The sequence below is a fragment of the Arthrobacter sp. Leaf141 genome (assembly GCF_001424565.1).
Classification (GTDB): domain Bacteria; phylum Actinomycetota; class Actinomycetes; order Actinomycetales; family Micrococcaceae; genus Arthrobacter.
Genome location: NZ_LMOL01000045.1, coordinates 213 through 57,401, shown reverse-complemented (window position 1 = coordinate 57,401; position 57,189 = coordinate 213). Strand labels below are relative to the sequence as shown.

The 57,189-nt window shown below is 66.5% G+C and carries 50 protein-coding genes (1 of these 50 cut by a window edge); 28 read left to right on the top strand and 22 right to left on the bottom strand.

Features of this window, described 5'->3' with window-relative positions:
• A protein-coding gene (locus tag ASF72_RS18880) for an ABC transporter substrate-binding protein (RefSeq protein WP_050684264.1) crosses the window boundary here: on the bottom strand, positions 1-813 show its 5' portion. It extends 510 nt beyond the left edge of the window; only the first 813 of its 1,323 coding nucleotides appear in the window; the start codon lies at positions 811-813; the stop codon falls past the left edge of the window.
• Positions 814-1,007: 194 nt separating this feature from the next.
• On the opposite strand from ASF72_RS18880, the gene ASF72_RS18875 reads away from it, so the two are divergent.
• The gene (locus ASF72_RS18875) at positions 1,008-3,047 is read left to right on the top strand and encodes a beta-galactosidase (protein ID WP_056601458.1); all 2,040 of its coding nucleotides are present in this window, start codon (positions 1,008-1,010) and stop codon (positions 3,045-3,047) included.
• A 64-nt stretch (positions 3,048-3,111) separates the two neighbouring features.
• Positions 3,112-4,917, top strand: a complete 1,806-nt coding sequence (locus tag ASF72_RS18870; RefSeq protein ID WP_200933680.1) for a glycoside hydrolase family 53 protein — start codon at positions 3,112-3,114, stop codon at positions 4,915-4,917.
• 107 nt (positions 4,918-5,024) lie between these two features.
• Here the strand turns inward: ASF72_RS18870 and ASF72_RS18865 are convergent, their stop codons facing one another.
• The 3 genes from ASF72_RS18865 to ASF72_RS18855 are packed head-to-tail and all read right to left on the bottom strand — an operon-like array spanning position 5,025 to position 7,884.
• A complete protein-coding gene (locus ASF72_RS18865) occupies positions 5,025-6,071 on the bottom strand; it encodes an SDR family oxidoreductase (protein WP_056601454.1) in 1,047 nt (348 codons plus the stop codon).
• A complete protein-coding gene (locus ASF72_RS18860; RefSeq protein ID WP_056601452.1) occupies positions 6,065-7,036 on the bottom strand; it encodes an aldo/keto reductase in 972 nt (323 codons plus the stop codon). The genes ASF72_RS18865 and ASF72_RS18860 overlap by 7 nt, the downstream gene beginning before the upstream one ends.
• A 26-nt stretch (positions 7,037-7,062) precedes the next feature.
• A complete protein-coding gene (locus ASF72_RS18855; RefSeq protein WP_050684268.1) occupies positions 7,063-7,884 on the bottom strand; it encodes an aldo/keto reductase in 822 nt (273 codons plus the stop codon).
• 234 nt (positions 7,885-8,118) lie between these two features.
• On the opposite strand from ASF72_RS18855, the gene ASF72_RS18850 reads away from it, so the two are divergent.
• Together ASF72_RS18850 and ASF72_RS18845 are read left to right on the top strand one after the other, a co-directional pair.
• The gene (locus ASF72_RS18850; protein ID WP_056601449.1) at positions 8,119-9,075 is read left to right on the top strand and encodes a helix-turn-helix transcriptional regulator; all 957 of its coding nucleotides are present in this window, start codon (positions 8,119-8,121) and stop codon (positions 9,073-9,075) included.
• 140 nt (positions 9,076-9,215) lie between these two features.
• Complete coding sequence (locus ASF72_RS18845; protein ID WP_050684270.1) at positions 9,216-9,422, top strand: hypothetical protein; 207 nt, start codon at positions 9,216-9,218, stop codon at positions 9,420-9,422.
• Between the two features lie 83 nt (positions 9,423-9,505).
• Here ASF72_RS18845 and ASF72_RS18840 read toward each other — a convergent pair whose 3' ends face one another.
• From ASF72_RS18840 to ASF72_RS18815, 6 genes are all read right to left on the bottom strand, one after another.
• Positions 9,506-9,718, bottom strand: a complete 213-nt coding sequence (locus tag ASF72_RS18840) for a dodecin (RefSeq protein WP_050684271.1) — start codon at positions 9,716-9,718, stop codon at positions 9,506-9,508.
• A 99-nt stretch (positions 9,719-9,817) separates the two neighbouring features.
• Positions 9,818-11,278 (bottom strand): pectinesterase family protein, encoded by a 1,461-nt coding sequence (locus tag ASF72_RS18835; protein ID WP_056601446.1) that lies wholly within the window; start codon positions 11,276-11,278, stop codon positions 9,818-9,820.
• Position 11,279: 1 nt separating this feature from the next.
• Positions 11,280-13,280, bottom strand: a complete 2,001-nt coding sequence (locus ASF72_RS18830) for a pectinesterase family protein (RefSeq protein ID WP_056601440.1) — start codon at positions 13,278-13,280, stop codon at positions 11,280-11,282.
• A gap of 95 nt (positions 13,281-13,375) precedes the next feature.
• Positions 13,376-14,281: a carbohydrate ABC transporter permease gene (locus ASF72_RS18825; RefSeq protein ID WP_056601436.1), complete on the bottom strand. Its 906-nt coding sequence runs from the start codon at positions 14,279-14,281 to the stop codon at positions 13,376-13,378.
• Positions 14,282-14,290: 9 nt separating this feature from the next.
• Entirely contained in the window at positions 14,291-15,244 is a 954-nt protein-coding gene (locus ASF72_RS18820; protein WP_050685536.1) for a carbohydrate ABC transporter permease, read from the bottom strand.
• Between the two features lie 40 nt (positions 15,245-15,284).
• A complete protein-coding gene (locus tag ASF72_RS18815; RefSeq protein ID WP_056601433.1) occupies positions 15,285-16,589 on the bottom strand; it encodes an ABC transporter substrate-binding protein in 1,305 nt (434 codons plus the stop codon).
• A 280-nt stretch (positions 16,590-16,869) separates the two neighbouring features.
• On the opposite strand from ASF72_RS18815, the gene ASF72_RS18810 reads away from it, so the two are divergent.
• The 3 genes from ASF72_RS18810 to ASF72_RS18800 are packed head-to-tail and all read left to right on the top strand — an operon-like array spanning position 16,870 to position 20,401.
• On the top strand, positions 16,870-17,790 hold the full coding sequence (locus ASF72_RS18810; protein ID WP_050685538.1) for a DUF6807 family protein: 921 nt from the start codon (positions 16,870-16,872) through the stop codon (positions 17,788-17,790).
• Complete coding sequence (locus ASF72_RS18805) at positions 17,787-19,367, top strand: glycoside hydrolase family 43 protein (RefSeq protein WP_056601430.1); 1,581 nt, start codon at positions 17,787-17,789, stop codon at positions 19,365-19,367. Before ASF72_RS18810 ends, ASF72_RS18805 begins: the two co-directional genes overlap by 4 nt.
• A gap of 17 nt (positions 19,368-19,384) precedes the next feature.
• Complete coding sequence (locus ASF72_RS18800) at positions 19,385-20,401, top strand: LacI family DNA-binding transcriptional regulator (protein ID WP_235504795.1); 1,017 nt, start codon at positions 19,385-19,387, stop codon at positions 20,399-20,401.
• Between the two features lie 121 nt (positions 20,402-20,522).
• Here the strand turns inward: ASF72_RS18800 and ASF72_RS18795 are convergent, their stop codons facing one another.
• A complete protein-coding gene (locus ASF72_RS18795) occupies positions 20,523-21,227 on the bottom strand; it encodes a FadR/GntR family transcriptional regulator (protein WP_056601426.1) in 705 nt (234 codons plus the stop codon).
• A gap of 170 nt (positions 21,228-21,397) precedes the next feature.
• Between ASF72_RS18795 and ASF72_RS18790 the strand changes: the two genes are divergently transcribed.
• From ASF72_RS18790 to ASF72_RS18765, 6 genes are all read left to right on the top strand, one after another.
• Entirely contained in the window at positions 21,398-22,891 is a 1,494-nt protein-coding gene (locus tag ASF72_RS18790) for a four-carbon acid sugar kinase family protein (protein WP_056601423.1), read from the top strand.
• Positions 22,892-22,939: 48 nt separating this feature from the next.
• The gene (locus tag ASF72_RS18785) at positions 22,940-23,839 is read left to right on the top strand and encodes an NAD(P)-dependent oxidoreductase (RefSeq protein ID WP_056601420.1); all 900 of its coding nucleotides are present in this window, start codon (positions 22,940-22,942) and stop codon (positions 23,837-23,839) included.
• A 126-nt stretch (positions 23,840-23,965) separates the two neighbouring features.
• On the top strand, positions 23,966-25,432 hold the full coding sequence (locus ASF72_RS18780) for a GntP family transporter (RefSeq protein ID WP_056601417.1): 1,467 nt from the start codon (positions 23,966-23,968) through the stop codon (positions 25,430-25,432).
• The gene (locus tag ASF72_RS18775) at positions 25,432-26,283 is read left to right on the top strand and encodes a class II fructose-bisphosphate aldolase (RefSeq protein WP_050685545.1); all 852 of its coding nucleotides are present in this window, start codon (positions 25,432-25,434) and stop codon (positions 26,281-26,283) included. The genes ASF72_RS18780 and ASF72_RS18775 overlap by 1 nt, the downstream gene beginning before the upstream one ends.
• Before the next feature lie 38 nt (positions 26,284-26,321).
• Positions 26,322-26,726 carry a DUF1304 domain-containing protein gene (locus ASF72_RS18770; RefSeq protein WP_056601414.1) on the top strand — a complete coding sequence of 135 codons (405 nt, stop codon included), beginning with the start codon at positions 26,322-26,324 and terminating at the stop codon, positions 26,724-26,726.
• A gap of 67 nt (positions 26,727-26,793) precedes the next feature.
• Positions 26,794-27,123: a GNAT family N-acetyltransferase gene (locus tag ASF72_RS18765; protein WP_050685547.1), complete on the top strand. Its 330-nt coding sequence runs from the start codon at positions 26,794-26,796 to the stop codon at positions 27,121-27,123.
• Positions 27,124-27,135: 12 nt separating this feature from the next.
• Here ASF72_RS18765 and ASF72_RS18760 read toward each other — a convergent pair whose 3' ends face one another.
• Positions 27,136-27,498: a hypothetical protein gene (locus ASF72_RS18760; protein ID WP_056601409.1), complete on the bottom strand. Its 363-nt coding sequence runs from the start codon at positions 27,496-27,498 to the stop codon at positions 27,136-27,138.
• Positions 27,499-27,687: 189 nt separating this feature from the next.
• Positions 27,688-28,038 (bottom strand): hypothetical protein, encoded by a 351-nt coding sequence (locus ASF72_RS18755; protein ID WP_157371082.1) that lies wholly within the window; start codon positions 28,036-28,038, stop codon positions 27,688-27,690.
• A 341-nt stretch (positions 28,039-28,379) separates the two neighbouring features.
• On the opposite strand from ASF72_RS18755, the gene ASF72_RS18750 reads away from it, so the two are divergent.
• The 5 genes from ASF72_RS18750 (at position 28,380) to ASF72_RS18730 (ending at position 34,587) form a co-directional block, all read left to right on the top strand.
• Positions 28,380-29,966 (top strand): pyridoxal phosphate-dependent decarboxylase family protein, encoded by a 1,587-nt coding sequence (locus tag ASF72_RS18750; protein WP_056601760.1) that lies wholly within the window; start codon positions 28,380-28,382, stop codon positions 29,964-29,966.
• Positions 29,963-31,288 carry a lysine N(6)-hydroxylase/L-ornithine N(5)-oxygenase family protein gene (locus tag ASF72_RS18745; protein WP_056601403.1) on the top strand — a complete coding sequence of 442 codons (1,326 nt, stop codon included), beginning with the start codon at positions 29,963-29,965 and terminating at the stop codon, positions 31,286-31,288. The genes ASF72_RS18750 and ASF72_RS18745 overlap by 4 nt, the downstream gene beginning before the upstream one ends.
• Entirely contained in the window at positions 31,285-31,851 is a 567-nt protein-coding gene (locus tag ASF72_RS18740) for a GNAT family N-acetyltransferase (protein WP_056601399.1), read from the top strand. The genes ASF72_RS18745 and ASF72_RS18740 overlap by 4 nt, the downstream gene beginning before the upstream one ends.
• Positions 31,848-33,677, top strand: a complete 1,830-nt coding sequence (locus tag ASF72_RS18735) for an IucA/IucC family protein (protein WP_082484569.1) — start codon at positions 31,848-31,850, stop codon at positions 33,675-33,677. Before ASF72_RS18740 ends, ASF72_RS18735 begins: the two co-directional genes overlap by 4 nt.
• A 136-nt stretch (positions 33,678-33,813) precedes the next feature.
• Complete coding sequence (locus ASF72_RS18730) at positions 33,814-34,587, top strand: SDR family NAD(P)-dependent oxidoreductase (RefSeq protein ID WP_056601396.1); 774 nt, start codon at positions 33,814-33,816, stop codon at positions 34,585-34,587.
• Here ASF72_RS18730 and ASF72_RS18725 read toward each other — a convergent pair.
• Together ASF72_RS18725 and ASF72_RS18720 are read right to left on the bottom strand one after the other, a co-directional pair.
• Entirely contained in the window at positions 34,555-35,643 is a 1,089-nt protein-coding gene (locus ASF72_RS18725; RefSeq protein WP_056601393.1) for an FUSC family protein, read from the bottom strand. The genes ASF72_RS18730 and ASF72_RS18725 overlap by 33 nt on opposite strands.
• A 259-nt stretch (positions 35,644-35,902) precedes the next feature.
• Positions 35,903-37,489 (bottom strand): MFS transporter, encoded by a 1,587-nt coding sequence (locus ASF72_RS18720; protein WP_056601391.1) that lies wholly within the window; start codon positions 37,487-37,489, stop codon positions 35,903-35,905.
• A 580-nt stretch (positions 37,490-38,069) separates the two neighbouring features.
• Between ASF72_RS18720 and ASF72_RS18715 the strand changes: the two genes are divergently transcribed.
• Positions 38,070-38,327, top strand: coding sequence for a hypothetical protein (locus ASF72_RS18715; protein ID WP_056601388.1), 258 nt, complete (start codon positions 38,070-38,072; stop codon positions 38,325-38,327).
• A 184-nt stretch (positions 38,328-38,511) separates the two neighbouring features.
• Here the strand turns inward: ASF72_RS18715 and ASF72_RS18710 are convergent, their stop codons facing one another.
• Entirely contained in the window at positions 38,512-41,067 is a 2,556-nt protein-coding gene (locus ASF72_RS18710) for an ATP-dependent DNA ligase (protein ID WP_056601386.1), read from the bottom strand.
• 40 nt (positions 41,068-41,107) lie between these two features.
• On the opposite strand from ASF72_RS18710, the gene ku reads away from it, so the two are divergent.
• The 3 genes from ku (at position 41,108) to ASF72_RS18695 (ending at position 43,711) form a co-directional block, all read left to right on the top strand.
• Positions 41,108-42,256 carry a non-homologous end joining protein Ku gene (ku, locus tag ASF72_RS18705; protein ID WP_056601383.1) on the top strand — a complete coding sequence of 383 codons (1,149 nt, stop codon included), beginning with the start codon at positions 41,108-41,110 and terminating at the stop codon, positions 42,254-42,256.
• A 149-nt stretch (positions 42,257-42,405) separates the two neighbouring features.
• Positions 42,406-43,287: a class I SAM-dependent methyltransferase gene (locus tag ASF72_RS18700; RefSeq protein ID WP_056601380.1), complete on the top strand. Its 882-nt coding sequence runs from the start codon at positions 42,406-42,408 to the stop codon at positions 43,285-43,287.
• On the top strand, positions 43,280-43,711 hold the full coding sequence (locus ASF72_RS18695) for an SRPBCC domain-containing protein (RefSeq protein WP_056601379.1): 432 nt from the start codon (positions 43,280-43,282) through the stop codon (positions 43,709-43,711). The genes ASF72_RS18700 and ASF72_RS18695 overlap by 8 nt, the downstream gene beginning before the upstream one ends.
• A 90-nt stretch (positions 43,712-43,801) precedes the next feature.
• Here ASF72_RS18695 and ASF72_RS18690 read toward each other — a convergent pair whose 3' ends face one another.
• The 5 genes from ASF72_RS18690 to ASF72_RS18670 all read right to left on the bottom strand — a co-directional run bounded on the left by ASF72_RS18690 (position 43,802) and on the right by ASF72_RS18670 (position 48,599).
• Positions 43,802-44,080, bottom strand: coding sequence for an HPr family phosphocarrier protein (locus tag ASF72_RS18690; RefSeq protein WP_050685560.1), 279 nt, complete (start codon positions 44,078-44,080; stop codon positions 43,802-43,804).
• 68 nt (positions 44,081-44,148) lie between these two features.
• On the bottom strand, positions 44,149-46,188 hold the full coding sequence (locus ASF72_RS18685; protein WP_050685561.1) for a PTS fructose transporter subunit IIABC: 2,040 nt from the start codon (positions 46,186-46,188) through the stop codon (positions 44,149-44,151).
• A 2-nt stretch (positions 46,189-46,190) separates the two neighbouring features.
• The gene (locus ASF72_RS18680; protein WP_050685562.1) at positions 46,191-47,189 is read right to left on the bottom strand and encodes a 1-phosphofructokinase family hexose kinase; all 999 of its coding nucleotides are present in this window, start codon (positions 47,187-47,189) and stop codon (positions 46,191-46,193) included.
• Positions 47,186-47,992 carry a DeoR/GlpR family DNA-binding transcription regulator gene (locus ASF72_RS18675; RefSeq protein ID WP_050685563.1) on the bottom strand — a complete coding sequence of 269 codons (807 nt, stop codon included), beginning with the start codon at positions 47,990-47,992 and terminating at the stop codon, positions 47,186-47,188. Before ASF72_RS18675 ends, ASF72_RS18680 begins: the two co-directional genes overlap by 4 nt.
• A 349-nt stretch (positions 47,993-48,341) precedes the next feature.
• Positions 48,342-48,599 (bottom strand): DUF6458 family protein, encoded by a 258-nt coding sequence (locus tag ASF72_RS18670; protein WP_050685564.1) that lies wholly within the window; start codon positions 48,597-48,599, stop codon positions 48,342-48,344.
• Positions 48,600-48,889: 290 nt separating this feature from the next.
• On the opposite strand from ASF72_RS18670, the gene ASF72_RS18665 reads away from it, so the two are divergent.
• The 3 genes from ASF72_RS18665 to ASF72_RS18655 all read left to right on the top strand — a co-directional run bounded on the left by ASF72_RS18665 (position 48,890) and on the right by ASF72_RS18655 (position 53,185).
• Positions 48,890-49,507 (top strand): alpha/beta hydrolase, encoded by a 618-nt coding sequence (locus tag ASF72_RS18665; RefSeq protein WP_056601376.1) that lies wholly within the window; start codon positions 48,890-48,892, stop codon positions 49,505-49,507.
• Between the two features lie 403 nt (positions 49,508-49,910).
• Positions 49,911-50,684, top strand: a complete 774-nt coding sequence (locus ASF72_RS18660; RefSeq protein ID WP_056601373.1) for an HAD family hydrolase — start codon at positions 49,911-49,913, stop codon at positions 50,682-50,684.
• Positions 50,685-50,842: 158 nt separating this feature from the next.
• Entirely contained in the window at positions 50,843-53,185 is a 2,343-nt protein-coding gene (locus tag ASF72_RS18655) for a glycoside hydrolase family 65 protein (RefSeq protein ID WP_056601370.1), read from the top strand.
• Between the two features lie 51 nt (positions 53,186-53,236).
• On the opposite strand, the gene ASF72_RS18650 is transcribed toward ASF72_RS18655, so the two are convergent.
• Positions 53,237-54,535 (bottom strand): MFS transporter, encoded by a 1,299-nt coding sequence (locus ASF72_RS18650; protein WP_056601366.1) that lies wholly within the window; start codon positions 54,533-54,535, stop codon positions 53,237-53,239.
• A gap of 155 nt (positions 54,536-54,690) precedes the next feature.
• Between ASF72_RS18650 and ASF72_RS18645 the strand changes: the two genes are divergently transcribed.
• The 3 genes from ASF72_RS18645 to ASF72_RS18635 are packed head-to-tail and all read left to right on the top strand — an operon-like array spanning position 54,691 to position 56,724.
• Complete coding sequence (locus ASF72_RS18645) at positions 54,691-55,506, top strand: hypothetical protein (protein WP_056601363.1); 816 nt, start codon at positions 54,691-54,693, stop codon at positions 55,504-55,506.
• Positions 55,490-56,239 (top strand): LamB/YcsF family protein, encoded by a 750-nt coding sequence (locus tag ASF72_RS18640; RefSeq protein ID WP_056601360.1) that lies wholly within the window; start codon positions 55,490-55,492, stop codon positions 56,237-56,239. The genes ASF72_RS18645 and ASF72_RS18640 overlap by 17 nt, the downstream gene beginning before the upstream one ends.
• Positions 56,240-56,274: 35 nt before the next feature.
• Positions 56,275-56,724 carry an AAA family ATPase gene (locus ASF72_RS18635; RefSeq protein WP_056601357.1) on the top strand — a complete coding sequence of 150 codons (450 nt, stop codon included), beginning with the start codon at positions 56,275-56,277 and terminating at the stop codon, positions 56,722-56,724.
• Positions 56,725-57,189 lie beyond the last annotated feature (465 nt).

Sequence of the window (57,189 nt, the reverse complement as noted above, 5' to 3'; positions counted from 1 at the left end):
CAGCCAGCCCACCTGCTTGCCGCTGTTCAGTGCGGCGTTCCACTCGGGGGTGTACATGGGCTTGTTGTCGATGGTGCCCTGCTCCACGAGGCCGCCCCAGTAGCCGGCGACTTTTTCGGTGGGCTCTTCGGCGATCTTGACGCTCCAGGCGTCACCGTCGATGCCCCACCAGGATGCGCCGGCCTGCTGGGCCATGCCGGTGAACCAGCCGGCGTCGTTGGAGGAGAACGTCCCCAGGTAGGCTTCGGGATCTGCGTCGTGGATGGTTTTGGCTGCCGCGGCGTATTCATCCCAGGTGGTGGGCACGGCCAGGCCGAGGCCTTCAAAGATGTCGGCGCGGTAGTAGAACGCCATGGGGCCGGTGTCCTGGGGGACGGCGTAGAGGGCCTCGCCGCCCAGGGTCACTGAGTTCCACACGCCTTCGGGGAAGTTGTCCTTGGTCTCTTTGGCCTCGGTGTCAGCGAGGTCAACCAGCGCATCGGCGGCCACCAGGGTGGGGATCTTCTGGTATTCGGCCTGGATCAGGTCCGGCGCGCCGGAGCCGGCGTTGACGGCGGTCAGCAGCTTGGTGATGGCCGGGTCGCCGCCGTCCTGCTTGTTGACGGTGACGTGGATGTTGGGGTTTTTCTCGTTCCAGAGGTCCACCACCTTGTCCAGGTTGGGGGCCCAGGCCCAGTAGGTCAGTTCGACCTTCTGGTTGGGGTCGGTGTTCTGCTCCGCCGAGCCGGTGCCTGATCCTGTGGAACAACCTGCAGTGAGCAGTGCTGCGGCGGCAATCATTGCCACGGCGCCTGCACGAAATGACCTGCGCATTCCGTCCTCCTTGTCGAAAAGCTGAATGTGTCTCTGGCTGATTTTCACCGCTCATCCAACCGAAGCCGTATGACTGTGAGCGGTTCCAGTAATCCACATTAATGTGACCAATGTCAATAAGAACCGTCCTCTAGGCACAGTCAAATAGCTTGTGATATTACTGGGAGCGCACACAGTTCTAAGGAGATCACTCGATGACAGACGTCCTGCAGGCCCCCGCCCCCGCACCGGCGCCGTGGGTCCAGCGCCCCGCAGGCCTTTGCTATGGCGGGGACTACAACCCCGAGCAATGGCCCCGCGAGGTGTGGGTCGAGGACATCGCCCTGATGCAGGAAGCCGGGATCAACCTGGTCAGCGTGGGGATCTTCTCCTGGGTACTTCTGGAACCGCGTGAAGGCGAATACGATTTTGAGTGGCTGGACCACCTGGTGGACCTGCTGACCGATGCCGGCATCAGCATCGACCTGGGCACCCCCACGGCCGCTCCGCCGGCCTGGTTCTGGAAAAAGTACCCGCAGGCCCATCCCGTCACCCGCGACGGAATCACCCTGGGCAACGGCTCCCGCGGGATGGCCAGCCCCAGCTCCCCGGACTACCGCCGGGCCGCCGCCAACATCACCGAACAGCTGGCCCGGCGCTACGGGTCCCACCCGGGCGTGGTCCTGTGGCACGTGCACAACGAATACGGCGCCCCCGTCAGCGATTCGTACGACGACGCCTCCGTGGCCGCCTTCCGCACCTGGCTGGAGGCCCGTTACGGCACCCTCGACGCGCTGAACAGCGCCTGGGGCACCCTGTTCTGGGGCCAGAAGTACGGTGCCTGGGACGAAATCGACGCCCCCCGGCTCTCCGCCAGCGTCAGCAACCAGGGCCAGCGGCTGGACTTCGCCCGGTTCACCTCGAACGCCATGCTGGAGTGCTTCACCGCCGAGCGCGACATCATCCGCCGTCACGCCCCCAACACTCCTGTCACCACCAACTTCATGGCCACCAACTGCCTCTCCCCGGACTACTGGGCCTGGAGCAAGGAAGTGGACATTGTTGCCAACGACCATTACCTGGTGGCACAGCGCACCGACAACCACATCCTGCTGGCCATGGACGCCGACCTCACCCGGTCACTGGCGGGCAATAAGCCGTGGATGCTGATGGAGCACTCCACCAGCGCCGTGAACTGGCAGGGCCGCAACATCGCCAAGCGCCCTGGTGAACTGGCCCGCAACAGCCTTTCCCACGTGGCCCGCGGCGCGGACGCCGTTATGTTCTTCCAGTTCCGGGCCTCCCGCTACGGGGCCGAAAAGTTCCACTCCGCCATGCTGCCGCACGCCGGCACCGGTTCCCGGATCTGGCGCGAAGTCCTGGACCTCGGGGATGACCTGCGCAAGCTCAGCCCCGTCAAGGGTTCCACCGTCAACGCCCGGGTGGCCATCCTGTGGGATGTGGAATCCTTCTGGGCCCAGGACCTCGAATGGCGGCCCAGCAGCGAACTGGACCACCGGGAACGGATCGAGGCCTATTACTCGGTGCTCTGGAACCGGGGCGTGGCCGTGGACTTCGCGCACCCGGAAGCCGACCTTTCCGGCTACGACCTGGTCCTGGCGCCGGCTCTGTACCTGGTGGGCGATGCTTCTGCGGCCAACCTGGGCCGCTACGTTTCCGGCGGTGGGCACCTCATGGTGTCCTACTTCTCCGGCATCGTGGACGCCACCGACACTGTCCCGCCCGGAGCTTCCCCGGGGCCCCTCCGCGACCTCCTGGGCCTGGAAATCCACGAATTCCTGCCGCTGCGCGAACACCAGGCCGTTGAGCTGAGCAACGGCATGGGCGCGGGCACCATCTGGTCCGAGGAAATCCACCCCACCACGGCCAGCGTGGTGGCACGGTACCAGGACGGCCCGGCCGCCGCCGGCCCGGCCATCACCCGCAACAGCTTCGGTGCCGGCACCGCCTGGTACGTCTCCACCAACCTCGACGGCGGCGACCTGGCCGCCGTCGTGATGGCCGCGGTGACCGGGGCCGGCGTGCCTGCCGCGCCCACGCACCCGGCAGGGCTTGAGGTGATGGCCCGCAGTAACGGGGAGGACCGCTTCACGTTCCTGATCAACCATGCGGAGAACGACGCCGACTATCCGGCAGCCGGTCTGGACATGTTCTCCGGGGAACAGGTCAGCGGTACCGCCCACGTGCCTGCCGGCACCGTCCGCGTGATCCGGGCCCCCGAAGGAACCAGCTAGCACCACAGACCACCGGCCGGGACCAGCAGGTCCCGGCCGGTTTCCACGTCAAGGAGGACGCCCCGTGAAACACCCCCGCAGCATCGGCAGTACCCGTAAACGGCCACCCGGCCGGACGTTGGCCGCCATCACGGCCCTGGCACTGGCCGGCGTGCTGCTGGGGGCAGCGCCGGCAATTGCCGGCCCCGGCGGGAGCCCGGGCCCAGGCAGCAACCAAGGCAACAACCCGGGCCGCGGCAACAACCCAGGCACCAACCAAGGCAACAATCCGGGCACCAACCACGGCAACAACCCAGGCAGCAACCAAGGCAACAACCCGGGCCACGGCAACAACCCAGGCAGCAGCACCGGCCGCGGCCCGGCCGCCGTGGCCAACCCTGGTTTTGAATCCGGCCTGTCCGGCTGGACCACGGCAGGAGCCGCGGGCGCCGCCAAGGTGGAAGCGGGCGGCGCGGATTCAGCCAACAGGCTGACGCAGTGGCTGGAGTCGGCGGAAACGGTCACTACATCCCAGACCATTACCGGGCTCAAGAAGGGCTGGTGGACGTTCCGTGCAGCCATTAAGTCCGGTGGGCCCGTGAACTCGTCCAGCCTGGTCCTTACGGGCTGCGGGACCGGCGGCGCCACCGTGCTGCCTTCTACGGAGACGGATGACCAGTGGCTGAGCATTGCGGTCAGCGCCAACGTGGCCGGCAAGTGCACTGTTTCCGTCAGCACCACAGGGGCGGGCGCCTGGGCCAGCATCGACAATGTGAGCTTCACTGAGGGCAAGGTGGAGCGGACCATCCGCGGGGCCGATCTGTCCGGGGTGCCCAAGAACGAGGACCACGGGGCGGCCTATTTCACGGCCGCCGGCCAGCGGGTGGACCCGGTGCGGGCCTTCGCCGATGCAGGCACCAACCTGGTCCGGCTCAAGGTCTGGGTTGACCCTGCCGACGGATACAACCGCAAGCAGCAGGTGGCGGCCATGGCCAAACGGGCCCAGGCGCAGGGCATGCGGGTCCTGGTGGATTTCCACTACTCGGACCGATGGACCGACCCGGGGGCGCAAGGCACGCCCGCGGCGTGGACGGACTTGCCCGCCACCGAGATGGCGGCTGCGCTGTACGCGCATACAAAAGACGTGATGGAAGCCATCAGGGCAGCCGGGGTCACACCGTACGCCGCGCAGATCGGCAACGAGATCAACCCAGGGATGCTGTGGCCGCACGGTCAAACCTGGGATGTGGACGCCAGCGATAACGTGACGGGCGCGCAGTGGGACAACCTGGCGATGTTCCTCAAGGCCGGTACCCGCGCCGTCACCGAGGTCAGCCCGAGTACCAAAACTGTGCTGCACCTGACCAATATCAATAACGGCATTGGTGGCCTGACCTGGTGGTTCGACGAAGTGACGGCCCGCGGGGTTGCCTTCGATATTGTGGGTCTGTCCTACTACGGGTTCTGGCACGGCACCCTTGCCGATCTGCAGGAAGCAGTCAGCACCCTGTCCGGGCGGTACAACAAGGACGTCCTGGTGGTGGAAACCTCGTACCCGTTCACGCTTGAGGACAACCCGAACGCTCCGTGGGAAAACGTGGTGGCCAAGGCGTCGCAGCTGGTCAAGGGATACCCGGCCACACCTGCCGGCCAGGCCGCCAATTTCCGGGCCGTGCAGGATGTGGTGGCCTCAGCGCCGGGTGGCCGTGGGCTGGGCGCCGTGTACTGGGAACCGGCCTGGACATCCGTCCCGGGCAACGGCTGGGATCCCGCCGATCCCACTTCCGGCAACGCGTGGGAAAACCAGGCTGTCTTCGACTACGCCGGCAAGGCGCTGCCGGCACTGGCGGAATTCGGACCCGACGCCGGTGGCACCGGCCCGCTCCGGTAGGTCAACCAGGCTGGGGTTTCGCCGGCCTCCGGAACGCCCGACGGCGGCAGCTGCCTGCCGCCGTCGGGCGCCCATGAAGTGCTTCCGTTGCACACCGGGCATGGGCATTAACCTCCGGCTGGTCGCTGCCCGCTGCGGGCCCAGGTTGTCAGCCGGTCGGTGAGGTCCATATAGTCCTGGTTCAGGACCTGCGAGGCCGGGTTGGCGTCGAACCACGCCACGATCTCCCGGGCGCCGTCGGCGAACGGGATGGTGGCCGTGTAGTCCGGCACCAGTGCCTTGATCTTGGTGTTGTCGAACACCACCGAATGGGACCTGTCGCCCAGCAGGTTGGGTCCCAGCTCCGGGCTGGCGGCGGCGATGGTTTCCGAAGCCACATGGACCAGCTCCGGCTCGGCCACCCCGGCAGCGCGCGCGAACAACCGGTAGATCTGGTTCCACGGCAGGTATTCGTCCGAGGTGATGGTGTAGCTCTCACCCACTGCCTGTGGCCGGCCCAGCAGGCCCACAAAGCCCTTGGCAAAATCCTTGCTGTGCGTGAGCGTCCACAGGGAGGTGCCGTCGCCGTGGACCATGACGGGGAGTCCGGCGCGCATCCGGTGGATATCCGTCCAGCCGCCCACCATGGCGATCTTGGTGCGGTCGTAGGTGTGCGAGGGCCGCACCACTGTCACCGGGAAGTCGCGCTCGCGGTACGCAGCGAAAAGTACTTCCTCACAGGCGATCTTGTCCCGGGAGTACTGCCAGAACGGGTTCTTCAGCGGGGTGGACTCCAGGATGGGCAGCCGGGTAGGCGGCTTCTGGTAGGCCGAGGCCGAGCTGATGAACACATACTGGCCGGTCCTGCCGGCGAACAGGTCCACGGCCGCGGCCGCCTGGTCCGGGGTGTACGAGATGAAGTCCGCGACGGCGTCGAACCTGCGGGTGCCCAGCGCTTCCCGGACCGAAGCCCGGTTGCGGATGTCCGCGTGCAGTACCTCAACGCCGTCCGGCACCGGCCGCGCTGCGGACTGTCCGCGGTTGAGGACGGTGACCCGGTGACCCAGCGCCGCCGCGCGCTCGGTGGCCGCCGCGCTGATAACCCCGGTGCCGCCCACAAGGAGGATGCTCCGGGGCGCAACGGTGGCTGCTTCCGGCGCGAGTGGACTCACCATGCGTAGTCCTCCGGCGCCGTCTTGTGCCCCGGGAAAATGTCGTCGAGGCGCTTGAGGGCATCGGCGTCGAGCGTGACGTCCAAGGCCCGGATGCCGGCGTCGAGCTGGTCCTGGGTCCGGGGTCCCACGATGGGTGCCGTGACCGCGGGCTGGTGGAGCAGCCAGGCCAGGGCAACGTCGCCGGGTTCGTGGCCCAGCTCATCGGCGAAATCCTCGTACTGCCGGATCTGGTCCTGGTGCTTCTTCAGGGTTTCCAAGGCCCGGCCTTCTGCCCGGCGGACGCCCTGCTCCTGCTTTTTCAGAACCCCGCCCAGCAGGCCACCCTGCAGGGGCGACCAGGGGATCAGACCCAGCCCGTACTGCTGGGCTGCTGGAATGACCTCGAGCTCCACCTCGCGGCGGAACAGGTTGTAGATGGACTGCTCGCTCACCAGTCCGGTGTAGTTCCTGCGCCGGGCGGCTTCCTGCGCCTGCGCGAGGTGCCAGCCGGCGAAGTTGCTGCTGCCCGAATAGAGGATCTTGCCCTGTTGGACGGCCACCTCGATGGCCTGCCAGATCTCGTCCCAAGGGGTGTTCCGGTCGATATGGTGGAACTGGTAGACGTCGATGTAGTCCGTCTGCAGGCGCTTGAGGCTGGCATCGAGGGCCCGGCGGATGTTCAGTGCGGAAAGTTTGGACTCGTTGGGCCGGTCCGTCATGGTGCCGTAGAGCTTGGTGGCCAGGACTGTCTGCTCGCGGCGGCCCTCTCCCTTGGCGAACCAGCGGCCAATGATTTCCTCGGTCCAGCCGCGGTGGCCTTCGCCGCCGTAGACGTTGGCGGTGTCGAAGAAGTTGATGCCCTGCGACTTCGCAGAGTCCATGATGGCGTGCGCGTCGGCTTCTTCGGTCTGCGGGCCGAAGTTCATTGTCCCCAGGCAGAGGCGGGAGACTTTCAGGCCGGAGCGGCCCAGATGGGTGTACTGCATGGCGGGAATCCTTTGGTTGGGAGCTGTTAGAGCTGTGTGAAGGATGCGACGGCGGGATCGGAACCGATGCGGGCACCGGATTCCAGCGCCGTGAGGGCTGCCAGCTCGTCGGAGGACAGCTGCAGGGACGTCGCGGCGAAGTTTTCCCGGATCCGGCCCGGGTCCACCGACTTGGGAATGGCGATGGTGCCGGCGGCGAGGTGCCAGGCGATGACCACCTGCGCGGTGGTGGCGTTGTGCGCTGCGGCGATTGCCGTGACCGCGTTGCCGTTCAGGTCCCCGCCCTGGCCCAGCGGGCTGTAGGCCTCAACTGCGATGCCAAGGTCCCGGCACTTCGCGGCGAGGGCGGCCTGCTGGTAGCTGGGGTGCAGCTCGATCTGGTTCACTGCCGGGACGATCTCTGCGGTCTCCAGCAGGGTGTCCAGGTGCTCTGCGAGGAAATTGGAGACGCCGATGGCGCGGATCTGCTTGTTTTCGTACAGCCGCTCCAGTTCCTTCCAGGCCTGGACGTACAGGCCCTGTGACGGGACCGGCCAGTGGATCAGGTAAAGGTCCACGAAGTCCAGGCCCAGCGCCTTACGGCTGTTCTGGAAGGCCTCCTGGGCCCGGCCCTGTTCCCCGTTGCGCAGCTTGGTGGTCACGAAAATGTCCCCGCGGTCAATGCCGGTGGCGGCGATCGCCGCGCCCACCCCGGCCTCGTTCCGGTAGCCGGCGGCGGTGTCGATGTGGCGGTATCCGGCTTCAAAGGCGTCTTCGACGATCCGCTGCGTGTCTTCCGGCGGAACCTGGAAAACTCCGAGGCCAAGCTGGGGGATGGTGACGCCGTTGTTCAGTGTCAGCTCTGACATGGGTACTCCTTGGCTGGTGCTGGTGCTGGTGCTGGTGCTGGTGCTGGGGCGTGCTGCCGGGTGAATGGCTGCCGTTGGCTTGACGCCGAGAAAGCGGTTTCCGCTGGCTCACTCCTGAGCCTATGCACTTTTGGCCGCCAAGTCAGCAAAGCAGCGTGATTCTGTTTTTCCTAGGACTGCCAGTCCTACCCACGGGCGGTCCACACCCTTGCGGGCCGGGGCAGAATGGATGGCATGGGTCAAAGCGCCGAATTCGGATTGTTCCTCAAAGCCATGCGGTCCCGGTTGAGCCCGGATGACGCGGCGGCAGCTCCCACTGCGGGCGCGCGCCGTGTCCCTGGCCTGCGCCGGGAGGAAGTTGCACGGCTGGCAGGGGTCAGCACCGACTACTACGTCCGCCTGGAACAAGGCAGGAATATCCATCCGTCCCGTACCGTCCTGGCGGCCGTCTCCCGCGCGCTTCGCCTGGATTCCACCGAGCATGCCCACATGCTGGATTTACTGGAGAACTGTGCCGGCAGTGCCGCTGCCGGCGGCACAGGGGTCCAGGGCGTGCGGCCGGCACTGCGCCAGCTGCTTGGGGCCGTGGGGGAGGTGCCGGCCTTGGTGCTGGGCCGCCGCGGCGATGTCCTGGCGGGAAACCCCTTGGCGAACAGCCTGTTTGCTGACTTTCCGGCCATGCCGGCAGCCCAACGGAACCTCACGCGCTGGCTGATCCTCGATCCGGCGGCACGGACGCTGTTCCGGGACTGGGAGACCGTGGCCGCGGAGGCGGCCGGCGCGCTCCGGCTGGATGTGGGCCGGCACCCCAACGATCCACAGGCCAACCAGCTGGTGGGCGAGCTGGCCGTGAACAGCGAGCACTTCCGGCAGTGGTGGGCCGGGCACCATGTGGCCACTCCCTCGGCCGGCAGCGTCAGGCTGCACCACCCTGCTGTGGGACAGCTGGAACTGAACTTCGAAAACCTGGTCCTGCCGGACGATCCGGACCAGACGCTCAGGGTGTACTCGGCACGACCGGAGTCGCCGTCGTCGGATGCGTTGTTGTTGTTGGGGAGCCTCGGCGCGGAACCTGCCGCACCTGGGCGCGAGATGGCAGTTGACCGCAATCCCGGGCAGCGCGACTGCCGCGAAGTGCCATCTCGCGGGGGACCCGCGGCGGATTCCCCGCCGCCTGCACCCGATCGGTAACCGCGGACCGTCAGTTGCGCCGGCTGTGCGATTGGACAGCGGTGCGGCACTTTTCTGGCCTGCAGTCCATTGGGGCGCCGGGCGGCTCTTAATAAGCTGGAGGGACGCACAAAATTTCGCCGCCAAGGATGGTCTCAACGATGAAACGCATCGCCCTTTTGAAGGAACGCGCCGCAGCCCCGGCCGGTTCGTCCACCACCACCGGTTCCCACTGCCCGGCCTCCGGCCTGTGGAGCCCGGACCGCGACCCGCACACGGTCCTTTCGTTCTTTGAAGGACACGTCTTCCCGGCGTTCCAAGGCGTCCCCACGGTGTGGCGGCGGCGGACTGCCGGCAGCCTGGGCTGACCCGGGCACATACCCCCTCAAACATGCAAAAGGCCGTGGAACCAAAGGTTCCACGGCCTTTCAGCTTCCGCCGGACGTGGGCGTCAGTGCTCTTCCAGCCGGAAACCGAGCTTGATGGTCACCTGCCAGTCCGCGATTTTTCCTTCTTCAAGATGGCCGCGGATCTCCTTCACCTCGAACCAGTCGAGGTTGCGCAGCGTTTTGGAAGCCTGCGCGATCCCGTTGCGGACAGCGTCATCCACACCCTGGTCCGACGTGCCGACAATTTCAGAAATGCTGTACGTGTGGTTGGACAACTTCGCTCCTCGTGATCATCGTTGTTCCCGGTTGCGGGCCGTTCCTGAAGACTAGTGCCGCGCCGGCAGGGTTGGCCAGACCTTAGCCCGACGTTCCCCTTAGCCCGACGTTCCGTTGAGCACCACCACGTTGCTGTAGCGGACCCGGCGGCCTGCGGTCACCAGCACCGGCCCGGACTGCTGGACGTCCGAGGTGACGGTGAGGTCCCTGACCGTAGCGCCGTCCGCTGCCACCGTCAGGGTGGCGCCTTCGCTCGTGGTCAGGACCACGTCCGCGGCAAGGCCCGTGGCGCCGGCAAGCGTGATGTTCGGCCGGTCCGCCCACAGAACCGACGGCTCGTGGTAAGTCCCGGGGCTGACCAGCACCGTCACGGGACGGGGCTGTGCGGAGGGGATGGCCCCCACCGCTGCACGGATGCTGGCGTAATCGCCGGTGCCGTCCAAAGCAACCGTGACCACATCTGCCGGCCGGCTGACCGTTCCGCCCAGCGGTCCCGCCTGGCTTTTCACCAGCGCCGGAACGGCGGCCGCAGGCCAAAGCCCGTAGGAGTACTCCGGCACAAAAGCGTTTCCGCGCTCCTGACCGGAATTCCCCGTGCAGTCCTTGAAGATGTTGCCCCGTGCCACCAGGCCCCCACCCGGTCCCTGATGGTGCAGCGGGTTCAGGACGTCCCGGAAAAAATTGTTCTCCGCCACGATCAAGGCACCGTTCCGGCCCAGCATGCCGTAACTGGAGATGTCCTCGAGGTAGTTGTTGAAAACGTGCGACGCAGCGGTGTTGTCCAGGCTGGCGTTGCGCTGGTGGGTGTTCCGGAACCAGTTGTGGTGCAGGGTGATCCGGGTGACCACGTTCTGGGTCCAGCCTTCACCCAGGGCCTTGTTATGGTCCGCGAAAACATTCCAGGAGAGCGTGACGTTGTCGCAGTCCTTCCGGACGTCCACCAGGCCATCACCAAGCCGGGCGAAGTGCATGTGGTCCACCCAGATGTGGTGGGAGGTGTCCATCTGGATGCCGTCCCGGTCGTTGTCCGGGCGTTTGCCGATGAAGTCACCCGGGATGTAGGAATCCCGCACGGTGAAATTGCGGAAAATCACGTTGGCCACGTTAATCAGCCGGAACCCGGCGTTCACCACGGTGGCCCCGGCGCCTGCCCCCAGGAATGATTTGTTCGAAGCGACGGGAAGCTTCTCATACGCGGCAAACGCCAGCACCCCGTGCAGGATCACCACCAGCGGTTCCGGGCTGGCGGCGAACTCCCGCAGCTGGTCCGGAGTGGCGGCATGGACCACCCTGCCGCCCGCGCCGCCGGTGGTGGTGGCAACGCCATTCCCATTGATGCCGGCAAAGCCCACCGGCACGTCCGGCCAGGCCGGCCCGGCGGCGCTTCCGGCCGGTAGCCCGGCGTCGGAAAACCCGCTGGAACTGCCTGCGGAAGGGACCGGGGGAGCCGCGTGGGCTGCGGTTCCCCCGGCCAGCCCGGAAGCGAGGGCACCAGCTGCGAGGCCCGCTGCGGTCAGGACGGTGCGGCGGGGAACGCCCGCTGTTGCCATGTCAGTCATCTCAACCACGCCCCGCCGGGGTCCAGTCGCCGAGGAACGTTGCCACGCTGAGTGCGCCGGCGCCGTCGGGGCTGAGCTGCGGGTGGAATTCGTTGACGAACGCGCCAGGACCGGTGTTGTTGTACTCGGCAAACCGCCCCTCGTTCCAGGCATGGCCGCCCATGTCGGCCCAGCCCTGTTCGGCGATGTGCGCACCGAGGACGGAATCGCGGATGACGGCCATGGGGTGGGCGTCCGGATCACTGCTGGCGAACCACGGCCGGCCCAGGCTGACGGTGCCGGCAGCGGCGTCTGAGGTCAGGGTGCTGTTGATGATCAGGAAGCCATAGGGGTTTGAGTTTTTGGTGCTGGGCGCCACGATGTAGCCGTTGTTGGTGTTGCTGCCACGGTCCACGGAATGGATGGTGCAGCCGTCAAACACCGCGGTGCCCCGGCCGTAGAGGAAGTCCACGTCGCCTTCGACGTAGCAGTCCTTCAGGTAGGTCCGGGCGGTGGCATCGCGGCCGGTGGTGTCCGCCAGGTACGTGTCCTGGTTGCCCAGGAAGCGGGTGCCCTCGAACGTGACCTTGTCGGCAACGCTCCGCACCGCCAGCGCCTGGCTCCCGCCGTTGGCGGCTTCGTCGTAGGCGTTTTCCACCGTCAGGTTCTTCACTGTGGTCCCGGTGGCTGCGACGGTCAGGGTGGCGCTGCCCACGGCGCCCCACGTGCCGCCGAAGAATTTCGCGCCGCTGGCCGGGAGATCGTAGGTGATAACGACGTCGGACGGGTTGGCTGTTGCGCCCTGGATGGTCAGGTTGGGGCGGTCGGCCCAGACGTTGACCACTTCGCGGTAGACGCCGGGCTTGACGGTAATGGTGCGGGGCTTGGTGCTGCCGTGCGGGATGGAGCCGATCGCCGCCTGCAGGCTGCCGAAATCGCCGGTTCCATCCAGGGCCACCGTGATGGTGTCTGCGGTGTTGGGTGCGTTGTTCTCCCGCGGTCCCGCCCCGGCGCTGACGGTGTCCGGGACGCGGGCTGCGTCATCCGCCTGGTAGGCGTAGGACGCGGCGGGGTCAAAGGCGGCGCCCACGTTGTCTTTGCGGCCGCGGACTGATTCGAAGATGTTGTCCCGGTTGACCACCTCGGTGCCGGGGTCCTTGGCCACGATGGGGTCCTGGACGGCGGTGAAGTAATTGGCCTCCAGGACCACTTTGGCGTTGTTGCGGCCCATCATGCCGTACTGGCCGACGTCCTGCAGGTAGTTGTTGTACACGTGGGCCGCGGCGGTGTTGTCCAGGCTGAAGTTGCGCTGTGTGGTGTTCCGGATCCAGTTGTGGTGGATGGTCATCCTGGTCACGGCGTTGTCCGTCCACCCCACGCCCAGCGCCTTGTTGTTGTCGGCGAAGACGTTCCAGGAGTACGTCAGGAAATCGGAGTCCTTGCGGGTGTCGATCAGGCCGTCGCCCATCCGTTCGAATTTCATGTGGTCCACCCACACGTGGTGGGTGGTGTCGAGTTGGATGCCGTCCCTGTCGTTGTCGGGCCGTTTGCCGTCCCAGTCGCCGGGGATGTAGGAATCACGGACAGTGAAGTTCCGGAAAATGACATTGCTGACGTTGATGAGCTTAAAGCCGGCATTGACCACTTCGGCCCCGGCGCCCACCCCGATGAAGCTTTTGTTGGCAGCCACGGGTATCTTGACGTATTGCTCAGCGCGGATGGAGCCTTTGACGAAAATAACCAATGGCTCGACGGCGGCAGCATACTCCTGGAGCTGCGCCAGGGTAGCGGCGGTGACAATCCTTCCTGCCTGGCCACCGGTTGTTCCCGACAGCCCGTAGCCGGGCAGGGACGCAAAGCCATCCGGCGTCTGCTTCCAGGATGCCTCCGGTGGTTGGGCGGTCACGGCGGGGGCCAGTGCCCCCGCCGTATGGTCGGCGGGGGCCGCGGTGGCAGGCAGTGCCGGGAGGCTTCCCAGCATCACGACGGCGGTTGCAGCGCCGAGTAGTCGTCGCAAAATCATGCAAAACTCCTTCGTCGAGGTCCCGGCAGCCTCCAGCCGGGACCTGTCCAAATAAGGGGTGTTCAGTCAGTGATGCGTGCGGAGAAGCGGTGGGGTTATTTCAGTCCCGTGGTGGCAATGCCGTTGATGAGGTACTTCTGGCCGGCGATGAAGAAGCCGATGATCGGGGCGATGGACACCACTGACATGGCGAACATGGGCCCCCACATGCTTTGGCCTTCGGAGTCCATAAAGGCCCGCAGTGCCAGCGGAACGGTGTAGAGGTCCTGGTTCTGGATGTAGAGCAGGGGACCGAAGAACTCGTTCCAGGTGGAGATGAAGGTGAAAATTGCCGTGGTGGCCATGGCCGGGACGCAAAGCGGCATGATGACCCGCAGGAACGTCCGGAACGGGCCACAGCCATCGATCTGGGCGGCGTCGTCGAGTTCCTTGGGCAGGGCCTTCATGAACTGGACCATCAGGAAGATGAAAAACGCGTTGGTGGCCATGAAGTTCGGCACGATCAGCGGCAGGTAGGTGTCCAGCCAGCCCAGCTGGGAGAAAATGATGTACTGCGGGACCAGGAGCACGTGGCCCGGCAGCATCAGCGTTCCCAGCATCAGCGTGAAGAACAGTTTCCGGCCGGTGAACTCCATCCTGGCGAACGCGTACGCGGCCAGCGCGCAGGAGAAGATGTTGCCCACGATCGAGAGCACCACCACGATCATGGAGTTGATGAGGTACACGTGGAACGGCTGGTTCAGCGCAGTCCAGCCCTGCTCATAGTTGCTGAAGTCCCAGTTTTCGGGCCAAAGGCCCAGCTGCCTGAAGATGTCGTTGCTGGGCTTGAACGAGCTGGAGATGAGCCACAGCAGCGGGTACAGCATGACCAGGCCCACCAGGCAAAGGATCAGGTGGCGGGAGAACCGGGTTGCTTTGGTGCCGGACAGTGCGTCTTCCGGGTCGGCCTGCTTTGCTGCCTTTTCTTGTTTGCGCTTCGGGGGTAGTTCGAGGAGTGCCATGGGGTTGCCTTAATTGTCGTAGAAGACCCAGAACTTGGATGCGATGAAGTTGATGGCGGTGAAAATCGCGATGATCATCAGCAGGAGCCAGGCCATGGCGGAGGCATAGCCCATCTCGAATTCGGTGAAGCCCTTCTGGTACAGGTACAGGTTGTAGAACAGGGTTGAGTCCGCCGGTCCGCCGGTGCCGCCGCTCATCACATAACCCTGCGTAAAGGTCTGGAACGAGCCGATCAGCTGCATGATCAGGTTGAAGAAAATGATGGGGCTGATCAGCGGGATGGTGATGCTGCGGAATTTCCGCCACTGGGACGCGCCGTCGATCGAGGCCGCCTCGTAGTACATAGTGGGGACCTGCCGCAGGCCGGCCAGGAAGATCACCATGGGTGAACCGAAGGTCCAGACGTTGAGGACAACCAGCGTGCTGAGGGCGAATTCCGGGTCCGTGACCCAGGCCGGACCCTGGATGCCGAAGATGCCAAGGAACCCGTTGACGATTCCGTCGTTGCCGAAGATGTAGCGCCACAGCATCACGATGGCCACGCTGCCGCCCAGCAGGGACGGCAGGTAGTAGACGGAGCGGTAGATGGCCAGCCCCTGCAGGCCGCGGTTCAGGACCAGGGCCACCCCCAGCGCCACGGCCAGGGAGATCGGGACCGAGACAAAGGTGTAGATAAAGGTGACCTTCAGCGACTGCAGCAGCCGGGGGTCCTCGAACATGGCCTGGAAGTTGGCCAGGCCCACAAAGTTCGGTTCCGTGAAGAGGTTGTAGTCGGTGAACGCCAGGTACAGCGACGCGAAGAACGGAATGATGGTGAACAGCATTCCGAGGAACCACGGCAGCAGGAACAGGTAACCTGACCGCTGGTTCCGGCGGCGGGGGGTGCTTCGCCGCCGCTTGCCGGGATGGCCCGTGGCAAGTTCAGCGGCGGCGCCCGGGGCGGCTTTTGTCAGCACGGACATGCGTCAGGCTCCTGTCTGCGGCGCGGAAGAGGGACCGGAATTACTTGTTGATCGCTGCATTGCTCTTCTCGATGAAGGTTTTGGCAGCGTCGGCCGGCGTGACGCGGCCGAATTCGACTTCGGTGGCGAGCTGCTTCAGGGTGTCCGCCACAACACTGGCGCCCTTCGGGTAGACATATGCTGCGGGCAGCTCGTCTTCCTGGATGGCTGCGACGAGGTCCACAAACGCGGTGTCATCCGGACCAAGCTGTGACTTGATGGAGTCGGCGACGTCCGGGTTGATGGGCACGCCGCGCTGGGTCAGGGTCTGCGCAGCGCCTTCGGCATCGTTGATGAGGAAGTCCAGGAGCTTGGCTGCTTCCTCGGGGTGCTTGGACTTGGCTGCGACGGACCACAGCATGCTGGGATCAGCAGAATATCCGCGGCGTTCCTCAGTGGTTTCACCGGGCATACGTAACAGCACCACCTTGCCGCCGGCGGCTTCGTTGTAGGCCTTGAAGTTGTTGATGGGAATAATCTGTGAGGCGACGGTGCCCTTGGCCAGATAGGACTGCGCCGGGGATCCACCGATCTGCTCAAAGAATCCGGCAGGCGGATAGCCGCCGGCGGTCCGCAGGTCCACGCTGTACTGGAACCACTTCTCGATGGTTTCAGCACTTACGCCGAGTTTGTTGTCCTCGGTGTAAAAGTCCTCGCCACGCTGCCGGGCAAGGAGGATGGGTCCGGTTTCCGTGGCAACGTCGTAGCCGGCACCGTAGACCTTGCCGCCGGTTTTCTCCGTTATCTCGGTGGCGAACTTTGCGTAGTCCTCCCAGCTCCAGGTCTTGTCATCCGGAATGGCGACGCCGGCCTCATCCGTGATCGCCTTGTTCACCACCATGCCGATCGTGGTCACGCCCGTAGCAACCCCATAGAGCTTGCCGTCCACCTCGCCGCGGCCCAGGATGGTCTGCGGCACCTTGTCCAGGTTCACGCCGTCCAGGGACTTAACATCCGCCAGGGTGCCCCGCTGCGCGTATTCCAGCAGGCTCCGGTTGGCCATGTTCAGCACATCCGGGGGATTACCGCCGGCAAAACGGGTGGCCAGCTTGTCCGCGTAGGGTCCGCTGTCCTGGTATTCGCTCTTGACGGTGATGCCGGGGTTCTTCTCTTCGAAGATCCGCAGCGCGGCATCTGTCATCTTGGCGCGGTTGGAATCACCCCAGTAAACGAAGTTCAGTTCCACGTTGCCGCCTGCCGAGGGGGATGAGCCGCCCCCGCAGCCGCTGAGTGCAAGCCCTGCAGCGGTCAGTGCCGCACCGATGAACAGCCGGCGGGGCATGCCCGCAGTGGTTGCCTTCTTCATTGAATGACGCCTCTCGTTGGTTGCCCCTGCTTGTAGGCGGATTTTATATAAAGCAGAAAGTTTCTGATGCATTGAGCTGCATAGTGAGATTCAGACCCGCGTGTACGGAGTGCAAAACTCCCGGTAAACGATTTCTAGCAAGGAAAGACTGTGACTGTCAACACTTCATAACAAACTAGCCGAAATCATATATCGGAAAGTTTCTAGGGCTATTGCCGTTTTCTTTCTGAGTCTTTAGGCTGTTTCAAACATCCGGGATGCACAAACCAAAGGAGGCCCGATGGACCTGCCCGGCGAAAGCCTTGCCGGCCTGGCAACCCATAACGGCGGCAGCGCGCTGCCGCCGCTCAGCTCGCCCCGGCCCTACCTCCACCCCATCCGGTCGCTTGCCGGAACCGTACTGACCGACGCTTCCCCGGCGGACCACGCCCACCACTTGGGACTGTCGATCGCCGTCTCGGACCTGAACGGCACCAACTTTTGGGGCGGCTCAACCTTCACAGCCGCGAACGGGCCCCAAATCCTGCCCAACCACGGGACACAGCGTGCGGACGGCTGGACGGCAACCAGCCCGCCAGGATGGACCAGCGCGACAGGCAACCCGGATACACCCCACGCTGCAGGCTTCGAGGGCGCGCTGACTTGGCTTTCGGAGCACGGGAACGAACTCGCCGTGGAACGCCGCAGGATCAACCAGTACCCGCACCCCAGTCCCGGAACGTGGTGCCTGTCCGTGGACTCGGCCCTCACCCCCGCAGGTTCCGTGCCGCGGCTGGAGGTGTCGTCGTCGGCCGTCAAGGGACGAAACGGTGCCGGCTACGGCGGCATTTTCTGGCGCTTTTCCGCCAGCAGCACACCACCCACCGTCCTCTCGGACCACGGGGCCGGAACCGAAGCTGCGCATGGTTCGCTCTCGCCGTGGCTGGCCATCAGCCTCACCGTGGCCGGCGCACCGGTCAGCGTGGTGCTGGCGCAATCCGCCTTGATCCGGCCCTGGTTCATCAGGACTGAGGGCTACATCGGCGCCGGCCCGGCCGTGGCCTGGTCAGCCAAAGCCGCCGCGGACGCCGACACCCCGCTGGTCCAGGACCTGCACGCCGTCATCCACGACGGCACCCTCCACACGGCCAGCCAGGCCCTTGAACTCCTCCGGCACCACCCCGGACTCCATCCCGAACGCCAGCCCGACAGGACATCATGACTTCCCGGAACGCCGTCCCCGTTTACAGCAACCCCATCCTCAACGCTGACTGGCCCGACCCCGATGTGGTGCAGGTCAGGGGCGTGTACTACCTCATTGCCTCAAGCTTCAACCGGGTCCCGGGACTGCCGGTGCTCCGCTCGCGGAACCTCGTGGACTGGGAACCCGCCGGCCACGCCCTGGCGCAGCTGCCGCAGGCCAGCCACTATTCCCTGGTCCGGCACGGCAGCGGCGTCTGGGCCCCAGCCATCCGCCACCACGCGGGCCGGTTCTGGATCTTCTACCCGGACCCCGATCACGGCATCTTTGTCCTCAGCGCCGAAAAGGCAGAGGGTCCCTGGTCCGCCCCGCACCTCCTATACCCCGGCCGGGGCCTGATTGACCCGTGCCCGCTGTGGGACGACGACGGCGAGGCCTACCTGGTCCATGGCTGGGCCCACAGCCGGATCGGCGTCAAAAACAGGCTCACCGTGCACCGTATGAGCCCGGACGCCAGCCGCCTCCTGGACCACGGCACCCACGTCATCAACGGGGCTGACCTGCCGGGATTCACCACGCTGGAAGGGCCCAAGTTCTACAAGCGGGACGGCTGGTACTGGATCTTCGCCCCGGCCGGCGGAGTGGCCACCGGCTGGCAGTCCGTGTTCCGGTCCAGGTCCCCGTTTGGCCCCTACGAGGAGCGCCGGGTCCTGGAGCAGGGCGCTTCCGCGGTCAACGGTCCGCACCAGGGCGCCTGGGTCACCACGCCGCTGGGCGAGGACTGGTTTGTGCATTTCCAGGACCGCGGCCCCTACGGGCGGGTGGTCCACCTCCAGCCCATGGGCTGGGACGGGGACGGCTGGCCGTGGATGGGGGAGCAGGCGGCCGACGGCGGACCGGGAACCCCGGTAGCAACCCACCCGTACCCGGCGGGTACTTCACCGCGGGACGTGGCGCCGGAGGGCAGCGACGACTTTGCTTCCCCGTGGCTGGGCCAGCAGTGGCACTGGCAGGCCAACCCGCGGGAGGCGTGGTCCGCGACGCCCGGCGGCGGGCAGCTGGTACTCCGCCCGCAGGCCAACGATCCGGTCAACCTGCGTGAACTGCCCAACGTCCTGGGCCAGATCCTTCCCGGCACACCTTCCACGTTCACCACATCGCTGGAACTGCGGGACGTTCCTGTTGGAACCCGGGCGGGTGTGGTGGTCCTGGGCCAGAAGTACGCCTGGCTGGGAATCGTGCGGACAGCAGACGGTTTTGTGTTGGGGGCGGGAACCGGCGGGGAGGGGCCGCAGGAAGAATCCCTGGGCCGGGCCGTGCAGTTCGCAGGTCCCCGGATTGAGCTGCAGATCAGGACCGACGGCTCGCCACGGTCCACCTTCGCGTGGCGGGCAGCCCCGGGAGACCCCTGGGAAGTCCAGGGCTGGAACTTCAGCGTGATGCAGGGCAAGTGGATCGGTGCCGAGCTGGGCATCTTCGCCACCTCACCCCTGGGTTCGGCCGAAGGCGGCAGTGTTATCGTGGGACCCGTGCGGGTGGATACTGCGCCCGTGCGCCGGGCCTCCGCCCCGCAGCTTGCCGTTGCCGCCACCATATGAACCCAAGGACTGCCCCGTTGACCGCCACCCCGCGTCCCAAGATCGCAGACGTCGCGGCAGCCGCAGGAGTTTCTGTACCTACGGTCTCCAAGGTCCTTAACGGCCGCACCCACGTCTCCGATGCCACCCGGGCCAAGGTCCAGCAGGCCCTGGCGGACCTTGACTACTCCAAACGCAACACCCCCGCAGCCCAGCCGGGCATGCTGCAGCTGGTGGTCAACAATTTCGATTCCCCCTGGGTCCTGGAAACCATGGCCGGGGTGGAGTCCGCCGCGGACCGGCTGGGCTATGCGGTGGCGTATTCGCGTGCCGAACACGCCACCGCCGAGCGGTGGCGGAAGCTGCGCGAGCCCTCCGTGAACCGGTTGGACGGCGTGATGCTGCTCGCGCCGCGGCGGGGTTCACCCCTGGTGACAGCACTGCGAAGCCTGCGCATCCCGGCCGTGGCCATCGACCCCGAGGGGTCCGAAGGCCTGGCAATCCCCAGCGTCAGCCCGGCGTCGTTCTCCGGCGCGCTGGCCGCCGTTGGGCACCTCCTGGCCCTGGGACACCGGCGGGTGGGCATTATCACCGGCCGGAACCACAGCCCGGGGCACGGCCGCGCCCGGTACGCGGCCTACGCGGCCGCGCTGCACGAGGCCGGCCTGCCCGTGGCGCCGGAACTGGTCCGCGACGGCGACTTCAGCACCGAGTCCGGCATGCGGCTGGGCGCCGAGCTGCTGGATCTGCCGGAGCCGCCCACCGCCATCTTTACCGGCAGCGACCTGCAGGCGCTGGGCGTGATGAACGCCGCGGGCCAGCGCTCGCTGCTGGTTCCCCGGGACCTCAGCATTGTTGGTTTCGACGACATCGCCCAGGCCGCCCTGACCTCCCCGCCGCTCACTACCGTCCGGCAGCCGCTGGCGCAGATGGCAGCCATGGCGGTGGGCATCCTGACTGAGCAGCGCGAAGGCACGGTGTCGGCGGCCCCCACTGCCCTGGAGGTAGCCACCGAACTGGTGGTCCGCGGAACCACGGCCCCGCCGTCCCGGTAACCTGCCGACCCGGCCAGCTATCAAAGGCCGGTCCCAGCGGACCAGCTCCAGCTCCCGCAGCCGGGTCAGGACCAGGCCGGCGACGGGATCGGCGCCTGACTCCCGCGTGGCCGATCCGCCCCTAGCTGGACCCGAGGACCAGGTTCCGCAGGTCATCCAGGGTCTGCTGCATGTGGGCGTCCATGGCCTCCCGGGCCCGCTGCGCATCCCGGGCCTGCAGGGCCTCGGCGATGTTCTGGTGGTGCCCGATGGCATGCTCCTGGATGGCAGGCACTGCTGATGTCTCCGTCCGGCGCTTTTCCAGTACCCGGTGCAGCGGCTCGAACAGCACCGAAACAAACACGTTGCCAGAGGCGTGCAGGATGATGTCGTGGAACGCCAGGTCCGCCTCCACAAAAGCGGCCACATCGTTGACGTGGTGGGCGGCCCGCATGGCGGTGATGTAGGCGAACAGCGAGTCCACCTCGGCCTCGGCGATCCGGCCCGCCGCCAATTCGCAGGCGCCCGTTTCCAGCATCCGCCGCAGTTCAATGAGCTGGATGGAGGACTCGGCCTCGTCCCTGCCCTCGGAGGCGGCCCGCAGCACCGCTTCCAGCGACGCCCACCGGTTCAGCGGATTAACAAACGTCCCCCGGCCGCGCTCCACGCTGAGGATGCGCTGCGCCTCAAGGGTCTTCATGGCTTCGCGGACGGTCATCCGGCTGACATCGTGCCGGGCGCTGAGCTCCAGCTCGCCGGGGACGGTGGATCCCGGTGGGAATTCGCCGCCGATGATACGGTCCAGCAACTCGTCCGCCACTACGCCAACCAGTGACTTCCTGGCCATGCTGCCCCCGATCGCTGCCGTGGGCGTACGCCCCGCGGTATGTCAGACAAGTCTACTTGCGCGTTTTTATGTCCTGTGCCACACTAACATTCAAATGTTAGATGTCAGACATCTTACAGGTCGATAAAACGGGATCCGCCGTGCCGGATCACTACACAACGGAGTGCATTGTGACGCTTGAAGTTGACGTTCTGGCTGCCTACCCGCCGGAACTCGAGATCCCCGCCGCGCTGGTGGCCAGGACCGTGGCCGAGTCGAATGCCGGGGCGCCCCGGATGCTTGTAGTGCTCGACGACGATCCCACCGGAACGCAGTCCGTGGCAGATTTGCCCGTGCTCACCCGCTGGGAAGTGTCGGACTTCGCCTGGGCTTTCGGGCAGGCCAAACCGGCCGTCTACGTCCTCACCAACACCCGCAGCCTTGACCCGGCCGAGGCCGCTGCACGCAACGAGGAAGTGGTCCGCAACGCCCTCACCGCCGCGGGTGCCTCCGATCCGCAGTCCGGGCCGGCCCTGCAGCTTGGGTTCGTCAGCCGCAGCGACTCCACCCTCCGAGGGCATTACCCGCTGGAGCCTGACGTCATCGCCGCCACCGTGGCCAACGTCAGCGGGAAATCGACGGACGGCGTGGTCCTGGTTCCCGCCTTTCCCGACGCCGGCCGCATCACCATTGGCGGCGTCCACTACATGCGCGGCACGGGCGAGGCCGCAGGTACGCTCATTCCCGTCTCCGATACCGAGTTCGCCAGGGATGCCAGCTTTGGCTTCAGCACGTCGGTGCTGAAGGACTACGTGGCGGAGAAGTCGCAGGGCCGGTTCCCCGCCGGCTCGGTCATTGTCCTGGACCTGCACACCATCCGCGCCGGCGCAGCAGCCAACGACCCCGCAGTCTCAGCAGCGGCCATCGCCGACGCACTCGACGCCGCCAATGATTCCACCCCCATCGTGGCGGACATCGTCACCGAGAACGACCTCCGTGCCCTGGCCCTTGGCCTCGACGCAGCCGAACGCCGCGGCAAAAAACTCCTGTACCGGGTGGGCCCGCCGTTCGGCAGGGCCCGGATCGGCCAGGAGATCCGCGCGGAACTCAGCGGCGGGGAAGCCTTTGCCGGCCAAAACCCTTCCGGGGCCGGCGGCCTGATCGTGGTGGGCTCGCACGTGGGCGTCACCACCCGGCAGCTCAAAGCCCTCACGGAGCAGCACAGTTCTGCCCGCATCGTGGAAATCGACGTCGAGAAGCTCCTGGGCGGGGACGCCGCCGCACACCTCGACAGCACGGTGGAGACTGTCGTCGAAGCCCTCCACACCGGCGACGTCATTGTCCACACCAGCCGCCTGCTGATCAGGACGGACGACCCCGCCGAAAGCCTGCGGATCGCCCGCACCGTTTCCGCCGCCGTCGTGGCCGTGGTCAACCGCACCCTGAAGACGTTCCCGCCCCGCTTTGTGATCGCCAAGGGCGGCATCACCTCCTCGGACGTCGCAGCCCACGGCCTTGAGATCCGCCACGCGATCGTCCGCGGCCCCATGCTGCCGGGCATCGTCTCCCTCTGGGAACCGGTGGACGGCCCCGCCAAGGGCATCCCGTACATCGTCTTCGCCGGCAACGTGGGCGACGACGAGTCCCTCGCCCAGGTCACCCGCAAACTCAGCACCACCTTCTAATACCCACAGGCTCCTAACCCCGTCCCGCAAAATTCACCGGAGAACACCATGACCAGCAATTACACCGTCACCGTCCTTGGCCTTGGCGCCATGGGCCTGCCCATGGCCACCCGCCTCGCGTCCAAGCTCACGGTCCACGGCTTCGACATCGCCGAACCCCGCCTGGAGCTGGCCGCTGAAGCCGGCATCGCCACCTTCAGCACCGCCCGCGAAGCCGCCAAGGGGGCGGACGCCGTCCTCCTGGCCGTCCGCAACGGCGAACAGCTCAACGACGTCCTCTTCGGCGAAAACGGCGTGGCCTCGGTCCTGGAACCGGGCGCCGTCGTCATCCTCGGCAGCACCGTGGGCACCGAAGCCATCCCGGCCACCGTGGCCAAACTGGCCGAATACGGTGTGGAGCTTGTGGATGCCCCCTTGTCCGGCGGGCCCAAGCGCGCCGGCGAAGGCGACCTGCTGATCGTTGTTGGTGCGTCCCCCGAAGCCCGCACCAAGGCAGCCCCGGCCCTGGAACTGCTGGCCTCCACCCTGACCGTGGTGGGCGACAAGCCCGGCGACGGCCAGGCCCTGAAGACCGTTAACCAGCTCCTCTGCGGCGTCCACATCGCCGCCGCGGCTGAGGCCATGGCCCTCGCGGATGCCCTGGGCCTGGACCAGGCCAAGACCCTCGCCGCCCTCGAAGCGGGTGCAGCCGGCTCCTTTATGCTCTCCAACCGCGGCCCGCGCATCCTTCAGGCCTACTCCGAGGACGGCGCCGAGGTCCTGTCCCGCCTGGACATCTTCGTCAAGGACATGGGCATCGTGGGCAAAGCCACCCGGGCCGCCGGCCTCGCAGCGCCGGTGGCTGCCGCCGCGGAACAGCTTTACCTGCTGGGCCAGGCCCAGGGCCTCGCCGCCGCCGACGATTCCGCCGTCATCAAGGTCGTCGCGCCCACCAAGCGCAACAACTAAGCGCAACCCCCACAACGTACGACGACGGCGGTCCCCCCTCCGCCGTCGTCGTACCCCCACCAGAAATTCCCAAGCGCCTGATCGCCCGTCTTCTGGAAGACTGGCACGTCAAAGGAGACACCCCTCATGAACCATCCGATACTGCCGCTGCTGGTGCGGGCGGCTGATGCGCCCGCCATCAAACCCGCCGTTGAGCTCGGCACCCCGCTGCTGCTGACCATCGCCGCGCTCGGCATCGCCGTCCTGCTGGTAATGATCATCCGCTTCAAGATCCAGGCGTTTGTGGCCCTGCTGACCGTCAGCATCATGGTGGCCGTCGCCGCCCAGATCCCGCTCAAGGACGTCTTCACCGTGGTGGCCAACGGTGTGGGCAGCACCATGGGCAAGGTGGCGCTGCTTATCGCCCTGGGCGCCGTGCTGGGCCGCATGATCGAGGTATCCGGCGGCGTCCAATCGCTCGCGACGCACTTCACCAACAAGCTGGGCGCCAAGCGCGTGGCTGTGGCCCTCACCGCTGTTGGCTTCCTGGTCGCCATCCCGGTGTTCTTCGAAGTGGGCGTCATCGTCCTGGTCCCCATCGTGTATGCCTTCGCCAAAATCGCCAAGGTGCACCCGGTCAAGTTCGGCCTGCCCATGGCCGGGATCATGCTGTCCATCCACGTGGCGGTCCCTCCGCATCCGGGCATTGTTGCCGGTGCCGGCGTGTTTGGCGCGGACATTGGGCTTATCACCCTCATCTCCTTGATTATCTGCATTCCGCTGGGCTTCCTGTCCTACTGGGTGGCCAGCATCATGAACCGCAAGGACTACGAACTCCTGCCCTCGGTCAAGGCGCAGGTTGAGGAATTCGGTTCGGATGCCCTGGTGAAGGTGGGCCATGACGGCCCCGGCGCCGCCACGCAGGCCCCGCCCCGGCCCGGTCTGATCATCTTCCTTATTGCCGCCCCCATCGTGCAGATCCTGCTCGGCACCGTTGGCACCCTCACCATCCCCAAAGACAATTCCTGGTATGGCCTGGCCGCGTTCGTCGGCAACCCGTTTTTCGCCCTGCTGGTGGCCGTGGCGCTGTCGTTCTTCCTGCTCGCCGTGCGCCGCAACTGGTCGCTCAAGGAAACCGGTGAAATCTTCGAAGGTGCCCTGCCGCCCATCGCTTCCATCCTCATGGTGGTTGCTGCCGGTGGCGTGTTCGGCGAGGTACTCAGGACCTCCGGCATCGGCGCGGCGCTCTCCCAGACCCTGGACCACCTGGGCCTGCCCGTCATCGCCCTCGGCTTTGTCATCTCCCTTGCCCTGCGCGCAGCCCAAGGCTCCGCGACCGTCGCGATTGTCACCACCACCGGGCTGCTCACCTCCGCGGTGATGGAGGGCGGCTACACGCCTGCGCAGATCGCCGTCATCGTTATCGCCATTGGCTTCGGCTCACTTGGCCTGTCCCACGTCACGGACGCCGGTTTCTGGACAGTGGTCCGGTACTACGGCCTCACCGTCTCCGACGGGCTCCGCACCTGGACCGTCCTCACCACCGTCCTGGGCCTTGCCGGCTTCGCGCTGACCTTTGTTGCCTGGATCCTGGTGGGAGGCCTGGGCGTCTGATGCGTACCCAACTCGACCACCTGGTCACCTCTGCCCTGCAGCAAGGCTCGGCAGTGCCGGCCTTCACCTGCTACGACTTCACCACAGCCCTTGCCGTGGTGGGTGCCGCGGAGGAATCCGGCCGCGGCGTCATCCTGCTGGTGGCCCCCAGGACCGCCGCCACCCGCAACGGGCTGCGCCTTATCGCAGCACTCCGTGGCCTGGCGGATGCCGCCACCGTCCCGGTTGCCGTGCAGCTTGACCACGCAACGGACCTTGCCGTGATGGCCGGCGCCGTGGCTGCGGGGGCGGATTCCGTCCTCGCTGACGGCTCCTCCCTGCCCTTTGAGGAAAACATCGCTTTGGTGCTGGCAGCCCGGGCCCTCCTGGGCCCGGATGTGGTCCTGGAGGCGGAGTTGGGTGGCCTGGCCGGAGACGAGGACCGCGCATTCGGCGATGACGCTGCCGGAGTGGATATCGCAGGCCTGACCGATTCGGCCCAGGTTGAGGAATTTGTGTCCCGCACCGGCGCCGGATTGCTGGCTGTGGCCGTGGGCAACGTGCACGGCAAATACAAGGGCGAACCCCGGCTGCGGTGGGACGTGCTGCAGGACATCGCCGTACGGACCCACATTCCCCTGGTGCTCCATGGGGCCTCCGGCATTCCCGCTTCGGAACTGGTGAAAGCCGCCGCCATGAACGTGGGGAAGGTGAACTTCAACACCGAGCTCCGCACTGGAGTGCTGGCCACCCTGCAGGAGCAGCTGCCCGCTCACCGGGCCGACGGCGAAAACCTGCAGGCCCTGCTGGGCCGCTGGGACCGGACGGCGTCAGATTTCGCCACCGGCACGTTGGAGACACTGAGCAGGTAGGGACACCACCGTTGGTGCAGGGAGGCTAGGATCAAGCCATGATCCTGGCCTCCCTTGTCTTCGTTTTCCTGGCAGCAGCCCTGCACGTTTATATCTTCACGCTGGAGTCGGTGAACTGGACCAAACCCGCCACGTGGAAGCGCTTCAACATCGCCTCCCAGCAGGACGCCGAAACCACCAAGTCGCTCGCCTACAACCAGGGTTTCTACAACCTGTTCCTGGCGATCGGCGCCTTCATCGGGCTTGCCCTGGTGGCCTTCGGTGGCGACGGCTCGGCGCAGGACGTGGCCGGCTGGACCCTGGTCTTCGCTTGCTGCGGCTCCATGCTGCTCGCCGCCCTGGTCCTGGCACTGAGCGGCAAAAAGAACCTCCGGCCTGCGGTGACGCAGGGGATCACCCCGCTGATCGCCGTCGTGCTTGGCCTGATTGCCGTCACGTCCTAGCGTTGCCCGCCGTTCCGCCGCGCCGGTGAGCATTGCCAGCGGGGCCAAGTAGTGCCACTGTCGAACCATGACCGAGAACACCATGTCCACGGAAGACACCTTTGCGCCGGACGTAGCGCTGGCCCGCAATGACGCGGACCACCGCTACGAACTGCATGTGGGAGGAACCCTCGCCGTCCAGTCGTTCTTCGAGGACCAGCCCGGACACGTTGACTTCATCCGCACCGAAACCTCGGCAGGGTTCGAAGGCCAGGGCCTGGGCAAGGTCCTGGCGCATTTTGCGCTGGACGATGTTGTGGCCACCGGAAAGCGGATCATTCCGCATTGCCCGTTTATTGCCGGTTACCTGCGCAAGCACGAGGGCTACGGCCAGTTTGTGGACTGGCCGGAAAGCTGACCCTACGGCGGGTCAGGGCAGTTCGTCGGCCGGACCGTCGATGGTGAACCCGCAGGCGCAACGGTACGTGACCGCCCTTTCTGCCATGGCGGCGCTGTCAGCGGGGCCGCCCTGCTCCTGCAATGCCAAACGGTCCGCCGGCATCCCACGTTGAGCCGGCCCGTCCCCGACCTGCATCGGAGCGGCAATATCAACGTGCACTGGTTCGCGGATGGGGGAGGAGCCCGGGTCCACCCGCTGCATGGGTGTCCTGCAATGCATCCGGGTGCTGAGTGTGGCCATCAGCTCCACGTCCACCGGTCCGGCCGGTACCTCCGGACTGCCCGGAGGGTCGGGGAGTGGTGCCGCCAGAAGGGGCTCTACGGTGCTGGGCATGGTATTTTTCCTTGGGCTTCTTCACGGGCCTGCCGGCGTTGGCAGGGCCCGCCGCGAACTGCTTGCGGAGCTTTGCGCTTCCAACAAGCCAAGCATGCTTAGTACCTGCGGCCAAATTGCGGCCGCCACTAGGTCCTTCTTCGCCCGCTGCGGGGCGCGGGAAAGAGGGTCGTTGCCGTTGCGCCGGGTTCAGCCCCGGCGCCGCTGCCATTGGAAGGCATGCCAGAACAACAGCACCATGGCCGTCGCCAGCCCCGAGACGATGAGCTGCGGACTGAAAGACATCAATAGGTAGGCCAGGGGCGGGCCGTTGGTGGATCCGAAGGACATGACGGTTGTGCCGGCTCCGCCGAACAGGACAGCCAGGCCGCCCACCACCAGGGCTGCGGCCAGCAGCCAGAGCACAACAATGAACGGGTTCACGCTGAAGCCGGGCGATTTTTCGCCCGGCTCCGGCGGTTCACCGGCGCCCCCATCCGGAATCCGGTTTCCGTGCTGGTCCACTTCGCGGAAGGTCACCGCGCCCATTGGCTGTTCCATTGTTCCCCCTGGTTCCCAGGCTCCGTTCGGGCGCCCGGTCCATCCACCCTAGGCCGCGCAGGGCCGTTGGCGTCAAGGGCGTCGTTGCGGCACCATTCCGGAATCGTCCCGGCACTGCCCCGAATCATCCCGGCGCCATCGTTGGCACCTGGCGGGCCGCATATTCTGCCGGACGGTTCCACGGACTGCCAGTCAATGACGCCCCGCAGGCCGTTGAATCGTTCAATTCCGGGCGCCCGGGATAAATACATCACAGAAGTTTGATTAAAAGGGTTACCTAAGTAAGGCTTGCCTATGCAATTCGACGTACAACGCTGACCGAAGGAATACCAGTGCCGCTGATGCCCCGCCTTGACGAGTTACCCGTGGACCAACCGCGACCGCTTCAGGAGCTGCCGGGCCAGGATTTCGGCTCCCGCGTGGAGCTGGCACTTGGCGCCTCCAACCATCTGCTGAACGCCAGGAATTCCCCCCGCTACGTGGCGCAGGTGCTGCAGGGCGTGACCGCAGTTGCCACCAAACTGGAGCGGAGCACCCAGCCGTTCACCGGCGTCGGACCTGCGGAGCTGCAGGCCCGGGTGGCCGCCGTGGACCTGGAAACGCCGCTGCCGGATACCGCGGAGGCGCTGGCGGAACTCGAAGGGGTATACCTCCGGGACGCCGTCTACTTCCACGACACCAAATACGCCGCGCACCTGAACTGCCCCGTGGTCATCCCGGCGCTGGTGGGCGAAGCCATCCTGTCCGCCGTCAACTCCTCCCTGGACACGTGGGACCAGAGCGCCGGCGCCACCATGATCGAGCGGCGCCTCATCGACTGGGCCGCGGACCGGCTGCACCTCGGCGCCGACGCTGATGGCATCTTCACCTCCGGCGGCAGCCAGTCCAACCTGCAGGCCCTCCTGATCGCCCGCAACCACGCCGTAGCCGGCCTCCGGCAGGACCCGGCCCGCAGCGGCCTCCGGCTGCCGGCGCTGCTGGACACCCTGCGCATCTTCACTTCGGAGGACAGCCATTTCAGCATCCAGAAGTCAGCGTCCATGCTGGGCCTGGGGTTCGACGCCGTGATCACCGTGCCGTGCACCCCCGACCATCGGATGGACCCGGCCGCGCTGGCCGCCGCAATGGCTGACGCCACCGACGCCGGGCTCACCCCCATGGCTGTGATCGCCACCGCAGGCACCACCGACTTCGGCTCCGTGGACCCGCTGGCCGAGCTCGCCGCACTGGCCCGCGCCTACGGCGCCTGGCTCCACGTTGACGCTGCCTACGGCGGCGGCCTGATGGTCTCCGGCCGCTACCGGCACCTCCTTGACGGCACCCGGCTGGCGGATTCCGTCACCGTGGACTTCCACAAAACCTTCTTCCAGCCGGTCAGCTCCAGCGCCCTGCTGGTCCGCGAGCGCGCCATGCTGCGCCACATCACCTACTACGCCGACTACCTCAACCCGGAAAGCGCCGCCCTGGCCGACATCCCCAACCAGGTGGACAAAAGCATCCAGACCACCCGGCGCTTCGATGCCCTCAAGCTCTGGCTCACCCTGCGCATCATGGGCGCGGACGCCATCGGCGCACTGTTCGACGAGGCGATCGACCTGACCTCCCGGGTGGGGGCGCTCCTTGATGCTGATGACGGGTTTGAGCTCGCCGCCCAGCCCCAGTTGAGCACCCTGGTATTCCGGTACCGGCCCCTGCTCGCTGACGGCAGCCGGCTTTCCGAGGACGCCGCTGACGTGCTGAACCCCGCCATCCGCGCCGCCGTCTTCGCCTCCGGCCAGGCCGTGGTGGCCGGCACCAAGGTTGCCGGGCGCCACTACCTGAAGTTCACCCTCCTCAACGCTGAGGCAACCCTGGAGGATATCGCCGGGATCGTGGACCTGCTGCGCCGGACCGGCGCGGACCTGCTGCAGGACGGGGTGGCAGCATGAGCCGCATCCACGACTTCGCAGCCATCGGCGTGGGGCCCTTCAACCTGGGCCTCGCCGCCCTGGCCGAACCGATCGAGGAGCTGGCCGGGGTTTTCCTGGAGCAGCGCGAATCCTTCGACTGGCACCCTGGCATGATGCTGGAACCGGCCCACCTCCAGGTCCCGTTTATGGCCGACCTCGTCACCCTGGCAGACCCCACCTCCCCGTACTCCTTCCTGAACTTCCTGAAGCAGACGGGCAGGCTGTACCGCTTCTACATCCGGGAAAACTTCTACCCCCTGCGCGCAGAGTACAACCAGTACTGCCAATGGGTGGCCGGCCAGCTGCCGTCCGTCCGCTTTGGCACCACGGTCCGGGACATCACGCACGACGGCGGGGTGTACCGGCTCACCGTGTCCGGCCCGGCCGGGCCGGAGGTACTGCTGGCCCGGCGGCTGGTGCTGGGCACCGGAACCTCGCCGTACGTCCCCGCGTCCGGCCGCGACATCCTGGCCCGCTCCGGAGCGGGAACCGGGGGACTGGCCATCCACAACGCCGACTACCTGGCCCGGAAGGACGAACTGCAGCAGCAGCGCAGCATCACCATCCTGGGCAGCGGCCAAAGCGCCGCGGAGATCTACTACGAGCTCCTGCAGGAATCCGGAACCCACGGCTACCAGCTGAACTGGGTCACCCGGTCCGGCCGGTTCTTCCCGCTGGAATACACCAAGCTGACCCTCGAAATGACCTCCCCCGAATACGTGGACTACTTCCACGCACTTCCGCAGGAGCAGCGGGACCACCTGAACAAGGCGCAGAAGAACCTCTACAAGGGCATCAACTCGGACCTGATCGACGCCATCTATGACCTCCTCTACACCCGCAGCATCTCCGGGCTGGTGGACACGCAGCTGCTGACCCACTCCACGCTCACCGCCGCCGAGTGGGACCCGGCTGCGGGCACCCACACGCTGCACCTCGAGCATGGCGAGCAGGGCAGCTCCTACACGCTGGACAGCGAAGCCGTGGTCCTGGCCACCGGGTACGGATACCACGAACCGGAATTCCTGGCCGGTGTGCAGGACCGGATCGCCCGGGACAGCGCCGGGAGGTTCGCCGTGGACCGGAACTACAGCACCGGCGTCGAACCCGGCGAGATATTTGTCCAGAATGCCGAACTCCACACCCACGGATTCGTTACCCCGGATCTGGGCATGGGCGCCTACCGCAACTCCTGCATCCTGCGCGCGATCACCGGCCGCGAGGTCTACCCGGTGGAACGCAGCATCGCTTTCCAGCAGTTCGGTGCCCCGGCAGGCGTCGCGGCGGAGGTGCCCGCATGAGGTTCACCTTCCGCTGCCTCGACGCCACCGCCGACGCACCGCTCCTCCACAGCTGGGTGACCAAACCTTACGCCTCCTTCTGGGGCATGCTTTCCGCCAGCGTCGAGGACGTGGTGCAGGAATACCGGACCATCCAGGCCAGCGGCCACCACCACGCGCTGCTGGGGCTCGACGGCGGCGTCCCCGCCTTCCTGATGGAGGAATATCTTCCCGGCTCCTCACCCCTGGCCGCGGTCTATGCCGAGGAGCCCGGCGACGTGGGGATGCACCTGCTGGTGGCGCCGCCGTCGTCCGGCCCGGAAGCCGGGTACACCACTGCCGTGATGGACGCCGTCCTGGACCGGATCTTCGCCCGCCCGGACGTGGAACGCGTGGTGGTTGAACCTGACGCGCGCAACACCCGGATCCACGCCCTCAACGAACGGCTCGGGTTCCAACCCGCCGGCCTCGTCACCCTGCCGGACAAGGAAGCGCTGCTCAGCTTCTGCATCCGCGCCGACTACCTCACCGCCCGCGCCGCACTGAACCTTCCCACCCCCATCCCTCAGGGAGCCGCACTGTGACCATCCACCTCGATCCTGCACCCACCGCCGGATACCGGGCCGCCGAAGCCCCGCACCTGGCCGCCGACCGCTGGGACATCGCCAACCGGCACCTGCTCCGGAAGGCGCTCGCCGAGTTCTCCCACGAACGCATCCTCTCGCCGGAACCCCTCGACGGCGGCTACCGGGTGGTGAGCGACGACGGCAGCTCCGAATACCGCTTCACCGCCCGGCTGCTGGAACTGGACCACTGGTCCATCGATCCGGGCTCCATCCGCGGCTTCCGGGACGGCAGGGAAGCGCCGCTGGACGTCCTGGACTTCATCACCGCGTTCCACGGCACGCTGGGGATCAACACCGCCATGCTGCCCGTGTACCTCGAGGAAGTCAGCAGCACGCTGGCCAGCCACGCGTACAAGCAGTGGGCCGGGCAACCGGCCGCCGCCGAACTCGCAGCAGGTGTGACCGGCGGGCTGGATGCTGCCGCGGACTTCCAGGCCATTGAACGCAGCATGACCGAGGGGCACCCCTGTTTTGTGGCGAACAACGGCCGGCTGGGCTTCGGGATCGGGGACTACCTGGCGTTCGCACCGGAAACCGGCGCCCCGGTCCAGCTGGTGTGGGTCGCGGCCGCGCGCAGCCACGCTGTCTTCACGGCCAGCCAGGGCCTGGACTACCGAGCCCACCTGGATGCTGAACTGGGCGGCCTGGTGGGGGACTTCAACGCGGAACTCCGGCTCCAGGGCCTGGACCCCGACCTGTACTTCTTCCTGCCGGTGCACCCCTGGCAGTGGGAGAACAAGCTGACCGTCACGTTTGCGGCGGAAATCGCCAGGCAACGGATCGTCTACCTGGGCACCGGCACCGAGAAGTACCAGGCGCAGCAGTCCATCCGGACGTTCTTCAACACCGACCAGCCGGCGAAGTCCTACGTCAAGACGGCCATGTCCGTCCTGAACATGGGCTTTATGCGCGGTCTCTCCCCCCAGTACATGAAGGCCACCCCGGCCATCAACGACTGGCTGCGTGGACTGATTGAAGCGGACGGTGCCCTGCAGCAGCGCGGCTTCACGATGATCGGCGAGGTCGCAGCCATCGGTTACCACAACGGCTACTACGAGGCCGGCTCCGACCCTGGCTCGGCATACCGGAAGATGCTCTCCGCGCTGTGGCGGGAAAGTCCGCTGCCGCTGCTGGCGGACGGGCAGCAGTTGGCCACCATGGCCTCGCTCCTGCACGTCGACGCCGATGGCAGGCCCATGGTTTCCGCCCTGATCGAACGGTCCGGGCTGGCCGCTGCCGAGTGGGTGAGCCGCTACTTCGAGGCGTACCTGGTGCCGCTGGTCCACTGCCTCTACCGGTACGAGCTGGCGTTTATGCCGCACGGCGAGAACGTGATCCTGGTGCTGCAGGACGGGGTCCCGGTGCGGGCCGTGATGAAGGACATCGCCGAGGAGATTGTGGTGATGGGGACCCGGCTCGAGCTGCCTGCGGAGGTTTCCCGGATCCAGGTCGCCATCCCGGACAGTGAGAAGGTGCTGGCCATCTTCACCGACATCTTCGACTGCATCTTCCGGTTCCTTTCGGCCCTCCTGGATGAGGACGGGACGCTGCGCCAGGAGGACTTCTGGGCCATCGCGGCCCGGGCGATCGCCGGCTACCAGGCGGAGCACCCCGAACTGGCGGACCAGTTTGCCCGGCATGACCTGTTCGCCGCCGACTTCGAGCTGTCCTGCCTGAACCGGCTACAGCTGCGGAACAACCAGCAGATGCTGGACCTGACGGATCCCTCCGGCGGGCTGCAGATGGCGGGCCGCCTGGCCAACCCGCTGGCCCGGTTCGCCTAGCCGGGCCTGTCTCCGCGCCCGCCGTCGGATTCTGCACCATCAACCGGCTCGGCCCGCCTGCTGGCCCGTCTTTCCGGGGCCGGCCACGGGGCCCGCGGGAATGATCGTGCAGAATCCGCCGGACTAGGCTGGCCGGATGAGCCAACCAGCACGCGGAACCACTGCCCTTATCACCGGCGCCAGTTCGGGCCTGGGCGCGGAGTTCGCCCGTCAGCTCGCAGCGCAGGGCTGCAACCTGGTGCTCGTGGCGCGGAACCGTGCCCGGCTGGAAGAGGTCGCGGGCGCCCTGGCCCAGCAGTACGGGACCACCACTGAAGTACTCCCCGCAGACCTGGCGGACGACGCCGGGGTGGCCGCCGTCGTCGAACGCCTGTCGCTCCCGGACCGGCCGGTAGGCATCCTGGTGAACAACGCCGGGACCGGGCTGCTGCATGACTTCGAGGACAACGTCATCGGCGAGGAGCAGCGGAACCTGAAACTCCACGCTGAAACGGCGATGGTGCTGACCCACGCCGCTGTGCAGGGCATGCTGGCCCGTGGCGGCGGCCGGATCATCAACGTGGCCAGCATCGCCGCGTTCCTGCCGCGCGGGACCTACTCGGCGGCCAAGGCGTGGCTGCTCAGCTTTAGCCGGTGGGCCAACTTCGCTTACCGTGCCCGGGGCATCAAAGTTACGGCGGTGTGCCCCGGCCTGACCCACACCGAATTCCATCAGCGGCTGGGAATGGACCAGCCGATGGCTCCGGCCTGGGCGTGGCTGGACGCGGAAAGGGTGGTCCGGGAAGGGCTGGCGGCCAACCATCGGGGCCGGGCCGTATGCGTCCCGTCAAAGCGGTACAAAGCGGTGGCCGTGCTGGCCAAATTGGCGCCGGCCAGGCTAATGGCGGGCCCGGCGCGCAAGGCCCAGTAGCGCGGCGGGGGAGCGGGTCCCCGGCCGCCGGACCGCCACCACCACCGCGATCCCCACCAGCGCCCCCACCAGGGTTTCCACCGCCCGTTCCGCGATCAGCACGGTGGGATCCGCGGGGGCGGCGAGCTGCGTCATCAACAGGATCACCGGGGTGAACCAGACCATCGCCAGCCCGTAGTGGCGGGTCATGAACAGCTCGGTCGCAAACTGGAACACGATCACCAGCAGGGCCAGCAGCACCGCCTCGTTTCCCGGAACCAGCGCTGCAACCGACCACGGGCCGGGAAGGATCACGGCTGCGGTGACGGCAAGGCCCACAAACGTTCCCACGATCCGGTGGATGCCGCGGCGGACGCTGCTGGGCAGGTCGGCGCCGGCCAGCGGCACGGCGGCAGCCGCCATGGCCCAGTGCGGATGGCCGCTGCCGCTGATGACCCCCACGGAACCTGCGGCGCCCACCGCCAGCACGTAGCGGGCGGCGTGGATCAGGAGTTCGCGGCGTCCGGTCCGGCCCGCCGCGGAAGGTTCCGGAGACGTCCGACGGCGGCCTGCCGGGGCCAGCCGGCCGGCCTGGCCCACGGCAAGGGAAAGGGCCGCCGATCCCGAGGCGATCAGCAGCGCCACGAACCAGGGGACCGAGGCGGGGACCGAGGCGCAGGCCCCGAGGGCCAGGATTCCAAAGAAGGGTCCCGCCGGTTTGAGCCGCATCCGGTCGGCGTAGACCGATCCCGCGCCAGCCAGTGTGGCTTCCACCCCCACGAGCCACCAGGATTGCAGGTGGTTTGCGGACAGGACAACGCCCACAGCCACCCCGCCCAGGAGCATGCCGGCAGCCCGGCCCTGGTGCCGGAGGCGCAGGAGATGGGGTGAGGACCTGCCGTACATAGCGGTGAGGCCACCGAACACCGCGTAGATGATGAGGTCCGTCCGGCCCGCGGCCAGCAGGAGCAGGGACGGCAGTGCGACGCTGACGGCAACGCGGACAGCGGCGGCGCTGTCGTTGTCAGCGGGTTCCAGGCGGTGCAGCGCGCGCACCTGCTCCACCACTCGGTTCATGCCCAACCATTCCTGTCAGCCGCTGGCCTCTTGGCCCTTCGGAAACTATCACCGGCCCCGGCCCGGAGTCATTTCCGGCGGGCCCTGCACCGTCATGGAAGGCTTGCCCGGCCGGGCCTTGTGGCTGGAAGTCCGGCGGGTGGCACGGCAAGGGCCCGCCCCGCGGCTTCCTGGGAAGAGCGCGGGACGGGCCCTGTGAGCGTGGGCTGCTGCAAGTGCCCTGCGCGGCAGCCGGGAAACGGCTGCCGCGCGGTGGTGCCTACGAGGTTGACGCCTTACCGGCAGAGCTGCTGTCCAGGGGAGCAACGTCGTCGAACGGCAGGTCAGCCACCACGAAGTTGGGGTTTTCGTCCTGGGTTGCCACCAGTTCGGCGGCCTCCTCCTGAGTGTCCACACTGGGCATGGATCCGGGGAGGGGCTTGTTGGCCGACTCCTTGAGGAAGTAGATGCCGATCGCGCCGGCTGCGGACGTCAGCATCAGGTAATACGCCGGCATCATGTCGTTGCCCGTGGCCTTGATGAGGGCAGCCACGATGAACGGGGTGGTGCCGCCGAAGATTGCCACCGCAAAGTTATAGGCGATTCCCATCGAGCTGTAGCGGCTCGAGGTGGGGAACTGCGCGGGCAGCGAGGACGCCAGGTTGGCAACATAGAAGGTGACCGGGAAGGCAATCAGGGCCAGGCCCACCAGGGTTGACCACACCTCACCGATTCCGATCATCATGAACGCCGGGACGGCCAGGACGATGGTGCTTACAGCGCCTACCCAGAGGATTGGGCGGCGGCCCACTTTATCCGACAGGCGGCCTGTCAGCGGGATGCACAGGGCCATGATCACAAGGACCGGGATGGTCAGCGCGGTGCCGTGCATCTCGTCGTAGCCCTTCTCCGAGGAGAGGTAGGTGGGCATGTAGGACGTGAGGGCGTAGCCGGCGGTATTGGCGGCGGCCACCACAACCATGGCTACCAGGATGGGGCGCCAGTTGGCCTTGACCGTGGCCAGCGGGCCGTTGGCGGCGACGGGATCGTTGTTGGTGGCATCCTTGGCGGCTTCTTCCCGGGCATCCAGGGTGGCCTGGAATTGCGGGGATTCCTCGATCTTGCTGCGGAAGTAGATGGCGATCAGGCCCAGCGGCCCGGCGGCCAGGAACGGAATCCGCCATCCCCAGTCCTCCATGGCGTCCTGGCCCAGGGTGAGCTGCAGGACCGAGACCAGGGCGGCACCCATGGCAAAGCCCAGGTAGCTGCCCAAATCCAGGAAGCTGGCAAAGAAGCCGCGGCGCTTGTCTGCTGCGTATTCGCTGACGAAGGTGGTTGCGCCGGCGTACTCGCCACCGGTGGAAAAGCCCTGCACCACCTTGAGGATGACCAGCAGCACGGCGGCCCACAGGCCCACCTGTGCGTAGCCGGGAAGCAGGCCCACGGCGAAGGTGCTGGCTGCCATGATCATCAGCGTGGTGGCCAGGGTCTTCTGGCGGCCCACCTTATCGCCCAGCCAGCCGAAGATCACACCGCCGAGGGGGCGTGCGATGAAGGTGGCGGCGAAGGTGCCCAGGAGGAAAAGGTTCTGGGTGGCCGGGTCGGATTCCGGCAGGAACGTGGGTCCCATGGTGGTGATGAGGTAGCCGAACACGCCTACGTCATACCACTCCATGGTGTTACCCACGATGGTGCCGCCCATGGCTTTTTTCAGCATGGGCTGGTTGACGACGTTGACGTCGGATTCCTTCAGCCTGCGGCGTGGCAGCAGCTTGGGCTTCTTGAGAGCCTTGGCGGCTGTCGGGTCGGTTCCGCGGGCGTTTTGGGCGCCTGCTGAAGAGTCGGTCATGCTTCGGTCTTTGGGCATTTGGGTAGCTCCCGTGGAGGTCATTTGCTTGCGACTTGTAGCTGCCCCGCTCCGGGCAGACCTTAAATTTTACTGGAATTCTCTGGCATTGGCGGCGTTTGTGCCGTAGGGTCTATGGTTTTGCGCCTGGTTTTGGGGCGTATTACGGAACTTCTTTTCCCGGTTTTTCCCATATATCCACTGGGATCGGCCGCCGCTGCCGCCGCCAGTGCCGAATCTTTTTGAACAACGGTCCTTGCGGGCCGATTTTTGGGTGCCTTCGGACCCAAAAAGTGAGAGCCGTCACCAGGGTATTCGGCGCTGTGGGGCGGGCCCAGGTGGTCCGATAGGGGCGGCGTGCGGGGGTTGCTGAAATCGGGGGTTCACAGGCACTGGATGCTTGCCTAAGGTGGACCCATGGGAATTTTGTAGAGACAGTCGGCGGACGCGCAAAGATTGGCCGGGACCGGCCTGCGCCACCGCAGGACAAGCCATCGCAGCAGGCGGCGAACCGCTGCGACCTCGATTTCCGCTGGCATTCCCGGCGGCCCCCTTGGCCTTCGGGCTGAATCCTTCATTTCACTGCGGAAAGGAAGAAACAATGGCTGACGAAAATCGCACCCAGCATCTTGCCCCGGAGGTGGCCGACCACCTCACGGCCGCCATGGACGCCCCGGCGGCGCCGGGTCCGGCCGCCACGGGCACGGCAGGGATGCCCGGCCAGAATGCCTGGCCGGACGGCAACGGCAAGAAGCGGCACCCGAAGGACCGCGGCTCAGGCCACGGCCGGATGGGCCACGAAGCGGCCGTTACCGCGGTCCACCGGACCAGCCGGCCGCAGATGCCGCACTCCTCCTAGCCCGAACTGCTTCGCAGCGCTGGACCTGGCAGAAGCGGACTTTACGGCGCAGGAACGGCCCGGCCCCCCGAATCAGGGAGTTTCGGGCCGTTCCTGCGCCTGGTTCCGGGAACACTTGGTCCCCGGAACATCCGCACCACCCGCACCGCCCGCACAGCCCGGGGCACCCGCACCGCCCGGAACGCTAGTGCTCCCGGACAACCTCCGCGGGGTCTTTGTCCAGCCGCCAGCCGCGCCACACCGGATGCCGGAGCCGGCCCGGACCGGTCCACTCGCTGAACGTCACCTCGCCCACCAGCTCCGGCGCCACCCAGTGGGCATCCGCCGCATCCATTCGGGGAACCTCGTGGAATGGCGAGGTCTTCCTGCCCAGTCGTTCCACTGTTTGCCGCAGTTCGGTGAGTTCGCGGGTGCTGAAGCCGCTGCCCACCCGGCCCACATACGCCAGTTTGTCGCCGTCCGGGATGCCCACCAGCAGGGAACCGACGCTCTCCTGCCGGCCGCCTTTGCCGGGCCGCCAGCCGCCCACCACCACTTCCTGGGTCTGCTCCAGCTTCAGCTTGATCCAGGTGCGGGTCCGCTGGCCGCTCACATAGCGGCTGTCGGTCCGCTTGGCCATGATGCCCTCAAGTCCCAGCTCACGGGCGCTCGCCAGGAGGTCGGCCACCGGGTTGGCCAGCACGTCGGAAAGGTCAACGGGCGCGTCGGACGGCACAAAAAAATTCTCCAGCCGCTGCCGCCGCTGCCGCAGCGGGAGTCCGCGCAGATCCGTTCCGGCGTCCTGGAGCAGGTCAAAAAGTACCAGGCGGACGGGGATGCTGGCCCTGGCGTGGGCCACATTGGCGGCGCGGGTGAGTTTCATCCGCCCCTGCAACAGGCCGAAGTCGGGGCGTCCCGCTGGCCCCATGGCCACAATTTCCCCATCGGCCACAAAGGGCCGTGCCGGCCAGGTGCTTCGGTCCGTGAACTCGGGGTAGGTCCGGCTGACGTCGTTGCCGTTGCGGCTAAGGATGCTGACTGTTTTGTCGTCCGCCACGATGACTGCCCGGACCCCGTCCCACTTGAGTTCCAGCTGCCAATCGCTGCCCGCCAGATCGGACGGCTTTCCGGCAGTGGCCATCATGGGGCGGACGTCGCCGGGATCCCAGTCGCTGGCCCCCAATGCGCCGGTCTCCGAAGCGCCCCTCGGAGTGGGTGCATCCCCGCCCCCGGCCTCCACGTCGCTTGTTAGGGCGGGTGCAGCATCACCGCCCCGGGACCCGGCGCCCGCCACGGCTGCCCCGGAATCCTCCCCGTCGTCGCCATCCGCCGGCGCCGCGTGCCGCCGTCGGCCGCTGTAATGCTCGTCCATGAGGTGGATGAGCCACTGCCCCTCCGCCTCCTTGCCGCGCCCGCGGCCGGTGTGGATCAGCGCGAACTTGCGGGTGCCTCCCAGGCCGCCGCCGTCGGCACCGGTCAACGTGGCGATCACCTCCTTGCCGTTGATCCACTTCTCCAGCTGGTACGTTCCGTGGTCCCAGATGGTCACCTCGCCAGCGCCATATTGCCCTTTCGGAATGGTGCCCTCGAAGGTGCCATAGTCCAGCGGATGGTCCTCGGTCTGCACCGCGAGGTTGTTCCGGCCGCTGCTCTCCGGCACACCCTTGGGCAACGCCCACGACACCAGCACACCCTCATGCTCCAGCCGGAAGTCGTAGTGCAGCCTGCTCGCGTGGTGCTCCTGGATCACGAAGCTGTTGCCGCTGCCCGCGGTGCCGCTGAACGGTTCGGGCGTGGCCTGGGGATCGCGCATGCCGCGGTACGCAGCAAGCCGCGGATCGCCGTCGTTGTGGCCTTCGTGATGGCCGGCTGAGGCATTAACGACGGCGGCAAACGGGTCCTTCCCGTCGCTCACCCGCCGCATCACCGCCTGGTAGTCCAGATGCGTCAGCTTGGGCGAGCTGATCTCCCGCCAGGTGCGGGGCGCGGCGACGGTGGGGGTGCTGCGGCCGCGCAGCGAGTAGGGCACGATGGTGGTCTTCGCGGCGCTGTTCTGGCTCCAGTCCACCAGCACCTTGCCGCGGCGCAGGGTCTTTTTCATGTCGCTGACCGCCAGGTCCGGGTGGTCGGCTTCCAGGGCCCGGGCCAGTTCCTTGGCGAACGCCGAAATGCTGTCCGAGCTTTGGGTACCGTCCAGTGCCGCGTAGAGGTGGATGCCCTTGCTGCCGCTGGTCACCGGCACGGGATCCAGGCCCACATCCTGCAGGATGGCACGGGCCAGCAGCGCCACCTCGCGGCACTCTTCCAGCCCGGCACCGTCGCCGGGATCGAGGTCCAGGACCAGCCGGTCAGGCGGAAGCTGGTTGCCGTGCGAATCAACCTGCCACTGCGGCACGTGGACTTCCAGGGAGTTGATCTGGCCGAACCAGGTCAAGGTGGCCGGATCGTTGACCAAGGGATAAAAAATGGTCCTGTCCTTGTGGGTGATGGCGGCCCGGGGCAACCAGCCGGGAGCTGAATCGTCCAGGTTCTTCTGGAAAAAGACCTCGCCGGGTTCGGCAGCGGTGCCCACCCCGTGGACCCAGCGCTTCCGGGTGGCGGGCCGGTTGGCTGCGGCGGGGATGAGGACGTGCGCCACGGCCGCGTAGTAGGCCAGCACGTCTGCCTTGGTGGTTCCGGTCTCCGGATAGATGATTTTATCCAGGTTGGTCAGCGTCAGCTCGCGTCCGGCCACCCGCACGCGCTCCCTAGACCCGGCCATGGGGCTTCACCTCCGGCCCGGTCTGTTGTTCACTTGAGGGATGAGAGCCATCTGGAAAGGTGCCATCGCGTTTGGCCTGGTCAACGTGCCCGTGAAGGTCTACAGCGCCACAGAAGATCATGACATCAGTCTGCACCAGGTCCACAACGCCGACGGCGGCAGGATCCGCTACCAGCGCCGGTGCGAGGTCTGCAGCGAGGTAGTGGACTATTCCGACATCGAAAAGGCCTACGAGGACGACGGCCGGACCGTGGTCCTGTCCAAGGAGGAACTCAAGTCAATCCCCGCGGAGAACAGCCACGAGATCGAGGTGGTGCAGTTCGTCCCGTCGGAACAGCTTGAACCCATGATGTTCGAGAAGAGCTACTATCTGGAGCCGGATTCCAAATCGCCCAAGGCGTACGTCCTGCTCCGCCGGGCGCTGGAGGACACGGACCGGGTGGCGATCGTCCAGTTTGCGCTTCGGGAGAAGACCCGGTTGGGGGCGCTCCGGATCAAGGACGACGTGCTGGTCCTGCAGTCCCTCCTGTGGCCCGACGAAGTCCGTGAGGCCAGCTTCCCTGCCTTGGACGCCAGCATCAGGATTTCCTCGCAGGAGCGGGACATGTCTGCCGCCCTGGTGGAGTCCATGGCGGCCGACTTTGATCCGGCGCATTTCACCGATGACTACCAGACCCAGCTGCGCCAGCTCATCGACGCCAAACTGGAGCAGGGCGATTCCCTGGACACCGAGCAGACCTTCGGTGTGGACGCCGGCGAGGGTGGCAAGGGTGAGGTGATCGACCTGATGGAAGCCCTCAAACGCAGCCTGGACCGCAAACGCGGGGCAGCAGCGCAGGCCACCGACGAAGACGAGGAAGAAGAGGACGACGACGGGAAGCCGGCCAAGCGGGCCGCCGGAAGGACCGCCGGGCGGGCAAAGTCGACGGCGGCAAAAACCGCGGCGTCGAAGCCGGAGGGCGCAACGGCCGCGAAGGCTGCTACCAAGGCGGCCGGCAGTGCCGCGTCCGGCGGCTCCAAAACTGCTGCCGCAAAGCCTTCGCCGGCGTCGAAATCGGCTGGTTCGGCGTCTTCCGGCACCAAAGCTGCGGCCAGTAAGGCCACGGCGGCCAGCAAGCCTGCGGCTGCCCGGACGTCGGCCAAGCCCCCGGCGAAGTCCACTGCCACCAGGGCCCGCAAGCCCGCCTAGCGGCCGGCCCGCCAGCAAACCGCAGTAACTTCCCTTAGGTTGGCGCCCTTTACACCCGGAGGCCGCGGGGCCACAATGAGCAGCATCGCAGCCTCCGCTGTGGCAACAGCGTGCTGACACTTGGACCTACCCGGCAGGGAGGCGCGGCCATGAAAACTGCGGACACGGACCCGGCGGGCGGGGGCGGCGCGCCGGACTCTGCTGAGGCAGACCGGGCGCTGAAGCAGAAGCACCGGGCCATGTGGGCATCCGGCGACTATCCGGCGCTGGCCAGCGAGATGCTGCCGGAGCTGGGCGCCATCCTGGTGGAGGCCTGCGGGATCAGGGCACGCCAAAAGGTGCTCGATGTGGCAACCGGTGCCGGCAACGCCGCCATCCCGGCGGCGATGATGGGCGCAAAGGTGGTGGCGAGCGACCTCACGCCTGAACTGTTCGACGCCGGCAAACGGCAGGCCGCCGAACGGGGTGTCAGCCTTGAGTGGGTGGAGGCTGACGCCGAGGCCCTGCCGTTCCCGGACGGCGGCTTTGACACGGTGATGTCCTGCCTCGGCGTGATGTTCGCTCCGCACCACCAGGTGGCCGCCAGCGAGCTGCTCCGGGTCTGCCGTCCCGGCGGGACCCTTGGCCTCCTGAGCTGGACCCCGGAAGGCTTCGTGGGGCAGCTCTTTGCCACCATGAAACCATTCGCCCCGCCACCGCCGCCCGGCGCCCAGCCGGCGCCGCTGTGGGGCAAGGAGGACCACGTCCGCGGGTTGTTGGCCAGTGGGGTTTCGGAGCTCACCGCCCGCAAGCAGTTCCTCGCCGTCCGGAACTTCTCCGAGCCCGCCGACTTCATGCGCTATTTCAAGTCGCACTATGGGCCCACCATCGCCGTCTACAAATTCCTGGGCGGCGATGCGGAGAAGACAGCGGCGCTGGACCAGGCCCTGGTTGGACTGGCGGAATCGTTCGGGGACGCCCACGGCGATGCCCCGTTCCAGATGGAATGGGAGTACCTACTACTCACTGCGAAGAAGGCCGGGCATGTCTGACGGATTAGTGGCAACATCCAGCATCACGATCAACGCGCCGCAGGACAGGGTGTGGCAGGTCATCACGGACCCGGAAGCGGTCAGGGAGTTTATGTTCGGCACCAACCTGGTGACGGACTGGACCGTGGGCGGGCCGATTGCCTGGCGTGGCGAATGGGAAGGGAAGCCCTACGAGGACAAAGGCACGGTCCTGGCCTTCGAGCCGCCCCGGAGACTGGTCCACACCCATTTCAGCCCCCTCTCCGGCGCCCCTGATACGCCGGAAAATTACCACACCCTGACGTGGACGGTGGAGGAGGAGGCCCGATCCACCGGGCTGACCCTCGCCCAGGACAACAACCCCGATCCCACTGCCGTGGAACATGCGCAGGGGATGTGGGACTCCCTGGTGGCGGACGTCAAGAAAATCGCCGAACGCGGCTGACCCCACGCCGCGGGGGCTTAAACGGGACGGCCACCGCCGGACGTGTCCCACGCAGGGGAAGTCCGACGGCGGCCGCCGTCACCGGAGTTTCTACTCGGCGTCGTGATCCGTTTCGAGGATCTGCACCAGGCGGGCCAACGCGTCGTCTGCGCCGTCGCCCTCGGCCCGGAGGACCACCACGTCACCGTGGGAAGCGCCAAGGCTCATGAGGGACAGGATGCTGGCAGCGTCCATTGCCTCGTCGGCCGGCTCGCCTTCACGGGCGATGGTGATGTCCAGGTCGAACTCACCGGCGGCTTCGGCGAAGATGGCCGCGGGACGGGCGTGCAGGCCAACGCGGCTGGCGATGGTGGCGGTACGTTCGGTCATTTCTGCTCCTTGGAGATCATAAAAGGCATTGTCGGCCGGGAAGGCGGACCTGGAAATCAGGGGCCTGCTCAGACGGTTACGGGAACCTGTTCCACCGTATCAACGGACTTCTTGGTAGCCCAGCGCTTCAGGGCCAGGACCGAGAACGCGGTGACAACGGTGCCCACGGCGATGGCGAGGAGGAACATGAAGAAGTTGTCGATCGCGAAAAAGACGAACACGCCGCCGTGCGGTGCCTTGGAGCCAACGCCTGCCGCCATGGTGATGCCGCCAGTGATGGCGCCACCAAGCATGCTGGCGGGGATGACGCGGAGCGGATCGGCGGCGGCAAACGGGATGGCGCCTTCGGAGATGAAAGAGGCGCCCAGCAGCCAGGCTGCTTTACCGTTTTCGTGCTCGGTGGCGGTGAAGCGTTTTTTGTCCAGCGTGGTGGCCAGGGCCATGGCCAGCGGCGGCACCATGCCGGCCGCCATAACGGCTGCCATGATCTGCCACGGAGCCTGATTGGCGAGGGTGGCCGTTCCCAGGCCGGCTACCGCGAATGAGTAAGCGACCTTGTTGACCGGGCCGCCCAGGTCGAAGCACATCATGAGGCCCAGGATGACGCCCAGGACAACGGCTGAGGCGCCGGTCATGCCGGACAGCCAGCTGTTCAGGCCGGTGGTGATTGCAGCGATGGGTGCGCCGAGGACCAGGAACAGCAGGCCGGAGGCAACGATCGAGGCCAACAGCGGAATGATGACGACGGGCATCAGGCCGCGCAGCCAGCGGGGAACTTCCCAGGTGCCGATGACGTAGGCAATGTAGCCGGCCAGGAGGCCACCCACAATGCCGCCCAGGAACCCTGCGCCCGTGAAACCGGCCACGGCGCCGGCCACGAAGCCCGGTGCGATACCTGGCCTGTCGGCGATGCCGTAGGCAATGTAGCCTGCAAGCGCCGGGACGAGGAAGCCCATCGAGAGTGCGCCGATCTTGAAGAGCACCGCACCAAGGTAAGCACCCAGCGGGCCGACGGCGTTGTCCGGGTATTCGGTGGGCAGGTTGAAGAGGTTGTTCGTGGTCACGATGGTGTCCGCGAAGTCCGTGATCAGGTAACCGCCCAGCAGGAAGCCCAAGGCGATCAGCAGCCCGCCACCGGCAACGAACGGAATCATGTAGCTGACGCCGGTGAGCAGTGCCTTCTTCAGCTTCTGGCCGATATGCTCGCCGCCTGCCGTGGACGTGTCCTCGGTGGAGCCGCCCGAACCTGCGGCGACGCGGCGGGAATTGGGGTCTGCTGCTGCAGCGAGTGCTTCTTGGACCATCTTTCCGGGTTCGTCAATGCCACGCTTCACCGGGGCTGTGATGACGGGCTTGCCGGCAAAACGCTCCTTTCCGCGGACATCCACGTCCACGGCGAAGATCACGGCGTCGGCGGCGGCGATGACGGCCGGATCCAGCGGCTTGGCGCCGGAGGATCCCTGCGTTTCCACCTGGAGGTCAACACCCATCTCCTTGGCGGCGGCCACCAGGGAGTCGGCGGCCATGTAGGTGTGGGCAATGCCGGTGGGGCAGGCGGTCACGGCCACGATGCGCTTGGGCGCAGTACCCGGGGCACCGGCCGTGGCTGCACCCGCTGCGGCGGCAGGTGCCGCGTCGGCGGCGGAAGCGGCGGGCTTGTCTGCCAGGGCGCCGTCCACGAGGGCAACGATTTCCTCGTTGGAGGAAGCGTTGCGGAGGGCCGCCGTGAAGTCCTTTTTGATCAGGGACCGGGCCAGCTTGGACAGCAGCTTCAGGTGCGCCTGGTCTGCTCCGTCCGGGGCGGCGATGAAGAACACCAGGTCTGCGGGGCCGTCCTTGGCGCCGAAGTCCACTTTGGGGTCCAGCCGGGCCATGGCCAGGGTGGGTTCGGTTACGGCAGCGGACCGGCAGTGCGGGATGGCAATGCCGCCCGGAATGCCGGTGGCCGTCTTCTGTTCCCGGGCATAAGCGTCTGCGAAAAGACCCTCAACCTCCGTTGCGCGTCCGGTGGCAGCAACTTTGCTTGCCAGGTGCCGGATCACCGCCTCGGGCGTCGAGCCCAGGTTTTGGTCGAGGTCGACCAGTTCAGTTGTGATGAGCTGGGTCACTGTCAATCCTTTCGAAGGGCCGTGATGGTTACGGCATCCGGGGTTGTTTGCGAGACTGCCGGGACGGTGGACCCCGGCAGGGAGGCGGCGGCGGCACCGTGGGCCACCGCCTGGCGAAGGCAGTCGGCCGGGGCGGCGCCCTGGCCGTGGGCAAGCAGGTAGCCGGCCAGTGCGGAGTCGCCCGCACCCACCGTGCTCACTGCAGTGACCGGTGGATGCGTGGCCAGCCACGCGCCGTCGGCCGTTACCAGGACAGCTCCCTTGGAACCGAGAGTTGCCAGCACAGCTCCCACACCGGCACGGACGACGGCGGCTGCTGCTGTCGCGGCAGCCACCGGATCCGCTTCGAGTTGGTCAGCGGTGGCCGAGGCGAAGCCAGCTGCAGCAGCCAGTTCCGCGAGTTCCTCGGCATTGGGTTTGAGGAGGTCCGGTTTCCCGGAGCCAGGGGTGGTGCCATCGCCGTCGTCGGTGAGGACGGCCGCGAGGGGAGCGCCGGAAGAGTCCACGGCAATCCGGGGTGCGGTGCCGTTGGCGGCCGCACGAAGGCGCCGTGCCACGGTGGCGTAGAAGCCGGCGGGAAAGCCAGGGGGCAGTGAGCCTGCCAGGACCACCCAGCTGGCGTTGTGGGCGCTTTCCAGCAGGAGCTTGATCAGCGCTTCCTGCTGGTCCGCGTCCAGCTGCGGGCCGGGTTCGTTGATCTTGGTGGTCACTCCGCCCGGTTCCGTGAGGGCCACGTTGGTCCGCAGCGGTTCGCCGATGGGCAGGGAAGCGAACGGGACCGACTGCTCGCGCAGGCCCGCCAGGACCGGATCGCTGTCCGCGCCGGGGAGGACGGCCAGGGATTCCAGGCCGGACGCCACCAGGGCCCGCGAAACGTTGACGCCCTTGCCACCCGATTCCTGGCTGACGGAAACGGCGCGCTGGACTTCACCGCGCTCCAGGGGGCCGGGAAGGGCAACGGTGCGGTCCAGGCTGGGGTTGGCCGTGAAAGTGACGATCATACGACCACCACGTCCACGCCGGATTCTTCCAAAGCGGCCGCGAGTTCGGGGCCGGGTTCGCTGTCTGTAATCAAGGTGTCCAGATCTTTCAGGTCGGCGAACTGGACCAGGGTCTCTGTGTCCAGTTTGGAGGAGTCGGCCAACACCACGATGCGGCGTGCCGAGTGGACGAAAGCAGCCTTGACGGCGGCTTCCTCAGGATCGGGGGTGCTGAGGCCGAAGGTTGCATGGATGCCGTTGGTCCCGAGGAACGCGATGTCGGGGCGCATCCGCGAAGCTGCCTCCACCGTTGCCTGCCCCACGGCAACCTGGGTGAGCCCACGGACGCGTCCGCCCAGGATCTGCAGCGCAATTCCGGCGGTGTTGGACAGCTTCCCGGCGATGGGAACGGCGTGCGTGATGGCCACCAGTTCGGCGTGGGGGCCAGGGGAATCCAAACGGTCGACGGCGGTGCGGCGCGACAACATTTCGGCGAGGACTTCGGTGGTGGTGCCGCCGTCGATCAGGACGCTGCCCTGCGCGTTACGGGGGATCAGTGCGAGCGCGGCTTCGGCGATCCGGTGCTTCTGGTCCGGGCGTTGGATGGCGCGCTCGTTGATGCTTTCTTCGGTGGTGCTGAAACGGTCGGCCGCTACCGCCCCGCCGTGGACCCGGCGGAGTGTGCCCGCTGTTTCCAAGGTGGCGAGATCGCGGCGGACGGTTTCGGTGGTGATACGGAAGCGCTCAGCCAGGAGGGTCACGCTGACCCGACCGTTGCCGGTCACAAGCTCGGCAATCTTCTGCTGGCGCTCCTCGGCGAACACGTACCCTCCGTTGCGTAAAGTCCTGAAATCACTGCTGGCTGTGTGCCGGCCGGGGCAGTGCATCCGGCGTGACTGGCATCACATGATGTTGAGTTACTTGACTTTATCTTTGATCATGTTGGTTTGTCAATGGAAACCAACATGAAACAAAGGCTGAAGCAGTGTGTGGCCGGATTTGGGTCTCCGGGCTGATGAGGCGGCGCCCACGCGCCGGGGGTGGCGGGCATAAAAAAGCCGGGCCTGACCAACGTGGTCGGGCATAAAAAAGCCGGGCCTGACCAACGTGGTCGGGCCCGGCTTTTCCGGATTCATTGCGGGGGGTGCTGCCCGCCTGCTGGCGCGCTGCCTGTCAGATGCCGCCGTCGCGGCTTTCGTTCCGGGTGATGCGCTCGCCGGTGTTGGGGTCCACCACGGAGCGCGTTTCGCTGACCCGCCGCGTGCGCCCCGGCGAGGCGAGGATGAGGGATGCGATCAGGCCCACAACACCTGCGGCGATCAGGATGTACCCAATCATGGCCTGGTCCACAAAGGGGATCAGGCCGGGGGCAATCGCCCAGGCAAGAATGGCGCCGAGTGCGATGAGGAAGATTGACGAGCCAATTCTCATAATTGCTCCTTAGAAGCCGATTGGTGCGGATGCGCTACTACTAAGCATGCTGTCCGTCCAGCGCCACGCTACCGCGCAATCGGGCGGTATTCAATGAATTCGGGAGCCGTCTTCCTATGGCGCCTGACTGGTGCAGGAGTTACCCCTGGTGCCGATGGTGTAGTGCGGAGGATCGCGGCGTCTCTTGCCCGGGGCCGGGGGCGGCGCCGGCGGCGGCCCAGGCCCTGGCACCTGTCCTGACCTGTCCTGCCGTGGCACCTGCCCTGCCTTCGCCTCGCTAGGCTGGTGCGATGGAAACTGTGGTGTGGTCCAAACCGGAGGATCAGCGCGCCGGCACCCCCTTGCTGGTGATGATGCATGGCTATGGCACCGATGAGTCCCGCATGGTGCGGCTCTTCGAATTCCTGCCCCCGGAGTTCACCTTCGCTGCGGTCCGGGCGCCCATGGACATTGGTGACCACTATGGCTGGTTCCTGCTGGACTACTTCCTGGCCAACGACTTCGCCGACGTGGTGCGGGTGACCAACTCCGTCCATGACTGGATCAACTCAGTCAGGAGTCAGCATTCAAGCGTGAGCCTGCTGGGCTATTCGCAGGGCATGGCCATGGCCAGCACACTGCTGCGCCTGCATCCGGCGTCCTACTCGGCGGTGGTGGGCCTCTCCGGTTTTGTGCTGAACAACGAACTCCTGACGCTGACGGACTCCTTCGAGACCAAGCCGCCGTTCTTTTGGGGACGGGACAAGGCGGACCTGGTGATCAACGAGGATGCCACTGCCTATACCGGGGAATGGCTGGACGAGCACACCTTGTTGACCGCGAGGACTTACCCCGGGATGGGGCACGCCATGTCCAAGACGGAGATGTCCGATGTTGGCGCGTTCCTGCGTCACTATGTGCTGCGCTGAGGAGGTAACTGCGCACCCGCACCCTGAGAAATCCGTCACAGCACAACCCGAGCGGAAAAACAGTTGCCAGCCTAATTTGTAAGCGCTTACACTCGATTTTGGCCGTCATCGCGGCCTGACGAGGACGGACGGTGGCTTCGGGGCCAGCCGAAGCGCACGGCGACCCCAACCCGGGTGGCTGACCCAAATCGATGCAACCGACATCCGCGGGTTCCGGTTTGTCCCACAGCACCAACGCGCCCATGATTGAAGAAACGCAATAATCTGCAAGGCCGTGGCCCACCGCAGTGCCGCCCGCCGGAACTTCCCGTCGCCCCTGCACATCAGGCATGGGCAGGCGGTGACCCGTTTCACGCGACCGTCTTCCCGGCTCCCCGCCGCCTGAAAGGAAAATGCACTGCTGATGACTGACACCTCTGCACCTGACGTACCTGTTTCGACTGCCGGGGCTGCCGCCACGGGAACCACTGACTGGACCGGCGCTGCCGCAATCCTCTTCGACCTGGACGGTGTCCTGACGCCGACGGCTGAGGTCCACGAAAGAGCCTGGCAGGAGTTGTTCGAAGCATTCCTCAGCGCGCACCCGCAGGCGCCGGAGTACACGGAAAGCGACTACTTCGACCATATTGACGGTAAACCGAGGTTCGACGGCGTCCGCGACTTCCTGTCCTCGCGCGGAATCACCCTGCCCGAGGGCCCGCTGGACGATGACCCCGCCAACAGCACGGTCCAGGGGCTGGGCAACAGGAAAAACCGCATCTTTAACGACATCGTGAGCGCAGGGGTTGAACCCTTCGAGGGCTCTGTCCGTTTCCTCGAAGCCGTGCTGGAGCGGGGACTCAAGGTCGCCGTCGTCTCCTCCTCCCGGAATGCCCCCTCGGTCCTGGCGGCTGCGGGCCTCAGCGGAAACTTCTCCATTGTTGTTGATGGTGTGGTGGCAGCCCGGGAGGGCCTGCCCGGTAAACCCAGCCCGGCCACGTACGAGTACGCCGCCAGGCTGCTGGAGTTGCCCAGCGAGGACTGCGTAGTGGTGGAGGATGCTGTTTCCGGCGTCCAGGCAGGCCATTCCGGGTCCTTCCACTCCGTCATCGGCGTGGATAGGGGAGCCGGGCGGCAAACCCTTCTCGCTGCCGGCGCCACCCTGGTGGTCAATGACCTCAAGGAACTCTTGCCCTAGGCCTGTTCGGCCCGCCCGGTGTACCGCTGCAACCCCCAGCAGCAGCACATCCGCCTGCAGTACCGGCGCTTCGAGCGCCAGCACCACGCCTTAACATCAGCACGCCTTGGCCGGCTCCCCACCGGCTGCCCAGCAAAACGCCAAAGGACCCCAACAGCATGGCTTTCATCACCGCGGACCGCGAACGGTTCCCCAACACCCCCTGGCAGCTCGTGGAAACGCGCCATGAGCAAGGCAGCGCGGGCACCCTGGAAACCCTGTTTGCGCTGGGCAACGGGCACCTGGGGATCCGCGGCGCGCACTGGGCTCCAGCCGATGCAGACCTTCCCGGCAGCTTCATCAACGGCCTGCACGAGATCTGGGACATCAAGCACGCGGAGAACGCCTTCGGCTTCGCCCGGACGGGCCAGCGCATCGTCTACATCCCGGACGCCAACAACTTCACCGTGGTGATCGACGGCGAGGCCCTGAGCCTGGCCGAATCCGAGGTGCTGGAGTACCGGCGGTCCGTCGACTTCGCCACGGGTGCCTACGAGTGCCGGATCCGGTGGCAGTGCCGCTCCGGAGCGACCGTCACCACCACCGAGCGCCGGGCCGTTGGCTTCCGCAGCCGCGGCAGCCTGGGCATTTCGCTGGAGGTTGCCGCGGACCGGCAAGTCTCCCTGGACGTGACCTCCACCGTGAGCAACCGGCAGGACCAACCGGTGGAGGACCACTCCAACCACGACCCCCGCCGCGCAGGCCGGCACGCCGGGCGCGTGCTGCTGCCGCTGCGCCTCGACGGCGGCGACGGTTCGCTCCGGCTGTCATGGGAAGCTGCCGAATCGAAGCAGCGTGTGGGCCTGGCCGTGGACCACTGGACCTCGCCGGGCCACCAGCCGTTCGACACCCTGGTGGACCAGGATGAGAGCAGCGTCCGGTACGTGCTGGCAGCCAGCGCCGACGAGCCTTTCCGGCTGGAAAAGAGCGTCAGCTACGCCGCCGGCCCCGCGGTGCAGGACGACGCCGTGGACGCCGCCGAGGTGGCCGAAGCCGGACTGCGGCCCGTCCAGGACATCTTCGAGGAAAGCGAAGCCCACTACAAGGACTACTGGGCCACCTCCGACATCGTGGTGACGGGCCAGCCTGAACTCCAGCAGGCCATCCGCTGGAACCTGTTCCAACTGGCGCAGGCAACGGCCCGCGCGGATGTTGCAGGCGTGCCTGCAAAGGGCGTGACCGGGTCCGGTTACGAGGGGCATTACTTCTGGGACCAGGAGGTCTACATCCTGCCCTACCTGACGTACACCAACCCGGACGGTGCCCGCCAGGTGCTGGAATACCGGCACGGGATCCTGCCGGATGCCAAGATCCGCGCCAAGGAACTGAGCGTTGACGGCGCACTGTTCCCGTGGCGCACCATCAACGGGCTTGAGGCCAGTGCCTATTACGCCGCCGGTACCGCGCAGTTCCATATCGCAGCGGCCATCGCGTTCGCAACCAACCGGTACCTCTGGGCTACCGGGGACACCAGTTTCCGTGAAGGCATGGGCGCAGAGCTGCTCATCGAAACCGCGCGGATGTGGATCTCTCTGGGCTTCTTCGCCAAGGACGGGCTCTTCCACATCCATGGCGTCACCGGCCCGGACGAGTACACGGCAGTGGTCAACGACAACCTGTACACCAACGTCATGGCCCGCTTTAACCTCCGGGCCGCCGCTGCCCTGGAGCACTCGGGCATCACCCAGGAGGAACGGCAGCTGTGGCAAGCGGCCGCAAACCTGATGCACCTGCCCTTTGACGAACGGATGCAGGTCCACTCCCAGGACAACGACTTCATGACCCTCGAGCCGTGGGACTGGACCACGCCCCGCTCCAAGTACCCGCTGCTGCTGCACTTCCACCCGTTGGTCATCTACCGCCACCAGGTCCTCAAGCAGGCGGACACCGTCCTGGCGATGTTCCTCCAGTGGCAGGACTTCAGTGCGGAAGAAAAGCAGCGCGCCTTCGACTTCTACGACCCGATCACCACCGGCGACTCCACCCTGTCCGCCTGTGTGCAGGGCATCATGGCCGCTGAGGTGGGCTATGCCGGGGAATCACTCAAGCACTTCACGGATGCCGCCTTCATCGACCTGGACGACACGCACGGCAACACGATCGACGGCGTCCATATTGCCTCGACGGGCGGCGTGTGGAGCTCACTGGTCTGCGGTTTCGCCGGCCTGCGGGATCAGGGGCCGCTGCCGTTCTTCGATCCCCGGCTGCCGGCCGAATGGGAAGGGCTGTCCTTCCACCTGCGCATCAGCGGCAGGCTGCTCCGGGTTGAACTGACCCAGGGCGCCATCACCCTGACGGTCAGTGACGGCGACCCGCTGGACGTGGACGTCCGGGGCAGTAAGGTCACCGTGGGCAGCGACCCGGTCCGGGTGGAGCTGGCAGACATTCCGGAGCCGGAGCCCACAGTCTTCCCCACGGGACTTCCGACGGCGGGCATTCCGTTGGTGCGCGGCCGCAACTAAGCGCCGAGGCAGCAGGACGAAGGGGACTGGCGCGGCGGGCGCGCCGCCGCGTCAGTCTCCTGCCGGCGTCGTGCTTTCCATTGCAGGTTCGGTGTCCAGGGGGTGCGCCAACTCGTCGTCCGGCATCCGGGCAACAACCATGGCCACCACGGCCATGATGGGGCAGACGCCGCCGGCCACCGCGAAGATCAGCCAGATGGGCAGGACCTCCGCGGCGGGACCGGCCAGGGCCATGGACACCGGCATCAGGGCCAATGACACAAAGAAGTCCAGGCTGGAAATGCGGCCCAGCAGGTGACGGGGGACGCGCCGTTGCAGCAGCGTTCCCCAAATGACCATGCCCACGCTGCCGGTGGCGCCGAACACAAACAGGGCCGCGGCGATCGCCCAGAAGCTGTCCATGAATCCGACGGCGGCCAGCGGCAGGCTGCCCGCGCCCCACGAGACCATCATCACCGTCAGGTAGTGGCGCGGCAGCCTGAACGAGGCGGTCAGCAGCGAGCCCAGCGCGGCCCCCACGCCCATCACGGCGAGGAGGAAGCCGAACATGCTGGAATCCCCGGCGAGCTGGTCGCGGACCACGAAGGGCAGCAGGACCTCGATGGGCCCGATCAGGAACAGCACCGAGATGCAGGCCCACAGCAGCGTCCAGAGGAGCCACGGGGTCCGGACCGTGTAGCTCACGCCTTCGCGGAGGTCCTGCAGCAGCGTGTTTTTCCGGAGGGCGCCGTGGTCCTGGCCGGGATCCGCTGTTGCCAGCGCGGTGCGGCTGAGGAAATTCAGGACGGCAAATGCGAGCAAATGGCAGACGGCCACCGCAGCGACGGCGTGCGACGGCGACAGCGCCGCCACCACGATGCCTGCCACAGCTGGCCCGGCCGCCTGCTGGAGGACAGGACGCATGGAGCCCTCCATGCCGTTGGCGGCCAGCAGGTCTTCCGCCGGCAGGATGCGCGGGAGGATGGCCGAGTAGGCGGGGAAGAAGAAGGCGGCGCCCATACCGAGCACAAACGCACCGATGGCCAGGTGCCAGATCTGGAGCAATCCGGTCATCGCCAGAGCGGTGATCGTGGCGATGACGGCCAGGTTGGCGCCCTCCACGGCAATGATCAGCCGGCGCTGCGGGAACCGGTCAGCGGCGATGCCGCCAGCCAGGACAAACGCCACCAGGCCCACGCTGCCGGCGGCTGCGACGAGGGACAGGTCCAGGGGGCCACCGCCAAGGTGGATGACCTGGTAGACCATGCCCACGGCCCACATTCCCGAGCCAAAAATCGAAATGGCCAGGGCTGCAATCAGGACCCGGTACTCGCGATGGGCAAACGGTCGCAGGGCTTTGGGGGCGGGCATATCCCCAATACTAGGTCCGGCATCCGGTTTCCGGGGTGGGCACCAAGTACCCGGTTGTGGGCTTGAACGGGGGCGGCGGCTGGGTGGTTCAACCCCAAGCAGCCTTAGTATTGGGGAAGGCCGCATCCGCCGCGGCGAGACTAACAGAGGTGACCATGGCCAAGCGCAGCAATCCCGCAGTCCGAATCGCACAGGAGACGGCCCACAACGCCGTGTTCGATGCCGACGGCAAGCCCAAGCCGGGCGTCCACAACATGCTCCTGAAGGCAGTGGAGATCCAGCGGCCGCTGGTGCTCGCCTACATCCGACGGCTGCAGAAAAAGCATCCCAAAGCCACCGCGGCCCAGCTCGCAGCCATCCTGGAACGGGACTACATCCGGGCGGTAACCGGCGGAGGGGCAGTGGTGGGCGCAACTGCCGTCGTCCCCGGGGTGGGAACCATTGCGTCGCTGGGCCTGTCCGCCGCGGCAACCGTTGGCTTCCTGGAGGCAACGGCGCTGTACGCGACGTCGCTGGCCGAACTGCACGGCATCCGCCTGACCAACCCCGAGAAGGCCAGCACCATGGTGATGGCCATCATGCTGGGCGAGGAGGGCACGTCGTTGCTGAGCACGCTCAGCAGCCAAGCAGCAGGCGGTGCCGGCATCAACACCACCAAGACACTGGGCAGCGTTTTTTCCAAGGCCATGCCGATCTCCGGTTTTGGCGCCGTGCGGAACAAGATCCAGAAAGCCTTCCTCAAGAATCTCCTGAAGCGCCAGGGAACGGCGCTGTTGGGGCGGGCCCTGCCGTTCGGAATCGGCGCGGTGGTGGGTGGAGCCGGTAACCTCATGATGGGACGCGCGGTGGTTTCGAACGCCAAGGAGGCGTTCGGACCGATGCCGGACACCATCCCCGGTGAGCTCACGCTGAACGCTGCAGCTCCCGACAATCACACGCTGGAAGGCAACACACTTGGATCTCAACGCTGACCTAGGCGAATCATTCGGCTCCTGGAAGATGGGAGACGACGCTTCGATGTTCCAGCTGGTTACCAGCGCGAATGTGGCCTGCGGGTTCCACGCCGGGGATCCCATCACCATGCTGGACAGTTGCCGCGCCGCCTATGAACTGGATGTGACAGTCGGTGCACACGTGGGGTACCGGGACCTTGCAGGCTTTGGCCGGCGCGCACTGGACGTCAGCTTCGATGAGTTGTTCGGCGACGTGCTGTACCAGCTTGGCGCGCTCGACGGTGTTGCGCACGCCGTTGGTGCCTCCGTGGACTACGTCAAGCCGCACGGCGCCCTGTACAACCGGCTCGTCAACGATGCGGAGCAGGCGTCAGCCGTTGTGGCCGCAGTCAATGCCTACGATCCCGGCCTTCCCATCCTGGGCCTCCCCGGCTCGGAGCTGCTCAAACAGGCCAAGGAAGCGGGCCACCCGGTTTACGTCGAGGCCTTTGTGGACCGCGCCTACCGGGGCGACGGGACGCTGGTTCCGCGGTCGCAGGAAGGCGCGGTGCTGCACGACGTCGACGCAATCGTTGAGCGCGCCGTCCGGCTGGCCACCAAGGGTGAAGTTGTTGCCGTGGACGGGACGGTCGTCAAAGTCCGGCCCGACTCGCTGTGCATCCACGGCGACACCCCCGGTGCCGTCGAAATGGCATCCGGCGTGCGGGCCGGCCTTGAGGCTGCCGGCGTGGAGCTGGAGGCGTTCGCCTAGGCCGTCAGGTTCCGGTCGAATCGGCTCCGGCTGCCATGTCTCGAATTCTGATTACCGGAATGTCCGGGGCGGGAAAGACAACTGTGCTGCGCGAGTTGTCCCGGCGGGGCTACAGAACCATCGACACGGATTACGACGGCTGGGTCCTTCCCGACGGGACGTGGGACGAGACCCGGATGTCCGCATTGCTCGAGACGCATATGCCGCTGTTTGTTTCGGGGACTGTTGAGAACCAAGGCGCCTTCTACGATCGGTTTTCCGCTGTTGTCCTGCTGAGTGCACCGGCGGAGATCCTCATCGAGCGGGTCTCTTTGCGGGCCAACAACTCCTATGGACGATCCACAGCCGACCAAGCAGAGATTCTTCAGTTCATTCTTGACGTCGAGCCTTTGCTTCGGGGTGGCGCCACCTTAGAACTCGACGGCCGTCGGCCGGTCTCTGAACTTGCGGATGAACTCGAGCGCCTCATCAGGGTGTCCCCCTGAAGCCCGGCTCGGATGCCATCAGCTGTGCTGCTGAAGTTTTGGCCGGCGTCGCCCCGCTGTGCCCGGGCGGCCTGCGAGCTGAACCGGACGGCAGTAGATCTTGATCGGCGCCGTGTCAGGCATCGGCGCGGGGATTCACCCGGCGGGTCCAGAATTCCATTCCCGACGTCCCCGGTCCGCATTTCCTAGGTAGTCAAGCCGTGAAGGTACTTCTCCAGGAATGAATCCGCGAGGGAGAAACTTCGGCGGTGCTGGGTTTCACGGAGCTTGTGCCGTTTGAGTCTTCTCCGTGCACTGGCGCCTGACTGGTCTCGGCATGGTCGTGTACTGGCGCCCGGCGCTGGACCGGGCTCGAGGCGTTCACGCTGTCCGTGTTGTGATTGCCGGTGCTCGTGGTTGTGTTCAGGGCGCCGGGGTTGGACCTCGTGTTCGGGCTCTTGTTGCTGGAGTTCTTGGTGTTGGGTT

Coding starts and splice junctions, on each gene's coding strand:
- ASF72_RS18875 (WP_056601458.1), top strand. CDS start 1,008: ATGACAGACGTCCTGCAGGCCCCCGCCCCCGCACCGGCGCCGTGGGTC.
- ASF72_RS18865 (WP_056601454.1), bottom strand. CDS start 6,071: ATGGTGAGTCCACTCGCGCCGGAAGCAGCCACCGTTGCGCCCCGGAGC.
- ASF72_RS18860 (WP_056601452.1), bottom strand. CDS start 7,036: ATGCAGTACACCCATCTGGGCCGCTCCGGCCTGAAAGTCTCCCGCCTC.
- ASF72_RS18855 (WP_050684268.1), bottom strand. CDS start 7,884: ATGTCAGAGCTGACACTGAACAACGGCGTCACCATCCCCCAGCTTGGC.
- ASF72_RS18850 (WP_056601449.1), top strand. CDS start 8,119: ATGGGTCAAAGCGCCGAATTCGGATTGTTCCTCAAAGCCATGCGGTCC.
- ASF72_RS18845 (WP_050684270.1), top strand. CDS start 9,216: ATGAAACGCATCGCCCTTTTGAAGGAACGCGCCGCAGCCCCGGCCGGT.
- ASF72_RS18835 (WP_056601446.1), bottom strand. CDS start 11,278: ATGACTGACATGGCAACAGCGGGCGTTCCCCGCCGCACCGTCCTGACC.
- ASF72_RS18830 (WP_056601440.1), bottom strand. CDS start 13,280: ATGATTTTGCGACGACTACTCGGCGCTGCAACCGCCGTCGTGATGCTG.
- ASF72_RS18825 (WP_056601436.1), bottom strand. CDS start 14,281: ATGGCACTCCTCGAACTACCCCCGAAGCGCAAACAAGAAAAGGCAGCA.
- ASF72_RS18820 (WP_050685536.1), bottom strand. CDS start 15,244: ATGTCCGTGCTGACAAAAGCCGCCCCGGGCGCCGCCGCTGAACTTGCC.
- ASF72_RS18815 (WP_056601433.1), bottom strand. CDS start 16,589: ATGAAGAAGGCAACCACTGCGGGCATGCCCCGCCGGCTGTTCATCGGT.
- ASF72_RS18810 (WP_050685538.1), top strand. CDS start 16,870: ATGGACCTGCCCGGCGAAAGCCTTGCCGGCCTGGCAACCCATAACGGC.
- ASF72_RS18805 (WP_056601430.1), top strand. CDS start 17,787: ATGACTTCCCGGAACGCCGTCCCCGTTTACAGCAACCCCATCCTCAAC.
- ASF72_RS18795 (WP_056601426.1), bottom strand. CDS start 21,227: ATGGCCAGGAAGTCACTGGTTGGCGTAGTGGCGGACGAGTTGCTGGAC.
- ASF72_RS18785 (WP_056601420.1), top strand. CDS start 22,940: ATGACCAGCAATTACACCGTCACCGTCCTTGGCCTTGGCGCCATGGGC.
- ASF72_RS18780 (WP_056601417.1), top strand. CDS start 23,966: ATGAACCATCCGATACTGCCGCTGCTGGTGCGGGCGGCTGATGCGCCC.
- ASF72_RS18775 (WP_050685545.1), top strand. CDS start 25,432: ATGCGTACCCAACTCGACCACCTGGTCACCTCTGCCCTGCAGCAAGGC.
- ASF72_RS18770 (WP_056601414.1), top strand. CDS start 26,322: ATGATCCTGGCCTCCCTTGTCTTCGTTTTCCTGGCAGCAGCCCTGCAC.
- ASF72_RS18765 (WP_050685547.1), top strand. CDS start 26,794: ATGACCGAGAACACCATGTCCACGGAAGACACCTTTGCGCCGGACGTA.
- ASF72_RS18760 (WP_056601409.1), bottom strand. CDS start 27,498: ATGCCCAGCACCGTAGAGCCCCTTCTGGCGGCACCACTCCCCGACCCT.
- ASF72_RS18755 (WP_157371082.1), bottom strand. CDS start 28,038: ATGGAACAGCCAATGGGCGCGGTGACCTTCCGCGAAGTGGACCAGCAC.
- ASF72_RS18750 (WP_056601760.1), top strand. CDS start 28,380: ATGCCCCGCCTTGACGAGTTACCCGTGGACCAACCGCGACCGCTTCAG.
- ASF72_RS18745 (WP_056601403.1), top strand. CDS start 29,963: ATGAGCCGCATCCACGACTTCGCAGCCATCGGCGTGGGGCCCTTCAAC.
- ASF72_RS18740 (WP_056601399.1), top strand. CDS start 31,285: ATGAGGTTCACCTTCCGCTGCCTCGACGCCACCGCCGACGCACCGCTC.
- ASF72_RS18730 (WP_056601396.1), top strand. CDS start 33,814: ATGAGCCAACCAGCACGCGGAACCACTGCCCTTATCACCGGCGCCAGT.
- ASF72_RS18725 (WP_056601393.1), bottom strand. CDS start 35,643: ATGAACCGAGTGGTGGAGCAGGTGCGCGCGCTGCACCGCCTGGAACCC.
- ASF72_RS18720 (WP_056601391.1), bottom strand. CDS start 37,489: ATGCCCAAAGACCGAAGCATGACCGACTCTTCAGCAGGCGCCCAAAAC.
- ASF72_RS18715 (WP_056601388.1), top strand. CDS start 38,070: ATGGCTGACGAAAATCGCACCCAGCATCTTGCCCCGGAGGTGGCCGAC.
- ASF72_RS18710 (WP_056601386.1), bottom strand. CDS start 41,067: ATGGCCGGGTCTAGGGAGCGCGTGCGGGTGGCCGGACGCGAGCTGACG.
- ku (WP_056601383.1), top strand. CDS start 41,108: ATGAGAGCCATCTGGAAAGGTGCCATCGCGTTTGGCCTGGTCAACGTG.
- ASF72_RS18700 (WP_056601380.1), top strand. CDS start 42,406: ATGAAAACTGCGGACACGGACCCGGCGGGCGGGGGCGGCGCGCCGGAC.
- ASF72_RS18695 (WP_056601379.1), top strand. CDS start 43,280: ATGTCTGACGGATTAGTGGCAACATCCAGCATCACGATCAACGCGCCG.
- ASF72_RS18690 (WP_050685560.1), bottom strand. CDS start 44,080: ATGACCGAACGTACCGCCACCATCGCCAGCCGCGTTGGCCTGCACGCC.
- ASF72_RS18680 (WP_050685562.1), bottom strand. CDS start 47,189: ATGATCGTCACTTTCACGGCCAACCCCAGCCTGGACCGCACCGTTGCC.
- ASF72_RS18670 (WP_050685564.1), bottom strand. CDS start 48,599: ATGAGAATTGGCTCGTCAATCTTCCTCATCGCACTCGGCGCCATTCTT.
- ASF72_RS18665 (WP_056601376.1), top strand. CDS start 48,890: ATGGAAACTGTGGTGTGGTCCAAACCGGAGGATCAGCGCGCCGGCACC.
- ASF72_RS18660 (WP_056601373.1), top strand. CDS start 49,911: ATGACTGACACCTCTGCACCTGACGTACCTGTTTCGACTGCCGGGGCT.
- ASF72_RS18655 (WP_056601370.1), top strand. CDS start 50,843: ATGGCTTTCATCACCGCGGACCGCGAACGGTTCCCCAACACCCCCTGG.
- ASF72_RS18650 (WP_056601366.1), bottom strand. CDS start 54,535: ATGCCCGCCCCCAAAGCCCTGCGACCGTTTGCCCATCGCGAGTACCGG.
- ASF72_RS18645 (WP_056601363.1), top strand. CDS start 54,691: ATGGCCAAGCGCAGCAATCCCGCAGTCCGAATCGCACAGGAGACGGCC.
- ASF72_RS18635 (WP_056601357.1), top strand. CDS start 56,275: ATGTCTCGAATTCTGATTACCGGAATGTCCGGGGCGGGAAAGACAACT.